The organism is Streptomyces sp. NPDC048825, assembly GCF_043198355.1.
Lineage (GTDB): Bacteria > Actinomycetota > Actinomycetes > Streptomycetales > Streptomycetaceae > Streptomyces > Streptomyces xiangluensis.
In genome coordinates this window covers 1-56,033 of sequence record NZ_JBICUR010000003.1, presented here as the reverse complement: position 1 = coordinate 56,033, position 56,033 = coordinate 1, and the positions used below count along the sequence as shown (strand labels likewise).

At 68.3% G+C, this 56,033-nt stretch carries 50 protein-coding genes and 4 pseudogenes (1 of these 54 running past the window's edge); 32 read left to right on the top strand and 22 right to left on the bottom strand.

All coding sequences use genetic code 11. The annotated features are described in order from the left end of the window. On the top strand, positions 1–548 hold the 3' portion of the coding sequence (locus ACGFNK_RS08905; protein ID WP_393413371.1) for a TetR/AcrR family transcriptional regulator. Its footprint begins 85 nt before the window's first position; 548 of the gene's 633 nt are visible here — the last part of the coding sequence; its start codon lies off the left edge, out of view; the stop codon is at positions 546–548. Positions 549–618: 70 nt separating this feature from the next. Further along, positions 619–1,344, top strand: coding sequence for a Mut7-C RNAse domain-containing protein (locus tag ACGFNK_RS08900; RefSeq protein WP_393413369.1), 726 nt, complete (start codon positions 619–621; stop codon positions 1,342–1,344). A 153-nt stretch (positions 1,345–1,497) separates the two neighbouring features. On the opposite strand, the gene ACGFNK_RS08895 is transcribed toward ACGFNK_RS08900, so the two are convergent. Further along, positions 1,498–3,528 (bottom strand): thioredoxin domain-containing protein, encoded by a 2,031-nt coding sequence (locus ACGFNK_RS08895; RefSeq protein WP_393413367.1) that lies wholly within the window; start codon positions 3,526–3,528, stop codon positions 1,498–1,500. Between the two features lie 190 nt (positions 3,529–3,718). Between ACGFNK_RS08895 and ACGFNK_RS08890 the strand changes: the two genes are divergently transcribed. After that, positions 3,719–6,922, top strand: a complete 3,204-nt coding sequence (locus tag ACGFNK_RS08890) for an AAA family ATPase (protein WP_393413365.1) — start codon at positions 3,719–3,721, stop codon at positions 6,920–6,922. 97 nt (positions 6,923–7,019) lie between these two features. Here the strand turns inward: ACGFNK_RS08890 and ACGFNK_RS08885 are convergent, their stop codons facing one another. Both ACGFNK_RS08885 and mca read right to left on the bottom strand, forming a co-directional pair. After that, a complete protein-coding gene (locus ACGFNK_RS08885) occupies positions 7,020–7,280 on the bottom strand; it encodes a hypothetical protein (RefSeq protein WP_393413363.1) in 261 nt (86 codons plus the stop codon). A gap of 6 nt (positions 7,281–7,286) precedes the next feature. Beyond that, positions 7,287–8,165 (bottom strand): mycothiol conjugate amidase Mca, encoded by an 879-nt coding sequence (gene mca / locus ACGFNK_RS08880; protein ID WP_386353683.1) that lies wholly within the window; start codon positions 8,163–8,165, stop codon positions 7,287–7,289. Between the two features lie 124 nt (positions 8,166–8,289). On the opposite strand from mca, the gene ACGFNK_RS08875 reads away from it, so the two are divergent. Together ACGFNK_RS08875 and greA are read left to right on the top strand one after the other, a co-directional pair. After that, a complete protein-coding gene (locus ACGFNK_RS08875; RefSeq protein ID WP_386353685.1) occupies positions 8,290–8,688 on the top strand; it encodes a DUF4307 domain-containing protein in 399 nt (132 codons plus the stop codon). Between the two features lie 214 nt (positions 8,689–8,902). Beyond that, on the top strand, positions 8,903–9,400 hold the full coding sequence (gene greA, locus ACGFNK_RS08870; RefSeq protein ID WP_393413360.1) for a transcription elongation factor GreA: 498 nt from the start codon (positions 8,903–8,905) through the stop codon (positions 9,398–9,400). A 73-nt stretch (positions 9,401–9,473) separates the two neighbouring features. Here the strand turns inward: greA and ACGFNK_RS08865 are convergent, their stop codons facing one another. The 3 genes from ACGFNK_RS08865 to ilvA all read right to left on the bottom strand — a co-directional run bounded on the left by ACGFNK_RS08865 (position 9,474) and on the right by ilvA (position 12,803). Continuing rightward, positions 9,474–10,319 carry an ABC transporter permease gene (locus tag ACGFNK_RS08865; RefSeq protein ID WP_393413358.1) on the bottom strand — a complete coding sequence of 282 codons (846 nt, stop codon included), beginning with the start codon at positions 10,317–10,319 and terminating at the stop codon, positions 9,474–9,476. Next, a complete protein-coding gene (locus tag ACGFNK_RS08860; protein WP_393413356.1) occupies positions 10,316–11,365 on the bottom strand; it encodes an ATP-binding cassette domain-containing protein in 1,050 nt (349 codons plus the stop codon). Before ACGFNK_RS08860 ends, ACGFNK_RS08865 begins: the two co-directional genes overlap by 4 nt. Before the next feature lie 208 nt (positions 11,366–11,573). Then, positions 11,574–12,803 (bottom strand): threonine ammonia-lyase, encoded by a 1,230-nt coding sequence (gene ilvA, locus ACGFNK_RS08855; RefSeq protein ID WP_386353693.1) that lies wholly within the window; start codon positions 12,801–12,803, stop codon positions 11,574–11,576. 162 nt (positions 12,804–12,965) lie between these two features. Between ilvA and ACGFNK_RS08850 the strand changes: the two genes are divergently transcribed. From ACGFNK_RS08850 to ACGFNK_RS08840, 3 genes are all read left to right on the top strand, one after another. Continuing rightward, a complete protein-coding gene (locus ACGFNK_RS08850; protein WP_393414382.1) occupies positions 12,966–13,478 on the top strand; it encodes a MarR family winged helix-turn-helix transcriptional regulator in 513 nt (170 codons plus the stop codon). A 130-nt stretch (positions 13,479–13,608) separates the two neighbouring features. Further along, positions 13,609–14,118: a sigma factor-like helix-turn-helix DNA-binding protein gene (locus tag ACGFNK_RS08845; RefSeq protein WP_393413354.1), complete on the top strand. Its 510-nt coding sequence runs from the start codon at positions 13,609–13,611 to the stop codon at positions 14,116–14,118. Between the two features lie 5 nt (positions 14,119–14,123). Then, the gene (locus ACGFNK_RS08840; protein ID WP_393414379.1) at positions 14,124–14,366 is read left to right on the top strand and encodes a hypothetical protein; all 243 of its coding nucleotides are present in this window, start codon (positions 14,124–14,126) and stop codon (positions 14,364–14,366) included. 21 nt (positions 14,367–14,387) lie between these two features. Here the strand turns inward: ACGFNK_RS08840 and ACGFNK_RS08835 are convergent, their stop codons facing one another. After that, positions 14,388–15,542 carry a cystathionine gamma-synthase gene (locus ACGFNK_RS08835; protein WP_393413352.1) on the bottom strand — a complete coding sequence of 385 codons (1,155 nt, stop codon included), beginning with the start codon at positions 15,540–15,542 and terminating at the stop codon, positions 14,388–14,390. 142 nt (positions 15,543–15,684) lie between these two features. On the opposite strand from ACGFNK_RS08835, the gene ACGFNK_RS08830 reads away from it, so the two are divergent. After that, positions 15,685–16,806: a hypothetical protein gene (locus tag ACGFNK_RS08830; RefSeq protein WP_393413350.1), complete on the top strand. Its 1,122-nt coding sequence runs from the start codon at positions 15,685–15,687 to the stop codon at positions 16,804–16,806. Between the two features lie 240 nt (positions 16,807–17,046). On the opposite strand, the gene msrA is transcribed toward ACGFNK_RS08830, so the two are convergent. Then, positions 17,047–17,559 carry a peptide-methionine (S)-S-oxide reductase MsrA gene (gene msrA, locus ACGFNK_RS08825; protein WP_386353703.1) on the bottom strand — a complete coding sequence of 171 codons (513 nt, stop codon included), beginning with the start codon at positions 17,557–17,559 and terminating at the stop codon, positions 17,047–17,049. Positions 17,560–18,039: 480 nt separating this feature from the next. Between msrA and ACGFNK_RS08820 the strand changes: the two genes are divergently transcribed. The 10 genes and pseudogenes from ACGFNK_RS08820 to ACGFNK_RS08775 all read left to right on the top strand — a co-directional run bounded on the left by ACGFNK_RS08820 (position 18,040) and on the right by ACGFNK_RS08775 (position 28,604). Further along, on the top strand, positions 18,040–19,155 hold the full coding sequence (locus ACGFNK_RS08820) for an AI-2E family transporter (protein WP_393413348.1): 1,116 nt from the start codon (positions 18,040–18,042) through the stop codon (positions 19,153–19,155). A gap of 98 nt (positions 19,156–19,253) precedes the next feature. Beyond that, positions 19,254–19,417, top strand: a pseudogene (locus tag ACGFNK_RS08815) (DUF4291 family protein); the annotation flags it as partial. 159 nt (positions 19,418–19,576) lie between these two features. Then, entirely contained in the window at positions 19,577–20,347 is a 771-nt protein-coding gene (locus ACGFNK_RS08810) for a DeoR/GlpR family DNA-binding transcription regulator (protein ID WP_393413346.1), read from the top strand. Positions 20,348–20,396: 49 nt separating this feature from the next. Continuing rightward, positions 20,397–20,702, top strand: a complete 306-nt coding sequence (locus ACGFNK_RS08805; protein ID WP_393413344.1) for a transposase — start codon at positions 20,397–20,399, stop codon at positions 20,700–20,702. 9 nt (positions 20,703–20,711) lie between these two features. Continuing rightward, positions 20,712–21,224: pseudogene (locus ACGFNK_RS08800) on the top strand (ROK family protein); the annotation flags it as partial. A 734-nt stretch (positions 21,225–21,958) separates the two neighbouring features. Then, positions 21,959–22,285: a hypothetical protein gene (locus ACGFNK_RS08795; RefSeq protein WP_393413342.1), complete on the top strand. Its 327-nt coding sequence runs from the start codon at positions 21,959–21,961 to the stop codon at positions 22,283–22,285. A 151-nt stretch (positions 22,286–22,436) separates the two neighbouring features. After that, positions 22,437–24,755, top strand: coding sequence for a beta-glucosidase (locus ACGFNK_RS08790; RefSeq protein ID WP_393413340.1), 2,319 nt, complete (start codon positions 22,437–22,439; stop codon positions 24,753–24,755). 55 nt (positions 24,756–24,810) lie between these two features. Continuing rightward, positions 24,811–26,094: an MFS transporter gene (locus ACGFNK_RS08785; RefSeq protein WP_393413338.1), complete on the top strand. Its 1,284-nt coding sequence runs from the start codon at positions 24,811–24,813 to the stop codon at positions 26,092–26,094. Positions 26,095–26,794: 700 nt separating this feature from the next. Next, on the top strand, positions 26,795–27,985 hold the full coding sequence (locus ACGFNK_RS08780; RefSeq protein ID WP_393413336.1) for an alginate lyase family protein: 1,191 nt from the start codon (positions 26,795–26,797) through the stop codon (positions 27,983–27,985). Positions 27,986–28,216: 231 nt separating this feature from the next. After that, positions 28,217–28,604: pseudogene (locus ACGFNK_RS08775) on the top strand (DUF4291 family protein). Between the two features lie 175 nt (positions 28,605–28,779). On the opposite strand, the gene ACGFNK_RS08770 reads toward ACGFNK_RS08775, so the two are convergent. Next, entirely contained in the window at positions 28,780–29,403 is a 624-nt protein-coding gene (locus ACGFNK_RS08770) for a dihydrofolate reductase family protein (RefSeq protein WP_393413334.1), read from the bottom strand. 338 nt (positions 29,404–29,741) lie between these two features. On the opposite strand from ACGFNK_RS08770, the gene ACGFNK_RS08765 reads away from it, so the two are divergent. The 4 genes and pseudogenes from ACGFNK_RS08765 to ACGFNK_RS08750 form a co-directional block, all read left to right on the top strand. Then, positions 29,742–30,437: an alpha/beta fold hydrolase gene (locus tag ACGFNK_RS08765; RefSeq protein WP_393413332.1), complete on the top strand. Its 696-nt coding sequence runs from the start codon at positions 29,742–29,744 to the stop codon at positions 30,435–30,437. A 234-nt stretch (positions 30,438–30,671) separates the two neighbouring features. Continuing rightward, entirely contained in the window at positions 30,672–31,136 is a 465-nt protein-coding gene (locus ACGFNK_RS08760; RefSeq protein ID WP_393414376.1) for an SRPBCC family protein, read from the top strand. Positions 31,137–31,618: 482 nt separating this feature from the next. Next, positions 31,619–34,555, top strand: a complete 2,937-nt coding sequence (locus tag ACGFNK_RS08755; RefSeq protein WP_393413330.1) for an NACHT domain-containing protein — start codon at positions 31,619–31,621, stop codon at positions 34,553–34,555. A 233-nt stretch (positions 34,556–34,788) separates the two neighbouring features. Beyond that, a pseudogene (locus tag ACGFNK_RS08750) lies at positions 34,789–35,091 on the top strand (aminoglycoside phosphotransferase family protein); the annotation flags it as partial. A 76-nt stretch (positions 35,092–35,167) separates the two neighbouring features. Here ACGFNK_RS08750 and ACGFNK_RS08745 read toward each other — a convergent pair. Then, on the bottom strand, positions 35,168–37,156 hold the full coding sequence (locus ACGFNK_RS08745; RefSeq protein WP_393413328.1) for a serine/threonine-protein kinase: 1,989 nt from the start codon (positions 37,154–37,156) through the stop codon (positions 35,168–35,170). A gap of 146 nt (positions 37,157–37,302) precedes the next feature. Beyond that, complete coding sequence (locus tag ACGFNK_RS08740) at positions 37,303–38,343, bottom strand: NAD(P)-dependent alcohol dehydrogenase (protein WP_393413326.1); 1,041 nt, start codon at positions 38,341–38,343, stop codon at positions 37,303–37,305. Positions 38,344–38,529: 186 nt separating this feature from the next. Here ACGFNK_RS08740 and ACGFNK_RS08735 point away from each other — a divergent pair, with 186 nt between their 5' ends. Next, the gene (locus ACGFNK_RS08735; protein WP_393413324.1) at positions 38,530–39,441 is read left to right on the top strand and encodes a helix-turn-helix transcriptional regulator; all 912 of its coding nucleotides are present in this window, start codon (positions 38,530–38,532) and stop codon (positions 39,439–39,441) included. A gap of 27 nt (positions 39,442–39,468) precedes the next feature. Here the strand turns inward: ACGFNK_RS08735 and ACGFNK_RS08730 are convergent, their stop codons facing one another. Together ACGFNK_RS08730 and ACGFNK_RS08725 are read right to left on the bottom strand one after the other, a co-directional pair. Beyond that, on the bottom strand, positions 39,469–40,239 hold the full coding sequence (locus ACGFNK_RS08730) for a group II truncated hemoglobin (RefSeq protein ID WP_393413322.1): 771 nt from the start codon (positions 40,237–40,239) through the stop codon (positions 39,469–39,471). A 120-nt stretch (positions 40,240–40,359) separates the two neighbouring features. Beyond that, a complete protein-coding gene (locus tag ACGFNK_RS08725; protein ID WP_393413320.1) occupies positions 40,360–41,613 on the bottom strand; it encodes an Ig-like domain-containing protein in 1,254 nt (417 codons plus the stop codon). 466 nt (positions 41,614–42,079) lie between these two features. On the opposite strand from ACGFNK_RS08725, the gene ACGFNK_RS08720 reads away from it, so the two are divergent. Continuing rightward, entirely contained in the window at positions 42,080–42,406 is a 327-nt protein-coding gene (locus ACGFNK_RS08720; RefSeq protein ID WP_388685954.1) for an LPXTG cell wall anchor domain-containing protein, read from the top strand. A 4-nt stretch (positions 42,407–42,410) separates the two neighbouring features. On the opposite strand, the gene ACGFNK_RS08715 is transcribed toward ACGFNK_RS08720, so the two are convergent. From ACGFNK_RS08715 to hutH, 3 genes are all read right to left on the bottom strand, one after another. After that, positions 42,411–43,889: a DEAD/DEAH box helicase gene (locus tag ACGFNK_RS08715; RefSeq protein ID WP_393413318.1), complete on the bottom strand. Its 1,479-nt coding sequence runs from the start codon at positions 43,887–43,889 to the stop codon at positions 42,411–42,413. A 121-nt stretch (positions 43,890–44,010) separates the two neighbouring features. Beyond that, positions 44,011–44,214: a cold-shock protein gene (locus ACGFNK_RS08710; RefSeq protein ID WP_003991681.1), complete on the bottom strand. Its 204-nt coding sequence runs from the start codon at positions 44,212–44,214 to the stop codon at positions 44,011–44,013. A 198-nt stretch (positions 44,215–44,412) separates the two neighbouring features. Further along, complete coding sequence (hutH, locus tag ACGFNK_RS08705) at positions 44,413–45,951, bottom strand: histidine ammonia-lyase (RefSeq protein ID WP_393414373.1); 1,539 nt, start codon at positions 45,949–45,951, stop codon at positions 44,413–44,415. Between the two features lie 139 nt (positions 45,952–46,090). On the opposite strand from hutH, the gene ACGFNK_RS08700 reads away from it, so the two are divergent. Next, positions 46,091–46,675 carry an antibiotic biosynthesis monooxygenase gene (locus ACGFNK_RS08700; RefSeq protein ID WP_393413315.1) on the top strand — a complete coding sequence of 195 codons (585 nt, stop codon included), beginning with the start codon at positions 46,091–46,093 and terminating at the stop codon, positions 46,673–46,675. A 26-nt stretch (positions 46,676–46,701) separates the two neighbouring features. Here ACGFNK_RS08700 and ACGFNK_RS08695 read toward each other — a convergent pair whose 3' ends face one another. From ACGFNK_RS08695 to ACGFNK_RS08685, 3 genes are all read right to left on the bottom strand, one after another. After that, complete coding sequence (locus ACGFNK_RS08695) at positions 46,702–47,853, bottom strand: diguanylate cyclase domain-containing protein (protein WP_393413313.1); 1,152 nt, start codon at positions 47,851–47,853, stop codon at positions 46,702–46,704. Positions 47,854–47,934: 81 nt separating this feature from the next. Then, positions 47,935–48,741, bottom strand: a complete 807-nt coding sequence (locus ACGFNK_RS08690) for an enoyl-CoA hydratase/isomerase family protein (RefSeq protein ID WP_393413311.1) — start codon at positions 48,739–48,741, stop codon at positions 47,935–47,937. 140 nt (positions 48,742–48,881) lie between these two features. Beyond that, the gene (locus ACGFNK_RS08685; protein WP_393413309.1) at positions 48,882–49,103 is read right to left on the bottom strand and encodes a hypothetical protein; all 222 of its coding nucleotides are present in this window, start codon (positions 49,101–49,103) and stop codon (positions 48,882–48,884) included. Positions 49,104–49,213: 110 nt separating this feature from the next. Here ACGFNK_RS08685 and ACGFNK_RS08680 point away from each other — a divergent pair, with 110 nt between their 5' ends. Continuing rightward, a complete protein-coding gene (locus ACGFNK_RS08680) occupies positions 49,214–49,816 on the top strand; it encodes a hypothetical protein (RefSeq protein ID WP_393413307.1) in 603 nt (200 codons plus the stop codon). On the opposite strand, the gene ACGFNK_RS08675 is transcribed toward ACGFNK_RS08680, so the two are convergent. Together ACGFNK_RS08675 and ACGFNK_RS08670 are read right to left on the bottom strand one after the other, a co-directional pair. Beyond that, positions 49,813–51,018, bottom strand: a complete 1,206-nt coding sequence (locus ACGFNK_RS08675; protein WP_393413305.1) for an adenylate/guanylate cyclase domain-containing protein — start codon at positions 51,016–51,018, stop codon at positions 49,813–49,815. The two genes, ACGFNK_RS08680 and ACGFNK_RS08675, sit on opposite strands and share 4 nt — an antisense overlap. 270 nt (positions 51,019–51,288) lie before the next feature. Then, the gene (locus tag ACGFNK_RS08670) at positions 51,289–52,188 is read right to left on the bottom strand and encodes a biotin--[acetyl-CoA-carboxylase] ligase (RefSeq protein ID WP_393413303.1); all 900 of its coding nucleotides are present in this window, start codon (positions 52,186–52,188) and stop codon (positions 51,289–51,291) included. A gap of 137 nt (positions 52,189–52,325) precedes the next feature. Between ACGFNK_RS08670 and ACGFNK_RS08665 the strand changes: the two genes are divergently transcribed. The 4 genes from ACGFNK_RS08665 to ACGFNK_RS08650 all read left to right on the top strand — a co-directional run bounded on the left by ACGFNK_RS08665 (position 52,326) and on the right by ACGFNK_RS08650 (position 55,080). Continuing rightward, on the top strand, positions 52,326–53,924 hold the full coding sequence (locus tag ACGFNK_RS08665; protein WP_386353749.1) for an acyl-CoA carboxylase subunit beta: 1,599 nt from the start codon (positions 52,326–52,328) through the stop codon (positions 53,922–53,924). Between the two features lie 20 nt (positions 53,925–53,944). Further along, positions 53,945–54,151: an acyl-CoA carboxylase subunit epsilon gene (locus ACGFNK_RS08660; RefSeq protein ID WP_344391746.1), complete on the top strand. Its 207-nt coding sequence runs from the start codon at positions 53,945–53,947 to the stop codon at positions 54,149–54,151. An 86-nt stretch (positions 54,152–54,237) separates the two neighbouring features. Further along, positions 54,238–54,366 carry a morphogenic membrane protein MmpB gene (gene mmpB / locus ACGFNK_RS08655; RefSeq protein WP_344391747.1) on the top strand — a complete coding sequence of 43 codons (129 nt, stop codon included), beginning with the start codon at positions 54,238–54,240 and terminating at the stop codon, positions 54,364–54,366. Between the two features lie 93 nt (positions 54,367–54,459). After that, entirely contained in the window at positions 54,460–55,080 is a 621-nt protein-coding gene (locus tag ACGFNK_RS08650) for a Maf family protein (protein WP_388685976.1), read from the top strand. Between the two features lie 6 nt (positions 55,081–55,086). Here ACGFNK_RS08650 and ACGFNK_RS08645 read toward each other — a convergent pair whose 3' ends face one another. After that, the gene (locus ACGFNK_RS08645) at positions 55,087–55,563 is read right to left on the bottom strand and encodes a hypothetical protein (protein ID WP_393413300.1); all 477 of its coding nucleotides are present in this window, start codon (positions 55,561–55,563) and stop codon (positions 55,087–55,089) included. A gap of 374 nt (positions 55,564–55,937) precedes the next feature. On the opposite strand from ACGFNK_RS08645, the gene ACGFNK_RS08640 reads away from it, so the two are divergent. Next, positions 55,938–56,033: biotin carboxylase N-terminal domain-containing protein (locus ACGFNK_RS08640; protein WP_279617129.1), on the top strand; the 96-nt coding region annotated here is incomplete at its 3' end.

Genomic DNA, 56,033 nt, shown 5'->3' with positions numbered 1-56,033 from the left:
TCAGGAACGCCACCTACGCGCTGATCGAGGAGCAGGGGTACGACGCGACGACCGTGGAACAGATCGCGGAGCGCGCGGATGTCTCGCCGAGCACCGTTTTCCGCTACTTCCCGGCCAAGGAGGACATCGTCCTCACGGACGAGTACGACCCCCTGGCGGAGGACCTGCTGCGTGCGCGTCCGGAGGACGAGAGCGTGCTGGACTCGCTGCGGTTCATCATCCGGCAGTCGCTGTCCATGGCGATCGCCGACGACCCGACCTTCGCGGAGCGGGAGATGAAGCTGCGTCTCCGCCTCATGGCTGAGATCCCGGCCGTGCGCTCCCGGGCCATGGAGAGCATGTCCGTCACGGGCCGCCTGATGTGCCGGGCGATCGCGCAGCGTACCGGGCGGGACGAGAACGACCTGGAGGTACGGGTCTACACGACGGGGCTGATGGGCGCGCTCCTCGAGGCGGCCATCTACTGGACCGAACACGACTACCAGGGCGACCTGCTGGACCTGCTCGACCGCACGCTCGACACCTTCAAGGACCTCCCCAGGCGATGACCCGGGCGACGGTCTCAGGGCGCCGGAAAAGGACCCGGCTGTCGCACCGCGGTCATGGCATCCTGACCCCGTGAACGGACCGGAGATCCACGTCGAGTTCGCCCCCGAGCTCAGCATGTTCGTGCCGCAGGCACGGCGGGCGGGGGCCACCGAGGTCGTCACGGACGGAGTCTCCACGCTCGGGCATGTCGTGGAGTCGCTGGGTGTGCCGTTGACGGAGGTCGGCGGGCTCGTCGTGGACGGGCGTGAGGTGTCCGTGTCGTACGTACCCGGCGCGGGCGAGTTTGTCGAGGTGCGGGCCGTCGCACGCCCCCAGCGGGTGCCGGGGGCGCCGCTGCGGTTCCTGCTCGACGTGCATCTCGGGACGCTTGCCCGGCGGCTGCGGCTGCTGGGCGTGGACGCCGCGTACGAGTCCACCGACATCGGCGACCCGGCCCTCGCCTCGCGCTCGGCGGCCGAGCGGCGCGTGATGCTCAGCCGGGACCGCGGTCTGCTGCGGCGGCGCGAGCTGTGGGCCGGCGCGTTCGTCTACAGCACGCGGCCCGATGACCAACTCCGGGACGTACTGGGGCGGTTCACGCCCGAGCTGAAGCCGTGGACGCGCTGCACGGCCTGCAACGGCCTGCTCAAGGAGGCCGTCAAGGAAGAGGTCGCCGACCGGCTCGAAGGCGGGACGCAGCGGTCGTACGACGTCTTCGCACAGTGCGAGGAATGTGGGCGCGTGTACTGGCGGGGCGCGCATCACGACCGCCTTGAGGCGATCGTGACGCGCGCCGTGTCCGAGTTCGGTTCCTGACCCGATCGTCTTTACGGCCCGTTTTCTGATGGTCGACCGGTGGCCGTACTGGCGGGCACGGGGGGGGTGGGGGCGCCGAAGCCATTGGCGGCGACGGAACCGGTGGCGGATCCGTTGCCCGACCCTCTCCGCCGAGGGAGCCTCCGGGAGGCGCTAAGAAACCAGCTTCTCCCGGAGGGACCCCGCATCCGTCACCGGTGCGTCGCAGGTGAACCGGCGGCAGACATACGCCGCCGGTTCGCCCTCGACCAGCGGGCGGTCGGCGAGGAGCGGGAGTTCGTCGCTGCCGGGGGTGCCCACCGCGACGACCGCGCCGGGGGCGGTGGCGAGGAGGGCCGTGCGGTGCAGTTCCCGCGTCGCCGGGGCGTCCGCCGGTCCGACCACGGCCACCTCCCGCGGCCCGTCGAGCAGGGCCTCCGCGGTCGCCAGCCCCCAGGCGATGAAGCGCGGAGCCCGCGGGCCGAGCGCCTTGACGACGCCCAACGCCCGTTCCGCGGCGACGCGATGGGGCTCGGCGCCGGTCTGGGCCGCGTAGCTCAACAGGGCACCGGCCGCCGCGCTCCACCCGGAGGGCGTGGCGCTGTCGGTCGGGTCCTGCGGGCGGCGGATCAGCTTCTCCGCGTCGGCGGCCGTGTCGTACAGGGCTCCCGACTCCTCGTCGACGAACCGCACCAGCACATGGTCGAGCAGGAACCCGGCGAACTCCAGCCAGACCCCCTCACCGGTCACCGAGGCGAGCGCCAGGAACCCCTCGGCAACATCCGCGTAGTCCTCCAGCACCCCCGCGTTCACACCGACCTGACCGTCCTTCGACGTACGGGCGAGCCGAGTCCGCTCGTCCAGATGCAGACGTACGAGAAGATCGGCTGCGCCCAGCGCGGCCTCCACAAGGTCGGGACGGTCGAAGTACGCACCGGTCTCCGCGAGGGCGGCGATCGCGAGCCCGTTCCAGGCGGCGACCACCTTGTCGTCACGGCCGGGAGCGGGCCGCTCTGCACGGGCCCGGCGGAGACGCTCCTTCACGGACTCGATCCGCTCGGCGTCGAACACGCCCTCCTGCTGCGGAAGTTGGAGAACGGAAGCACCCTCTTCGAAGGTGCCCTCCTCCGTCACGCCGAAGTACTGGGCAGCGAGCTCGGCGTCCTCGTCGCCGAGGACGTCGGCGAGCTGCCGAGGCGTCCACACGTAGTACGCGCCCTCGACATGCTTCCCGGTCCCGTCATCGCTGTCGGCGTCGAGCGCGGAGGCGAACCCGCCCTCGTTCGTACGGAGTTCGCGAACCATGAAGTCGGCGGTCTCCAGAGCGACACGACGCGCGAGATCGGAGCCGGTAGTCCGCCACAGGTGGGCGTACACACGGCACAGCAGCGCATTGTCATAGAGCATCTTCTCGAAGTGCGGCACGACCCACTCACGGTCCACGGAGTACCGCGCGAATCCGCCCCCGAGCTGGTCATAGATCCCACCGCGCGCCATCCGCTCACACGTGTCGCCGGCCATCTGCAACGCGCCCTCGGAACCGGTCCGGGCGTGATGCCGCAGCAGGAACTCGATGACCATGGACGGCGGGAACTTGGGCGCACCGCCAAAGCCGCCGCGCGCGGCATCGTACTCCCGGGTGAGCCCGAGCAGCGCCTGCGCGAGCTCCTCCTCACCGGGCACGGTCGTGTCCCCGTACGAGATCTCCCGCCCGGCGAGATCCCGCGCGATCTTCCCGGCGACCTCGGCAACCTCGTCCCGCCGGTCGGCCCAGGCACTGTGCACGCCCTCCAGCACCTGCCGGAAGGACGGCATGCCGTGCCGGGGCGCGGGCGGGAAGTACGTCCCGAAGTAGAACGGCTCGGCATCCGGAGTGAGGAACACGGTCATGGGCCAGCCGCCCTGCCCGGTCGCCGCCTGCACAGCCTCCATGTAGACGGCGTCCACGTCGGGGCGTTCCTCGCGGTCGACCTTGATGTTCACGAAGTGCGCGTTGAGGTAGTCGGCGGTCTCCTGGTCCTCGAACGACTCGTGAGCCATGACGTGACACCAGTGGCAGCTGCTATAGCCGACGCTCAGCAGCACCGGCACGCCACGCTTCCGCGCCTCCTCGAAGGCCTCGGCCGACCAGGGCCACCAGTCGACGGGGTTGTCGGCATGCTGGAGGAGGTACGGGGACGTCTCGTGAGCCAGTCGGTTCGGCATGAGGTCCATCCTGCCGCAGTACCCGGAATTCTCCCGACAAGCCGCACTCCGGCCGCCCCATACGGAACCCGCCCCGTTCACCCCCCCCGTACGGCACCGGCCCGCTTCTGTGATCGCCGCCCTCTCGCGCCGAAGTGCCGTCCGCAGGACACTTGACCGGAAAGCCATTGCTGGCGGAGGGGGACCTGACATGCGGGACAGCCATCGGGCTGAAGCCGAGCGGCTGTTGGCCCGGGCCGTGGAGGAGGAGGTTCGGCGGTCGGGCGGGCGGACCGACGGGAGTGTGCTGCTGTCGCGGGCGCGTGGGGCGCTGGACGCCATCGCGGGGACGGCGGCGGAGGAGTACGAGACGTACACGAAGGCGCTGGACGAGGCTGAGGCGGGCCGGCTGACGTTCGGGCAGCGGTATGCGCGTGAGGGTGCCGGGACCCCCCTGCTGGTCGCGGTCGTTGCCGCCGTCGCGGCTTGTGTGGCGGATCTGGCGCTCGGCACGAATGCGGGGACGGCGCTCGGTGCCGGAGCCGTGGTCGGTGTGGCGGGCGCCGCGGCGACTGTGGCGAAGGTGACCGCTTCGCATCTGCCGGCCGCGAGTCGCCGGGCCGGGGCTCTGGGGCAGCCGGGTGGGCCGGAACAGTTGCGGCTGCAGTGGCTGACGGCGCTGGAGGTGCGTGGTATCCGCCCGTTCCTGGACCAGCAGCGGGTGCTCAGCGCGTCGACCGGTCCGAAGCGGCAGGCGCCGCAGCTGCGGCGCACGGACAAGAGCGCGGCGGCGCGCAGACGCAGTGTCCTGGAGCGGTCCTTCGATCAACTCCCGGAGCCGGAGGGCCCGTTCGCGGGTCGCAGGCAGGAGCTGGGGCGGGTGGCGCAGTGGGTGCACGCGGCCCGCGCGAGTACGGAGACCAAGCCGACGGTGGTCGTACTGCACGGCGCGCCGGGCTCGGGCCGCAGCACGCTCGCCATCCGTGCGGCGCACGCGCTGAAGGACCAGTTCCGGGGCGCGTGCGTGGTCGACCTGCGCGGCGACAGTACGGACGAGCCGCCGCTGTCCACCCGTGACGCCCTGCTGCACCTGCTCAACCGGCTCGGCGCGTCCCGGGAGCAGTTGCTGTTCCGGGAGCGTTCCTCGCCGGACCAGCAGGTGCGGCGGCTGAGCGAGCTGTACCACCAGCATCTGACGGGCCTGCCGGTGACGATCGTGCTGGACGACGCGAGCGACGCGGAGCAGGTACGGACCCTTGTGCCCGAGCGCTCCGACAGCCTCGTCGTGGTCACGGCGCGCAAGCCGCTCGATCTGCCCGCCGATCTCCCCGCCTGGGTGCACCAGCTTCCCGTGGAAGCCCTGGACTCGGCGGGCGCCGAGGAGTTGCTGAAGGCCGCGGCGCAGGACGCCTCGGGTCCGTACGACGCCGAATCCTGCGACCGGGTGCGGGAGTTGTGCGGCGGCCTGCCTCTGGCGCTGCGGATCGCGGGCTCCTCACTCGGCCCGCGTACGCATCGTCAGCTGGCCACGGATCTCGATGCGTACGGTCCGGTCGAGCCGGTCGAACGTGTGCTGTGGCTTCGCTACAGCGACCAGTCGGACACGGCCCGGCGGCTGCTGCGGCGTCTGGCGCTGGCGGGCCGCGCCTCCCTGGGTGCCGCGGCGGCGGCCGCCCTGCTGGCGACGGACGAGGCGGAGGCGACCCGGCATCTGGAGGCGCTGTCGCGGGCCGGTCTCGTTGATCATGTACGGGGCAGCCGTTACCGTCTGCACGATCTCGTCCGTGCCTTCGCGCAGGCCCGCCTGCTGGACGAGGAGGAGCCGGCGGAGCGTACGGCCGCGCAGGAACGACTCATCGTGAACTACGGCGAGTTGGCGGACTCGGTGATCCGTCTGGTCGACGGCAAGACGTCGACGCGCGCGGACACGGTCGGCCCGCACGGCTTCACCTCGCTGGACGCTGCGCTGCGCTGGCTGGACGACGAGTCGAGCTTCATCACGGCGGCGCTGCGGCACGCGGAGGGCGTGGACCAGGCGGCCGTACTGAATCTGCTCGGCGCGCTGTGCGACTACTGCCTGCTGCGCGGTGACCTCTACCGGCTGGGCGAGATCAGCGAGCTGACGCAGGCGGTGGACCAGGGGCTGCTGGTGCGTTCGGTCCAGTGGCGTACGGGTATCGCGGCCCGCCAGCTCGGCGAGCTCGACAAGGCGCGTACGCAGCTCGCTTCGGTGGTCGACCTCTACTTCGAGGCGCATCATGACGCGGGCGCGGCAAGGGCGTTGTGTTCGCTCGGCATCACGCTCCACCACCAGGGCAATCTCTCCGAGGCGGCGGCGAAGCTCCAGGAGGCCATGGACCTGCAGGCCTCTCCCGCCCTCGCGGCGGACCGCGCCTGGACGATGCACGCGCTGGCGGCGGTGGAGCGGGACCGGGCCCGTCTCGCCACGGCCCTGGATCTCCTCACCCAGGCGCTGGTCCTGCACCGCCAGGGCGAGTCCTTGCACGGTGAGGCCTGGGCGCACTTCCAGCTCGGCCAGCTGGGTCTGCGCATGGGCGACGTACCGCGTGCGGAGGCGGAACTCCGTGAGGCCCTCGATCTGTACGGCCGCACCCGTGACCCCCGCGGCGAGGCCTGGGCCCTGACCCAGCTGGCCCGCGCTCGCCTGGTGGACGGCGACCCGTCCTCCGCCATGGACGGCCTCCGTCAGGCGATCTCCCGCCACCGTGACAACGAGGACGCGCGGGGCGAGGCGTGGACGGTGTACTACCTGGGCCAGGCCCTGGAGGAGTCGGGCAACCTGGACCAGGCGGTGCGGGAACTGGAGCGTTCACGGACGATGTTCTCCCGTATCCGGGACGTGTACGGCCTGGCGTGCGCCCGTCACCACTCGGCCCGGGCGACCCGCGACCAACGGGCGGCCCAGACGGGCTCGTTGCGCAACTCCGGCTTCGCCCGCCAGCTCCTGGTGGACGCCCGGGCGGACTTCCAGCGCATCGGCGTCGCCCACGGCGAGGCGTGGACGTGCCTGGAGCTGGCCGTGGTGGACGCGGGCAACGCCCGTACGCAGTCCGCCCTTGCGCTGTGCGACGAGGCGGCGAGCCTGTTCGCGTCGTACGGCGACCGGCGGGGCGAGGACTGGGCCCGCTTCCTGCGCTGCACCCTGCTCCCCTACGCCTCCCCGGGCGGCATCGAGGTCGGAACAGCCGTGGCCCAGGAGGAGCTGACGCAGCTCTCCCGCACCAACCACCCGTCCCGCGACGGAAAGCTCGACGACTACATCGAGGCCTATCAGCTGCTGCTGGAACGGGGTGTCGACCTGGACGCGGGCTGGCAGGCGTGGCGCCTGGGGATGGTGCCGAGCCGGCATGCGCGGGAAGTCATGGGGGTGGCGGTGGCGGCTCGGTCTTCGTAGGGGCGGGTCGATCTTGGGTGGGGACGGCTCAGGGACTTCATGACACCCGTGGGTGCCATGAAGCGGTGCCGTTGCCCCAGCCCATGCCGCTGAGCTCTCAGCCCTTGGCGGGCGAGGCCTTCCCCCCGGAACCGGCCTTCTTGTCGGAGGCGTCCCCCTTCGGGTCCCTCTCCTCCTCGAAGTCGACCTTCCCCATGTGCCGGCTCATCGACTTCATAAGCCCCCATACCGCCACCGCCATCACCGCGAAGACGATGAAGCCGAGGACGCCAGGGGTCACCTTGTCCTTGTCGACCTCTGCCGCGAGGGGGACAAGGTGCGTCATTGCCAGGCTTGCGCTTGCGCTCATGTCAGGCATTGTCCCTCAGGGCTGCCGGACGCCCGCGAAGAGGTCGTCCTCGGGGAGGGAAGTATCGACGAGGGACTTCGCGAGCTCGTACTCCTCGGTCGGCCAGACCTCCTTCTGGATCTCCATCGGGACGCGGAACCAGCCCCCGTCGGGGTCGATCTGCGTGGCGTGTGCGATCAGGGCCTTGTCGCGGATCTCGTAGAAGTCGGCGCACGGGACGTGCGTCGTCAGCGTGCGCTCGGCGCGCATGAACTCGTCCCAGCGCTTCAGCCAGTCCCCGTACGGGGACTCCATGCCGCGCTCCAGCAGCGCGTTGTGCAGCGCCTCGGTGCGCGGGCGGTTGAAGCCCTGGTTGTAGTAGAGCTTCTGCGGCTGGTAGGCGGGGCCGAACTCCGACTCCGGGTACTTCTCGGTGTCCGCCGCCCCCTCGAACGCCACCATCGAGATCTTGTGGGTCATGATGTGGTCGGGGTGCGGATAACCGCCGTTCTCGTCGTAGGTGGTGATCACCTGCGGGCGGAAGGAGCGGATCTTGCGGACCAGCTCACCCGCCGCCTTGTCGACGTCCTCCAGCGCGAAACAGCCCTCCGGCAGCGGCGGCAGCGGGTCGCCCTCGGGCAGTCCCGAGTCGACGAAGCCGAGCCACTCCTGCTTGACGCCGAGGATCTCGCGGGCCTCGTCCATCTCCTTCTTGCGTACCTCGTGGATGTTCTCCTCGACGTACTTGTCGCCCTGAAGCTTCGGATTGAGGATGGAGCCGCGCTCCCCGCCCGTGCAGGTCACGACCAGCACGTCCACCCCCTCGGACACGTACTTCGCCATGGTGGCCGCGCCCTTCGACGACTCGTCGTCGGGGTGGGCGTGTACGGCCATCAGTCGCAGCTGGTCAGTCAAATCACAATCCTCGTCAGTCGGCGCCCCAGTGTGTATGGGGGCGATCGGCGGCTTCTATAGTGACCGAAATCGGGGGCGAAAAATTCCGGGGTCCCGCTTTTTGCGCCCGGCAGAGAGGACGATCATGAGTACGGCGAGTACGCAGCTGCCCGAGGGCCGCTACGGCCGCTCCGCGGACGAGCGCGCCGACCGCAAACTCAAGATCATCGGCAGTGTCCTGGGGGTCGCTCTCCTCGTCCTCATCGGCTGGTTCGCCTACTACTACGTGGGCGGCAACAAGATCAGCGCCGAAATGATCTCCTTCGACACCTCCGCCGACTCGGTCAAGGTGCACCTGGAGGTGCGCAAGGACGCGGACGTCGAGGGCTACTGCACCATCCGCTCGCAGGCCGAGGACGGCGCCGAGGTGGGCCGTCACGACTTCACCTTCGACCAGAACGCCACGCGCATCGACAAGGTCGTCACGCTGCGTACGACGTCCCCGGGCACCACGGCGGAGCTGCTCGGCTGCTACGCCGACTGACCGTGGGCTCGGTGCGCACCGGTGGCGCCGGGGCTCGATCCGTTCGCGCCGACCGGAATACGTAGGCACTGACCTGCGTTGATGCGATTCTGATGGCTTATGTCCTCCCCCTTCGCCCGCTGAATTGTTAGGCTCGTGGTTTCGCCCTCCCCTGGAGGAACATTCTTCTGGGTAGGGCGATGCTTTGTATTCCCAGTACCGACGAGGAGCACCTGTGACCCAGACCAGCGAGAACGTCACCTGGCTGACCCAGGAGGCGTACAACCAGCTGAAGGCCGAGCTGGAGTACCTGTCTGGTCCTGCGCGCACGGAGATCGCCGCCAAGATCGCGGCCGCGCGCGAGGAGGGCGACCTGCGCGAGAACGGCGGGTACCACGCGGCCAAGGAGGAGCAGGGCAAGCAGGAGCTCCGGGTGCGCCAGCTGACCCAGCTCCTTGAGAACGCGAAGGTCGGCGAGGCGCCGGCGGCCGATGGTGTGGTCGCGCCCGGCATGGTCGTCACCATCGCCTTCGACGGTGACGAGGACGACACGGTGACGTTCCTGCTCGCCTCGCGCGAATACGCGAGCGCGGACATCGAGACCTACTCGCCGCAGTCCCCGCTGGGCTCCGGCGTGAACGGCAAGAAGGTCGGCGAGGACGCCCAGTACGAACTGCCGAACGGCAAGCTCGCCTCAGTGAAGATCCTCGAGGCCAAGCCGTACACAGCCTGAGTCTGACCTGAGCCCCCGGCCGAGGCCTCCCTCGCGCCGGGGGTTTCCTCGTGGCCGGGGGTTTCCTCCTGCGTCACGCCGTCGCCGAGCGGTACTTCCGCACAGCCAGCGTCCGGAATATGACGATGATCGCGATCGAGTAGATCATCGAGGCCCAGACCGGGTGCTGCATGGGCCAGGCTTCCGACTGCGAGACTCCCGGGTTGCCGAACAGCTCGCGGCAGGCCTGCACCGTGGCGCTGAACGGGTTCCAGTCGGCGACATGACGCAGCCAGGGCGTCATCTGGCCGGTGTCCACGAACGCATTCGAGACGAACGTGACCGGGAAGAGCCAGATCAGCCCGCCGGAGGTGGCCGCCTCCGGCGTCCGCACAGAGAGGCCTATCAGTGCGCCGATCCAGGTGAACGCGTACCCGGCCAGGAGCAGCAGCCCGAAGGCACCGAGCACCTCACCGGCATTGGTGTGGGTGCGCCAGCCGACCAGCAGGGCGACGACGGCCAGCACGAGGAGCGTGAGCGCCGTCTGTACCAGGTCGGCGAGCGTGCGGCCGGTCAGGACGGCTCCGCGCGCCATGGGCAGGGAGCGGAAGCGGTCGATGAGCCCCTTGTGCATGTCGTCGGCGATGCCCGCTCCGGCGCCCGCGGTGGCGAAGGTGACGGTCTGCGCGAAGATGCCGGCCATCAGGAACTCGCGGTACGTGCCCGGGTCGTTGGAGCCCGCGATGGTCATGGAGCCGCCGAACACGTAGCTGAACAGCACCACGAACATGATCGGCTGGATGAGCCCGAAGATCACCATCTCGGGGATGCGGCTCATCCGGATGAGGTTGCGCTGGGCGACGACCAGGGAGTCCCGCACGGACTGGCCGATGGCACTCCCCGGCTGTGCGACGCGCACAGTGTCGCTGACGACACTCATGAAGCGGCCTCCTTCTTGGCCTTGTCCTTGTCCTGCACCGGCTCCTGCTTCGCCTTGGCCTTGCGGCCCTTGGCGTCCTGCACCCCGCCGTTCTCCTCGTCCTCCGTCTCGGCGTGGTGTCCCGTCAGGGAGATGAAGACGTCGTCGAGGGTGGGGCGGCGCAGGCCGATGTCGTCGATCTCGATGCCGCGGGTGTCGAGCTCGCGGATGACCTCCGCCAGGAGCTTCGCACCGCCGGTGACGGGCACGGTCAGCTTGCGCGTGTGCTCCTCGACGGTCGTCTCCCCCTTGCCGAAGCCCCGCAGCACCTCGGACGCGGTGGCTATGTGCTCGCGCTCGTGGACGACGACCTCTACGCGCTCGCCGCCGGTCCGCGCCTTGAGCTGGTCGGAGGTGCCGCGGGCGATGACGCGGCCGTGATCCACGACGCAGATGTCGTGGGCGAGGTGGTCGGCCTCTTCGAGGTACTGGGTGGTCAGCAGCAGGGTCGTACCGCCGGAGACCAGTCGCTTGATGACCTCCCAGAGCTGCTGGCGGTTGCGCGGGTCGAGGCCGGTGGTCGGCTCGTCCATGAACATGACCGGCGGCGAGACGACGAGCGCCGCCGCGAGGTCGAGCCGGCGTCGCATGCCGCCGGAGTACGTCTTGGCGGGGCGGTCGGCGGCGTCGGCGAGATTGAACTGCTCGAGCAGCTCGCCCGCCCGCACCTTCGCGTCCTTCGCCTTCATCTGGTAGAGCCGGCCGACCATCTGGAGGTTCTCGCGGCCGGTCAGATACTCGTCGACCGCGGCGAACTGGCCGGACAGGCCGATCGAGCGCCGCACTTCGTTGGGGTTCTTGAGCACGTCGATGCCTGCGACGACCGCCTTGCCCCGGTCGGGGCGCAGCAGCGTGGTCAGGCAGCGGACCGCGGTGGTCTTGCCCGCGCCGTTCGGCCCGAGCAGGCCGAGCACGGTGCCCTCCGGGACATCGAAATCGACGCCGTCCAGAGCCCTTACGTCACCGAAGGTCTTCACTAGGCCTTCGGCATAGATGGCGCCTGGCATGTGAGTTCTCCACGTCGTTGGGGTTACTTCGGAAATACTGGGTTTGCGCGCTTGGTCCTGCCATGAGTGACAACAGACACACCATAACGCGATGTATCGTGTCTCTCAACGGAATTTCCCAGCCTGTGGACAACTGGGGGTCCTGACCTCGCGGCCGGTCTCACGGACTACCCGCCTGACGGACTGCGGTCCGCCGGACCGCCGGGCGTCAGTCGATGACCGTGTAACCGGCCTTGCGCAACGCCTGACCCACCTCGGCGCAGTGCTCCGGACCCTTCGTCTCCAGGTGCAACTCCACCTCCGCCTCTGTGAGCCCGAGCCGCGGATCGGTCCGTACGTGACTCACATCGAGGACGTTAGCGTCCACCACTGACAACACCCCGAGGAGTGTGGCCAGGGCGCCGGGACGGTCCGTCAGCCGCAGCCGGACCTGGAGGTAGCGGCCGCCCGCGGCCATGCCGTGCCGCAGGATGCGCTGCATCAGCAACGGGTCCACGTTGCCGCCGGAAAGTACCGCCACGACCGGCCCCTCGAACTCCTCGGGCGTGCTCAGCAGCGCCGCGACGGGGCTCGCGCCGGCCGGCTCGGCGACCAGCTTGGCCCGCTCCAGACACAGCAACAGTGCGCTGGACAAGGCGTCCTCGGAGACCGTACGGACCTCGTCCACCAGGTCGCCGACGATCCGGAACGGCACGTCGCCGGGACGCCCCACCTTGATGCCGTCGGCCATCGTCGCCGGGTTGTCGATCGACACCGGGCGCCCAGCCGCCAGCGAGGGCGGGTACGCCGCCGCGCCCGCCGCCTGCACGCCCACGATCCGCACGTCGGGCCGCAGCGACTTCACGGCGATCGCGATGCCCGCGGCGAGACCGCCGCCACCGATCCCGACGACGATCGTGCGCACCTCGGGGCACTGCTCCAGGATCTCCAGGCCGACCGTGCCCTGGCCCGCGATGATGTCGGGGTGGTCGAAGGGGTGGATGAACACGGCGCCCGTCTCGGCCGCGTACTCCTGCGCGGCGGCCAGCGTCTCGTCGACCACCGTGCCGTGCAGTCGCACCTCGGCGCCGTAGTGGCGGGTCGCGGCGACCTTCGGCAGCGGGGCGCCGGTCGGCATGAACACCGTGGAGCGCACTCCGAGCAGCGAGGAGGCCAGGGCCACACCCTGGGCGTGGTTGCCTGCGCTCGCCGCGACGACACCCGCGGCGCGCTCCTCGGGAAGCAGTCCGGCGATCCGCACGTACGCGCCCCGCAGCTTGAACGAACCCGTCCGCTGGAGGTTCTCGCACTTGAAGTGCACGGGCGCGCCCACCAGCCCGGACAGATGCCTGCTGCCCTCCATGGCGGTCACCCGCGCCACGCCCGCGAGCATCTTCTGGGCGCCGCGCACATCGTCGAGGGTCACCGTCGGCAAGGAGTCAGCCGTGCTGTAGCTCATGACCACCAGTCTCGCAGCTCACGCCACGCCCCACGGGCCGTGACCAAGGTCCCGTACAGGTTTGCGCAGCGCCGGTACGCCCCGCCCCCCGTCCGCGTACTCTGTCCCCCAACCCAGCCCCACGCATGAATAGAGCCCCCGGCCATGCCCACAACACCAGAAATGTCGATGGACATGACGACCGTCGGTGACACCGGTCTTCTCGAATCGCTCCAGCACGAGGTGGCGGTGTTCGCCCGCCGTGCAGAACAGACCCGGCTCGGCGGGGTCGGGCAGGTCCGCAACTCCATGGACCGCGCCGCGTATCTGCTGCTCAACCGCCTCGACAAGGAGGGCCCGATGGGCGTCAAGGCGCTCGCCGCGAGCATGGGCATCGACTCGTCGACGGTCACCCGTCAGGTCGCGCCGCTCGTGGACACCGGGCTCGTCAAGCGCACCTCGCACCCGGAGGACGGGCGGGCCGTGGTGCTCCAGCTGTCGCCGCGCGGGCTCTCCCGCCTGGAGGAAGTCCGCTCCTCCAGGCGGCAGTTGATGGCCGAACTCACCGAGGACTGGGCACCGGAGGAGCGGGAGGCGTTCTGCAGGCTCCTCACGCGTTTCAACGGCGCGCTGTCCACCCGGATGGCCGCGGCATCGGTGGAAGGGGCCTCCGTAGAGGCGCCCTCGCCCTCCTGACCGCCCCCGCATCGCGTCGGCCTCTTGACCAAGGGGCCGTGCCTGGCCTCAGATGAGATCGGGTCCCTGTAGTACGCGACTCTCCTCGCCGTACACCCTGGGGCCCGGTTTCCCAGAGTCGGGAGGCGCGGTGCGAGAACGGCAGGCGTTCCAAGGTGCCCGCCGGGCCCGGGAGTTCGAGGCATTTGTCGCGGGCGCGGCAGGGCGGCTGCTGCATGCGGCCACACTTCTCACGGCGGAGTCGTCGGACGACAACCCGCGCGCGCGGCGCCTGCTCACGGCGTCCCTGGCCCATACGTACGCCTCCTGGGACCGGCTGCGCGGCGAGGACCCGTACGACCGCACCCGGCAGCAACTGGCGGTGCGCTTCGCTCGCGGGGCCTGGCATCAGTACGGCGCCCTGGGCTGGTCCCACCTTCGTGGCCGGCCGAACGCCGGCGGCGTACTGCACCGTCTCGCTCCCCAGGAGCGGCTGATTCTGGTCCTGCGCTTTTTCGAGGGCGTGGCCGAGGAGCAGACGGCGGCGCTGCTGGGGCTGCCCCTGGAGCGCGTACAGGCGATCGGTGCCCGCGCGATGGCGAACCTGCTGCATCCGCCGCGTGAGGCGGCTCCGGCGGTGGCGAAGGTGGTGCCGTCGTGAGCCCGATGGGCCGCAGGGAGGACGCCGTCCGCCGCATCCTGGAGGACGCGCCGCCCTCCGTACCGCCCAACCTGCACGCGGACGTCGTGCGGCGCGGCAGCCGCATGCTGCGCCGACAGAAGGCAGCACGGCGGCTGCTGTGGCTGCTGCTGTTCGCGGCCGCCGTGGCCTTCGTGGTGTGGGCGTCGATGGCCCGGCCGTGGGTGGAGCCGCCGTCGGAGGTGACTCCACCACTCACCGGCTGGTAGGCCTCACCGGTCGGCAAGCGCTCAGCCCAGGGCCTGTGTGAGGTCCTGGAGGAGGTCATCGACGTTTTCGATGCCTACGGAGAGGCGTACGAGATCGGCGGGCACCTCGAGTGCCGAGCCGGCCGCGGAGGCGTGTGTCATGCGCCCCGGGTGCTCGATCAGGGACTCGACGCCGCCCAGGGACTCGCCCAGGGTGAACACCTTGGCGCGGTTGCAGACCTCCACGGCCGCCTCCTCACCGCCCGCGACCTGGAAGGAGACCATGCCACCGAACGCCTTCATCTGCTTGGCGGCAACCTCGTGCCCAGGGTGCTCCGCAAGGCCCGGGTACAGAACACGCGTCACGCGCGCGTGCCTGCTGAGCATTTCGGCGACCTTGGCGGCGTTCTCGCTGTGCCGGTCCATCCGTACGGCGAGCGTCTTGATGCCGCGCAGCACCAGCCAGGAGTCGAAGGGGCCTGCGACCGCGCCCATCGCGTTCTGGTGGTACGCCAGTTCCTCGCCCAGCCCCTCGTCGTTCACGACGAGCGCGCCGCCCACAACGTCCGAGTGGCCGCCCATGTACTTGGTCAGCGAGTGCACCACGATGTCCGCGCCGAGCGCGAGCGGCTGCTGGAGGTAAGGGCTGGCGAAGGTGTTGTCGACGACCAGCCTGGCGCCCGCCTCGCGGGCGATCTGGGCGACCGCGGCGATGTCGGTGATGCCGAGGAGCGGATTGGACGGCGTCTCCACCCAGACGATCTTGGTCTTGGGGGTGACGGCGGCCCGTACGGCGCCGGGATCGCTGGTGTCGGCGACCGACCATTCCACCCCCCACCGGGAGACGACCTTCGCGAAGAGGCGGAACGTACCGCCGTACGCGTCGTTGGGGATGACCACGTGGTCGCCGGGGCTGAGCAGCGTACGCAACAGGCAGTCCTCGGCCGCCAGTCCGGACGCGAACGCGAGTCCGCGGCGACCGCCCTCCAGGGCGGCGAGGTTCTCCTCCAGGGCCGTCCTGGTCGGATTGGCGCTGCGGCTGTACTCGTAGCCGCCGCGCAGCCCGCCGACGCCGTCCTGCTTGTAGGTCGAGACCTGGTAGATCGGCGGGACGACCGCGCCGGTGAGGGGATCGGCGGTGTTCCCCGCATGGATCGCCACGGTTTCGAAGTGCTGGCTGATGTGCCTGTCGCTCATGGGCACCGAGGGTAGTGCGCCCGCGCGGAATGTGACGGCGGGAGGCCGTGGCAGGGCCGGGACGGCGGTGCGACCGACGGTTTTCCACAGGAACTGCCGACCAGGTTGGCCAATTGTCGGACGCGTCTGGTTCGCTTGAGACATGGAGATTCTCTGGGTCCTGATGGCGCTGGTCATGATGGGCTTCGTCCTCGGGCCGATCTTGATGCGCAGGCGTGCCGGTGGTATCCAGCAGGTCGCTCCCGGCGACCCGGACGCCGCCGACCCGGCGAACTACGGCTTCCTGCGCCAGGAGGAGCTGGACATCCGCATGCCCGGCCCCGACCAGGACCTGCTGGAGGTCCTGGACCTGGTGCAGCGCAGCCAGGACTACCGGGGAGCGTCGCAGCTCCTCGCCGGTACGGAGACGGACGGCGAGCTGCGCTGGCAGCGCGTGCAGGCCTTCGCGGGCGCCGCGTCACTGGAGCTGCACCAGCGCCCCGGCGGGGTCAGCGAGAGCCCCGGCGGGCAGTGGCTGCGGGTCTGGCGGGCCGAGAAGCCCAAGGACGCGGGCGGCGCGGCCGTGCACGCGGAGTTCCTGGTGCAGCAGGCGTGGCGTACGTCGACACCGGGCACGGACGAGTTCCGGATCATCATGGAGGAGGCGAAGTCGGCCTGCGACGACGCGGCGCTGCTCTCCCCCGGTGACCCGATCCCGTACATCATCGAGCTCTCCGTGGCACGCGGACTGGCGTATCCACAGGCGGAGTTCGAAAAAGTCTGGCTGAAGATCCTCGACCGCGCTCCCGCGCACATGGGAGCGCATCTGGCGGCGCTGCACTACTGGTGCGAGAAGTGGCACGGCTCACGCGAGCTGGCGTACGCCTTCGCGGAAGCCGCGGCAGCGCGCGCCCCGCAGGGGTCCCTGCTCGCGGCGATGCCCCTCTTCGCGGTCTTCGAGCACCTGCCGGAGGTCAACCTCGTCCAGGGCTTCTACCAGAGCGAGGTCGTCACCAAGGCGATCCACGGCGCGCTCTACGCGGTGCACGCGGCCCGCCCGGACGATCCGATGCTCGCCCACGTACGCCATCTCCTGGTGTTCTTCCTCGTGCGCGGCGAGCGCTGGGCCGAGGCGATGAACCAGCTGGTGCATGTCGACGGCCACGTAGGGGCGCTGCCGTGGACGCTGACGCCGGACCCGGCGGCGGACTACGCGGTGTACCGGGCGCTGGCGGTCGCGGGATACGAGGCGAACGGAGGGAACCCGGCGACGCTGCCGCGCTGATAGCCCAGTTGGAATTCCGGACGGGCCCGTACGTTCACTCACTGGACCCATCGCCGAGGGACCTCGCGAATCGGCTCGGTGAACCGTTCGAGATGAACTGGATGAACTGGGGAGCTTCCTGCCCGACCGGCGTCGCCACGACGGGCGGCTGAGACGCACGGCTTCAGCACTGCGGGCCCTGACTGGCCCGGCGCAGAGCTTCGGCCAGTCACCTCCGCCTTCCGCCGGGCCGCCTCGTGTTCAGCCCTCCGCGCGGGCGGGCAGCCTCCATCCCGGGCGCGGGAAGTGGCAGGTGTAGCCGTCCGGGTAACGCTGCAGGTAGTCCTGATGCTCAGGCTCGGCCTCCCAGAAGGGGCCGACCGGCTCCACCTCGGTGACGACTTTGCCCGGCCACAGTCCGGAGGCGTCCACATCCGCGATCGTGTCCTCGGCGATCCGCTTCTGCTCGTCATCCACGTAGTAGATCGCTGAGCGGTAGCTGAGGCCGATGTCGTTGCCCTGGCGGTTCTTGGTGCTCGGGTCGTGGATCTGGAAGAAGAACTCCAGGATCGTACGGAAATCGGTCCTCTCAGGGTCGAAAAGGATTTCAATGGCCTCCGCGTGCGTGCCATGGTTACGGTACGTCGCGTTCGGCACGTCACCCCCGGTGTATCCGACCCGGGTCGCCGTCACGCCCGGGAGTCGGCGGATCAGGTCCTCCATCCCCCAGAAGCATCCGCCCGCCAGCACGGCCCTCTGCGTCTGCGCAGCCATTGCGGCCCTCCAATATCTGTCAGCTCGGTCACTCGGGCTACTCGGCTCGCATACCATCTGCACCCCATGCCCACTCTGCTCAACGCGCGAGGGTTCCAGGCGATTCCGTGCCTGTCCAAACGGCACTGCGGTCGCCGGTCACCGCGAGGAGCGCACCGACCTGTTGGCGTGGTGGTGCTGCGGCACCGGGAGCTTTGCCCGACGGATGTCGCGCCGGCGCTGGAGGTGGCGGACAAGTGGCCGCGGCACTCCATCCCACGCTTCAAGAGGACGGCAGTAGCACCGGCAAGGGACGTCGCGCTACGGCCACCTCGCGCACAAGGTTCGCCGGCGCCGGTGTCTCCTGCACCTGCGAGCCCTGACAAGACGGGCGTCACTCCGGCCCCTCAAGTGCGCGACGTAGCACCAGTGCTCTCGAGTCGGCGCACAGCAGCGCGGACCTGCATACCAGTGTGACTTGAGTGCCAATAGGGTGAGCGCGTGACTGCCACGCTGAGTTCCACGAAAACCCGCGCCGCGCTCCGCACATCGGCGCGTGTATCCGCAGAGTTGCTGTTGGTATTGCTGATGCTCACGGTGACCCTGTGGGTTGTGGGCCGGATGTGGTCAGTCGTCTGGCCGCTGGTACTCGGCCTGCTTCTCACCACACTGACCTGGCCCCTGACTCGTTTCCTGCGTAGTCGCGGGTGGAAACCCGCCCTCGCCGCGTCGGTCGTGACCGTGTTGTTCCTCCTGGTCGCCGCAGGCGCCGTGGCGTTGATCGCAGTACCGGTGGCATCCCAGTCCGGCGAGCTGACCGACGGCGTGGTCGAAGGCATCCAGAAGCTGCGCGAGTGGGCCGCCGGCCCGCCGTTGAACATCGGGGACGCCCAGATAAACAAGGCTTTCGACACCGCGGTCGCCCGGGCTCAGGACGGCCTCGGCAGCATGGTCACCACTGTCGTCACGGGAGTGAGCACCGTGGTCAACGGCGTGGTCACCGCCGTCCTGGCACTCTTCCTGATGTTCTTCTTCCTCAAGGACGGCCCACGGTTCCTGCCGTGGCTTGCCCGTCAGCTGCCCGGTCGGCTCGCCACCGACGTCCCGACCGTGGCCGCGCGCGGCTGGGACACCCTGGGCTCGTTCGTGCGTTCCCAGGCGGCCGTCGGCCTGCTCGACGCCGTCCTGATCGGCCTGGGCCTGTGGGTTCTGGGGGTACCGCTGGTGCTCCCGCTGGCGGTGCTGACCTTTGTCTCCGCGTTCGTGCCGATCATTGGCGCCCTGTTCGCCGGTTTCGTCGCGGTTCTTATTGCGCTGGTCTCGAACGGCCTGACGGACGCGCTGATCGTGCTGGCCATCATCGTCGTGGTGCAGCAGCTCGAGGGCAACGTGTTCCAGCCCATGATCCAAAGTCGTGGGCTTGGTCTCCATGCAGCCGTGATCCTGCTGGCGGTGACGTTGGGCGGCAGTCTGGTCGGCATCGTGGGCAGTCTGCTCGCCGTACCGATCGCCGCACTGATCGCGGTGGTCTGGAACTACGTGCGCGAGCAACTCAGCGACCCGTCACAGGAACCGGGGACCGACGGGTCGGACACCGGCGCCGTCGTCCTGTCATAGCGGGGCTGCGTTCGGCCACCCGGCCGGCGCTGCAGGATCGCCGCTCGCGGACGGTACTCGAAAATCAGTGGCCACCACCCGAACCGGCCGACCCCAGGCTGTACGCCACGGAAGAACCGCAACGCGGGATCCGTGCGGCCTACGCGAAATCCACGATCACCGTCTACCAGGCGTACTCCCCAGAAATCGGCCTGCCCGCAACCGGGAGGGCCGCTTCACCGTTGAGTGGAAGCGGGACCGGATGACGTGGGTCTACCCGTCTGGCCCCAGCTGCGGTGACGTTCCAGGCCGTCAGCCCTGTCGCCGGTGCGGCGCTGTGCGGGCCGGGTGTGAAATGCGCGCCATGGCCCCGCGCAGACTCCTCAACTGCCAGTGAACACAGGCAGGTTGGCCCTGAGGGTGACGTGTAGTGTCTCGTTGCGTGCTGGCTGAACGACGACACCAACTCATCTTGCAGGCCCTGCGCTCCGGGGGCGCCGCCACGGTGGCCGACCTCTCTGGCCAGCTGGATGTCAGCGCTGCGACGATCCGCCGCGACCTCCTCAAACTTGAGGAGGTCGGGCTGCTCACCCGTGTTCATGGGGGTGCGGTCATCGAGGAGCCCTATCCGCCCTTCATCGAGGCCGCCGAGGTCCGGGTGACCGCCAAGGACGCGATAGCTGCCCAAGCGGCCACGATGATTGAGGATGGCCAGTCGATCATCCTCGACTCCGGCACAACGGTCTACCGGCTGGCACGCCAACTGCACGGACGCCGACTCACGGTGATCACCAACAATCTCGTCGTCTACGAGGAACTCGCCGAAGATGACAGCATTGACCTGATGCTGCTCGGCGGGATGGTCATACGCGAGTCGCGCTCGCTGGACGGTTTCATGGCCGAGGACAATCTCCGCCAAGTGCACGCTGACTGGCTGTTCATGGGCGCTTGCGGCGTCCGTCCCGGTGGGCAGGTCATGGACACCACGGTCGCCGAGGTGCCCGCCCGGCGCGCCATGATCGCTGCCAGTGAAAAGGTTGTGCTCCTCGTCGATCAAGGCAAGTTCCCGGGAACGGGCATGGTGAAGATCTGCGGCCCAGAAGACCTGCACACGGTGGTGACCAACGCGTCGTCGGATGATGCGACCCTCGCGGCGCTCAAGGAGGCTGGCGTGAAGGTGATGCTGGCGACTCCAGCCGTGGTCAACGACTAAGAGGATGTCTCACGTGGCGCTGTAGTGAGCTGCGGCAACATTGCTCCTCGTGGGTGCTGATCTGTCGCAGCGGCTGGTTCCTGACGGGTTGTGGGATCTGGCCGCGCCGTTGCTGCCGTCGTTCACGCCGCGTCGCCAGGGCGGCGGGACTGCTCCGCTGGACGAGCGGGCGGTGTTCACCGCCGTGGTGTACGTGCTGGCCTGCGGGTGTGCGTGGCGACACCTGCCGCCGACGCGGGCGCTGCTCGCGCAATATGCCGCCAGACTGCAGGCGGCTCGCCTGTTGGTCTACGCGGCAGCCCGCGCGGTCATGGCGGGCCACGTCGAGAGCGCTGCTGCGCCGTCGGGGAACTGAACCGGGCGGGTGTGGACTTGGCGGGCATCGGCGTCGCCGTGCCAGGACTCGTCGAGGTTCCCACCGGGTGGGTCCGGTACGCGCCGAACCTGCTCTTTGCAGGACGTCCCCCTCGCGGAACGGTTGCGCGAGCGTATCGGCCTCCACGGCGGCGTGCCGATCATCGTCGACAACGAGGCGAACCTGTCGGCACTCGCCGAATACCGCCGCGAACCCGACGCCGTGCCCGACATGATCTACCTCACCGGCGAGACCAGGATCGGCGCAGGCCTGATCATCGGCGGCCAACTGCTCTGCGGATCGAGCGGATTCAGCGGCGAAGTCGGCCGCATACCCGTCGATCCCGGCGGCGAGATCTGCGTATGCGGCCGATCCGGCTGCCTGGAAACCGAGATCGGCCTCATGGCCGCGATCCGGACAGCCGCACCCGACCTCGCCAACGCGACCGCTGACCCCGAGGAACAGGCGCGAGCCCTGCTGCACCGTGCGCAGACAGGAGATCCGCAGGTCATGGCCGGACTCGACGAAGTGGGCCGCTGGCTGGGCACCGGTGTCTCGATCCTGGTCAACCTTCTCGTCCCGGGTCCGTGCCAACACCCGGATGACCTCGCCCTCGTCCGTCACGCCCTCGACGACGAGGGCCGACAATCCCGAAATCACCACACCCACAAGCTCGTTGACATCGCGCACACCATGCCAACGACGGTTGTCACCCTTCGTTACCACCGGTTACGGGGGACAGGGTCGAAGACCGTACAGACCCTCCAGCTCTCCTGGCGAGGAGCGAGGCCACGGCCGAGGGAACTCCCCGGGGCGGCTCGTCGTCGCTTCCACGGCGCCCCGACTGGACCCGCGAGTTGAGCTTCAGATTCACTGTGCGGGGCGTTGACTGAACTGAGTTCTGTATCGCCCTACGCATCCAGCCGCTGGTCAGCGCTCGTAACGCGGCTGCGCAGCCGTCGATTTGGCGACACCCCGGCCATTGTCGCCGATGCCATACATCTGTAACTGAACTGAACTCACTTTGACGTCCGGGTGTAACCGGACTACCCTGTGGCCGTGACTGCGAATCGGAGATGGTTGACGAATACCGCTGTCGTAGGCCTGGGTATAACGGTCCAAAGATCTACGGACGCACTGCGGCGGACTTCGCCGCTGAGGCGATCGCCTTGGCCACCCCACTGAAGCCGGCGGTCGGTGCCGGGGCCGCCTATGCGGCACGGGGGGTCTGGGACGGAATGAACGTGCTCTAGGCGGTGTACGGCGAGTTCGGTGGCAACGTGCCGTACGCCTTGGCCGCACGTCGCCACATGGAGCTGTATGGCACGACGAGCGAGCAGCTCGGTGCGATCGCCGTTGCTCAGCGCGAGTGGGCGCTGTTGAACCCTCATGCGCAGATGAAGAAGCCCATGACGATCGAGGACCACCAGTCCTCGCGCATGGTGCCGACCCGTTCCACCTGTTCGACTGCTGCATCGTCTCCAACGGTGCCGTCGCCGCTCCTCTGTGCGGGAGCTCCGGTGGGCTGCCTCAACAGCCCTGGGCGCGGCGTGTTTCCGATTTCCCCTGCGCCGGGGGCTTGACTGAGTGCGGAGTTGGTTGCGAATCCCGCCAGGGCCATTTCGTTCGGTTACTTAACTAATGCACGGCAGCTGGTTCGACCCCCGTACCTCTGTACCCCTCCTCCTCATAGCCCGTACTCCGTCGTGCCGCTGCGCAAGGAGCTCCAAGAACATGAACGCCTGGAACGATCCGTCCCGCTCCGCCGACGAGCGTGTCGAAGCCCTGTTGTCCGCGATGACGCTGCGCGAGAAGCTCGCCCAGCTCGGCAGTATCTGGATCGGCTCGACCACGAACGACAAGGTCGTGGCGCCCATGCTGCAGGGCGTGTTCAGCGAACCGCAGGAAGAACACGTCGCCCTCGCTCACGGGATCGGGCATCTGACCAGGATGTTCGGCACCAAGCCCGTCTCGGCGGAGGAGGGCAGCCGCCTGCTGGCCGGCCGGCAGCGCTGGTTGCTGGAGAACACCCGGCTCGGTGTTCCGGCGATCGCGCACGAGGAGTGCCTGACCGGGTTCACCACGCTGGGCGCGACCGTGTACCCGACCTCGCTCGCCTGGGCGGCTACCTTTGACCCGGATCTGGTCGAGCGGATGGCCGCCGCGATCGGCCGGGACATGGCGATGGTCGGCGTGCACCAGGGCCTCTCGCCCGTGCTCGACGTCGTACGCGACTACCGGTGGGGCCGGGTCGAGGAGACCGTCGGCGAGGACCCCTATCTCGCCGGAATGATCGCGACCGCTTATGTCCGGGGACTGCAGTCGCAGGGCGTCATCGCCACACTGAAGCACTTCGCCGGGTACGCCGCCTCGCGCGGCGCCCGCAACCACGCCCCGGTCTCGATCGGGAAGCGCGAACTCGCCGACGTGATCCTGCCCCCGTTCGAGATGGCGGTACGGGAAGGCGGCGCCGGTTCGGTGATGAACTCGTACACCGATCTCGACGGCGTGCCGGCGGGCGCGGACGAGGCCCTGCTGACGGGTGTGCTGCGGGACGAGTGGGGCTTCGAGGGCACCGTGGTGTCCGACTACCGGTCCGTGAGCTTCCTTCAGACCCTGCACCGCGTCGCGGGCAGCGCCGGTGAGGCCGGGGCGCTGGCGCTCCGCGCGGGGCTCGACGTCGAGCTGCCGGAGACGCGCTGCTACGGAGCTCCGCTGGAGGAGCTCATCAACACCGGCCGGTTCCCTGAGGAGCTCGTCGACCGGTCGGTACGGCGAGTACTGCACCAGAAGGTGCAGCTGGGGCTGCTCGACCGCGGGTGGACGCCGGAGAACTCCGCCCATGATGACCGGCGGATCGACCTCGACCCGGAGACGAACCGTCTGCTGGCGCGGGACATCGGGGAACGCTCGGTCATCCTGCTCGCCAACGACGCGAACGCCCTTCCCCTCACCGCCGACGCGGCGAACATCGCGCTGATCGGGCCGTGCGCCGACGATCCTCGTACGTTCCTGGGCTGCTACTCGTATCCGAACCACGCCCTGCCCAACAACCACCATGAGGACAGCGGCCTGGGCGTCGACGTGCCCTCGCTGCTGAACGCGCTCGGCAAGGAACTGCCGCACTCGACGATCAGCCACCAGCAGGGCTGCCCGGTCAAGGAGGAGGACCGTTCCGGGATCCCCGCGGCGGTGGCTGAGGCCGCCGCGGCCGACCTGGCCGTGGTCGTCGTCGGTGACCAGGCAGGGCTGTTCGGCCGCGGCACCTCGGGCGAGGGCTGCGACGCCGCCGATCTCTCGCTTCCGGGAGTCCAGGCCGAACTCGTCGAAGCCGTACTGGAGACCGGCACGCCGGTGATCCTCGTCGTGGTCTCCGGGCGTCCATACGCACTCGGCGCGTTCGCCGGGCGGTGCGCGGCGATGGTCCAGGCGTTCATGCCGGGCGAGGAGGGGGGCGCCGCCCTGGCCGGCGTCCTGTCCGGACGCGTGGTCCCGTCCGGCAAACTCCCGGTGCAGATCCCCGTGACGCCGGGAGCGCAGCCGGGCACCTATCTGCATGCCCCGCTGGGCGGCTTCAGCGACATCCTCAGCAACCTCGACCCGCGTCCCCTTTTCCCGTTCGGGCACGGACTGTCGTACACGACGTTCGAGTACGGAGATCTCACGGTCAGCGCCGATGCCCTCGGTACCGACGGCGAGGTCGAGATCTCCTGCGTGGTCCGCAACAGCGGGAACCACCGGGCCCGGGAGGTCGTCCAGCTGTACTTCGACGACCCGGTCGCCCAGGTCGCCCGGCCGGTCATCCAGCTCGCGGGTTTCACCTCGGTGCACCTCGACGCCGGGCAGCAGGCGCGGGTGACATTCACCCTGCACGCCGACCGGACGGCCTACACCACGACCACGGGCCAACGCATCGTCGAGCCCGGTGACATCCATCTGATGATCGGCTCCTCCAGTGCCGACATCCGTCTGCGGCACGTCGTCTCGCTCACCGGCGCGACGCGCGTGGTCGGGTCCGAACGCCGGCTCACCACCAAAACCTGCACTCAGTAACCCAGTCCCACCCGCAATACCAGTCCCACAAGCCCGGTCCGCAAGGAGGCGAACCTTGGCATCGACGACCCCGAGGTCAGCGACGACCCACGACGATCAGCCCCTCATCCCCCCGCCCACGCAGAAAGCGAAGCCGCGCCTCGTCGTGGGAATGGCCCTGGCACAGATGGGGATCTTCGTCTCACTGTTGACCCCGATCGTGGCCGGTCTCACGATCAAGGTGCAGAGCCTCGTGGGCCCGGACGACGCGGTCACCTCGCTCGGCATCGTCAGCAGCGCCGGGGCCATCGCCGCACTGATAGCCAACCCGGTCTTCGGCCGGATCAGCGACCGCACAACGAGCCGGTACGGCCGCCGCCGTCCCTGGCTGGTCATCGGCTCGCTCGGGCTCACCGCGAGCCTGCTTCTCATCGCCACCGCTCAGAGCGTCGCGGTCGTCGCGATCGGCTTCTTCATCGCCTCGGTGTTCGCCAACGCGGCGCTGGCCACGTTCACCGCAACGGTGGCGGACCAGATCCCCATGTCGCAGCGCGGCAAGATCGGTGGACTGATGGGGGTCATGCAGAACGTCGCGATCCTGGGCTCCGCCTACTCCGCGAAGTTCTTCGCGACACAACTGCTGCTTCTCTTCATGGTGCCCGGCCTCGTCGGTCTTCTCCTCGTCGGCGTATTCGTGATGGTCCTGCCCGACAAGCGGCTTCCGAGGCGGCCTCCCAGCGAGGGCGGCCTGCGCACCGTCCTGCGGACGTTCTGGGTGAGCCCACGCCGGCACCCGGACTTCGCCCTGGTATGGGTCTCACGCTTCCTCATAGTCCTTGGGGCGGCCCTGTTCACCACCTTCCGGCTGCTGTACCTGCAGCGTGACCTGGCGTTGTCCAATTCCGAGGCCGCCGCGGCCATGGCCACCGGCGTACTGCTGTACACATGTGTTCTCGTGGTGAGCGCGCAGGCGGCCGGCTGGCTCTCCGACAAGGTGGGGCGCCGCAAACCGTTCATCGCCGGCGCCACGCTGATCTTCAGCGCCGGCCTGGCCATGCTCGTCCAGGCCGACTCCGTCAACGGCTTCTACATCGCCGAGCTGGTGCTCGGACTGGGATACGGCGTCTATGTGGGCGTCGACCTTGCACTTGTGATCGACGTGCTGCCCAGCCCGGACAACGCGTCGAAGGATCTCGGCGTGTTCAACATCGCCAACGCGGGCCCGCAGGTCATCGCGCCCGGACTCGGCGCACTGCTGGTCAACATCGGCGGCGGGCACAACTACGGCCTGTTGCAAGGCACGGCCGCAGCCATCTGCCTGGTGGGCCTGCTGGCGGTCATCCCGCTCAAGGCCCGCTGAACAAGCCCGGTTTGAGTCGACCCGCGGCTTGTCAGCCTTGCGACTCAGGCCCCCGATCCATCTCTTCGAGCAGGGCTCCGTGTTCTCCGGCATGGCTTCGGCGAGTGCGCGAAAGCATCAGGCTCAGGTGATCGTTTGGGGGCGCTGGGGCGGTACGCAGTGATCAAGTATGAGTTGTCGTGACCCACAAGCGAGGTCCCGCAGTCCGCCTGCACGTCAACGTCTGGCGAGGTCACGCAGGGGATAGTGGGGAGCGAACGTGCGCGGTGCAGGGCGGCTGCCGTTGCCGATAGCGGCGGACAGCGGGCGCTGGGTGAGTGTGGCGGCGGAGCGGACCGTTCTCGGCGTGGTCCACAACATCACATCCGCCGGGTGGCCCGCCGCGGCGATAGGTGTGGTGCCGCCCGAAGGGTGCTCACTCACCCGCGGACGCACCGTTGATCGGACGAGACCGAGTCTTTGACCATCCATCTGACCGTCCGGTCGAAGGCCGGACGTCTGGCGTGACATAGCTGCGCACCGCGCCACACGCCAAAGGAGCCCAACTCCGATGAGTTGAGCTTCGTTGCTGTCCGGGACCGGTTCTCCGTGGACCGGCCACGCATATCTATTGACATGTACACAAGCCTTCCTTATGGTCCAGGCCAATCTTTCTCCATTCGGAACTGCGTTCTCATTCGTGAACAGAAGAGGTCATCGGATGACACGAACCAGAACCGCCCTGCTGAGTGTTCTCGCCCTACTGGCCGGCCTGCTGAGCCTTCAGCTCACCGGCCCGGCCCCACGGGCAACGGCCGCACCGACAACCTTCACCCACCCCGGCGTGCTCGTGAGCCGGGCCCAACTCGACTACGCCCGGTCAAAGGTGCAAGCCGGCCAACAGCCATGGAAGGCCGCGTACGACAACATGATGGCCAGCTCCTACGCTTCACTGTCGCGTACCGCCAAGCCGCGGGCCGTCGTGGAGTGCGGGCCGTCGTCCAACCCCAACCGCGGCTGCACCGACGAGCGTCAGGACGCCATCGCGGCCTACACCCAAGCGCTCGCCTGGTACTTCACCAGGGACGCCAGGTACGCCAAGAAGTCGATCGAGATCATGGACGCCTGGTCCGCGACCATCACCGATCACACCAACAGCAACGCCCCGCTGCAGACCGGCTGGGCCGGATCGACCTGGCCGCGCGCCGCCGAGATCATCAAGTACACCTACGACGGCGGCTGGCCGGGCGCGGGCCGCTTCGCGACCATGCTTCGCACCGTCTACCTGCCCGAGGTGATCAACGGCGCAGCGACCAAGAACGGCAACTGGGAACTGGTCATGACCGAGGCGGCGATCGGTATCTCGGTCTTCATCGAGGACCGCACCAGCTACGACAAGGCGGTCAGCACCTACCTCGCCCGGGTTCCCGCGTACATCTACCTGACCAGTGACGGCGCCCTGCCGAAGCCGCCGGCGGGCAGCAGCATCGACACCAGCGCCGAGATCATCAAGTACTGGCAGGGCCAGAGCACCTTCACCAACGGCCTCTCCCAGGAGACCTGCCGGGACTTCGGGCACACCGGCTGGGGCATCGCTTCCATAGCCGACATCGCGGAGACCAGCCGCATCCAGGGCCAGGACCTCTATCCGAGGATCCAGGACCGGCTGCGCTACGCGCTGGGCTTCCACACCTCCTACGAGAACGGCACCGCCGTACCTTCCTGGTTGTGCGGCGGCTCGGTCAACAAGGGCCTCGACCAGGTCACGGAGGTCGGGTTCAACGCCCTCCAGAACCGCCTCGGGATCAGCATGTCCAACACCCAGAAGTACACCGAGGAACAGCGGCCCTCCGGCACGGACAACTACTTCAACGCCTGGACGACCCTCACGCACGCCAACAACCCCAGCTAAGGACCACCGCCGACCCGCCCGGCCCCGCAGGGGCAGTACCTCGGCAGGATCCCTGCCGACCCCTGCGGGCTGGGCGGTACCGGGCTGATGGGGGTGCGCGTCAGCGGTTCCACGGAACTTCGGACGCTGAGCGACCGAGCACGGCGACGAACTTCTCTAAAGCCCAGGAGAGCAGCGCCGCAAGAGGTCTGCGAGAGAGGCTTGACGTGGATCAAGCCGTCGTTCCTCTGGATGATGTACCGCTGCGGCTGGGGCGCGAAAGCGAGGCAGGAGACCGTCCTCGCTGTCGAGATCAGCCGTGACGGCTTCGAGTGGGCCCTGCGCCACGCGTGTCTGTCAAGCTACGTCCGCGTGCGTACACGCCGACCGGGCCACCTGGCAGCGTCAGTTGAAGCGTGCGCCCGCTCGCGTGCAGTGGGACCCCGAGCGGGACCTGCGCCTACAGCCCTTGCCGTATCGCTCCCTGCAACTCGGCCTCTCCGGTGAGGCCGCACGACGCTACGCGGACGAGTGGACGGTCTCCATCCGCGACGTGACCCCGCTCGCCCGCAAGATCCATGCCCTCGTCAGCGGCGGTGACCTGGACTCCGCGGCCCGACTGCTGCCCCAGGAACGCTAATACCCTCTTGGAGACGAACTCCTTGCCCACCTACGGGGATGACGGACCGCTTCGCTCAACAGCCGGCTGCGATCGATGGGGCACATGGCAGCACAGGCTCCCGAGACGGGGGTCAAGCCAAGTACCCCGTTCGAGACGAACTCGGGCGTCGTGCTCTACGGGCATCGCCCCGATGTCAGCCGTCAAGGTCTGGGGTCGGCACTCCGTTGGACGGTGTTTTCCGGGCATATGTGACGTGGAATCGCAGGTGTGTGACGTGCGGTGAGGCGAGGATTCTGGTCCGTTCCAGCTCTATGGGTTCGATCCCCAGGTGATCGAACAGTCGGCGACCGCCGCCCAACAACACTGGAGCGATCTGCAGGTTGATCTCATCGACGAGCCTGGCTCTGAGCGCCTGTTGAGCGATGTCCGCACCCATCAACGTGACGTCCTTCCCGCCCGCCCCTGCCTGCGCCTGTTGGAGCGCGCCTTTCACGCCGTCAGTGACGAAGGTGAAGGGCCCGCTCTTCATGACCATCTGGCTTCGAGCGTTGTGGGTGAGTACGAAGCAGGGGACCGGGTAGGGCGTGTCCTTCCACACCCCGACGCCCACATCGAATGTCCTCCTGCCCAGCACGACCGCGCCCGTCGAATCCAAGGTCTCTCGTGTGACTGCGGTGTCCACCTCGCTCGCCGATGTGTCGAAGATCCATTCATGCAGGCGAAGACCACCTCGGCCCATGGGGTGCTCGACACTGACGTCCGGTCCGGCCATGAAGCCGTCGAGCGACATGGTGACGTTCAGGACCACCTTGCTCATGGGACAACCGCCTCTCCGCGTGTGGTGTGATCGGGCATTCGGACAGTCAGACCCTCCAGCAGGACCGAACTCATCGGTCTTCCGGCGGGACGTCGAACGCGTGGTCAAACCGACCGTCGCCCTTGGGTATATGGCAGCAGCACAGATTCGTTGGGTGGGGGACAAGCCAGGTGACCCCTTTGAGACGAACTGGGGGCCTCGTGCTCGACGGGCATCGCGCCTGCTCCGGAGGTGGCGGACAAGTACCCTTACGCGGATCAGCAGCTCCCGGCTGCCAGACCTCTAGGCGACTGACCTGAATTCAGTTAAGGTCCGCGTCATCGACTAGGAGGTCGCACATGTCTTTCGTTCTCATTCACGGCGCCGGCTTCGGCGCGGACTGCTGGGACGAGCTGATTCCTCACCTGAGTGCGGATGCGCTGGCGGTCGACCTTCCTGGCCGCGGCATGAGGGCCGAAGTCGAACTGGGCACGGTCACTCTCGCGGACTGCGCCGACGCGGTCCGGGAGGACATCGAGGCGAAGGACCTGCGGGACGTGGTGCTGGTCGGCCACTCCTTCGCGGGAGTCACGGTGCCGCTCGTCCTGAACCTCATACCCGAACGGATCCGTCAGGTCGTCCTCGTGTCGGCCGTCGTACCTCCCGACGGATCCCGGGTGCTCGACCAGATCGATCCCGGCGTACGGGCACTGGTCGAGCAGTCCATCACTGGCGGGGTCTACCAACAGACCCGCGAGGGTGCTGCCGCGATGCTGTGCAACGACATGGACGAGGCGACTGCCGCGTCCGCCCTGGACCGGCTGGCCGACGATTCAGCCGCACTGCTGAGCGAGCCCGTGGACCTGAGCGGCTACCGGCGGGACATCCCGCTGACGTACGTGCACCTCACCCAGGACCAGTGCTACGTCGAGGAACTCCAGCAGCGATCCATCGCGCTGCTCCAGGCGGACGTCATCGACCTCGACACCGGTCACATGGCAATGATCAGCGCACCGGAAAAGCTCGCCGCCGTCCTCCGCACCATCCACGGCTAGTGCTGTGGCCGGTTGGGTCCCCCGGGTTGTTGTCCTCTTCCGCCATATGGGGCTTTGGGCTTGTCGAGGTGGCGGGTCCCGGCCCACGCCCACACGCGCGTCAGGCCGCCGGCCGGAAACTCCAGTGCGACCTGGACACTCGATCACGAGAGTGGGCGATTCGGCCTGGCGTCACGATGAAGCGCCGCCCATGCACCGATGCAGTTGTCGGAGCCTGGTGCTTTGATGGATGGCATGACCAGCAGAAGCGTGGTCGTGGAGCGGCGCATCGCCGCAGGCCAGAGACGTGTGTGGGAAGCTCTGACCGACCTCGAGGGCATGGATCGCGTACTCAGCAGTGTCTCGAAGGTCGAAATCATCACGGACGGGACCTTCGACGTCGGCACGCGGTGGCGGGAGACCCGGCGCATGTTCGGCAAGGACGCCACCGAGGAGATGTGGGTGACCGCCAGCGAACCACCCGAGCGCTATGTGGTGGAGGCCCAATCGCATGGCACCCGTTACGTCTCGGAGTGGCTGCTGCGTTCGGACGGCCCGTCGGTGACGACCGTCCGCATGACGTTCAGTGCCGTGGCACAAGGCGGCGTCATGGGCCTGCTTGCCAAGATTCTTGGCGGCGTGGGCGCACGGGCAGTGAGCAGAGCCATCGCGAAGGATCTCGACGACGTTGCCTCGTCAGTTGAGAGCCGCGGCGACTGACCCTCCCGGACCCCCGCGACAGCCCTGGGCACTGCGCCCGCCCGTGACCGGACGATCCGCCGGACTGCCGGCCGTCGGCCTCAGGGCGCTGCATGGCAGCACAGGCTCGCCGGGACGGGGGTCAAGCTAAGTACCCCGTTCGAGGCGAACTGGGGGCGTCTTGCCCGACGGGCCTCACAGCTCCCACGGAGGACTGACCACCCGCCGATTTCCCTGGGTGATCGCCACTGCGGCAAGTCCGGCTTCCGTTCAGCTAGCCGACTGGTTGGAGACGCCCCGTGCTCACGGTTTTGGTGCGGGGCGACTAGTCAAACCGTGGGCGAGTAGCAAGTAGAGCGAACGCCTCAACCAACTGCCTGCCCTTCGCCACCTACTTGCAGTGGAGGTGGCGGGCATTGACCTGGATGCAAAATCCTTCAAAGTAATGCCAGAAGCAGCTCCCGAGACTACCCTTGATTCGAAGTAGCTGCAGAGGAGCGACCGTGTCGGAGTCAAAATTTTCGCAGATCCCCAAGGCTGCGGCGCTAGGTGTCGCTGCCTTAGTCGCTCCAGTCGCCGCATTTGCGACAGGCTTCCTCAAGGACCACCCAATTCTCTCAGTTGCATTTCTCTTGTTGTATGAGGTGACTCTATTCGTAATCGCGTTTGTTGCCGGTGCACTCAAGAGGGTTCGACAGGATTGGGAGGTGCGATTCTCGCAATCCATAGACATCTGGCTTCAAGGGGTGGTCTCTAAATATCATCGTTCCTATCTGCGCTATGTTCAAGCCGCGAACCGGCACCTCGATATGAAAGGATTGACTACGCGTGGCGAATTTGCCATCGGCGTGGAAAGCGTATTCGTCAATCTTTCGCTAAACTCTCGATCTCCACAGAGCATCAACACTGATCCGCTTCAAATTGTCGAGTTGGAAACTCCAAAAGTGTCATCCGACGTCTGGACCTGGGTAAAGCGTTCAGACGCTGATGGCAGCGTGCTAGTCATCATTGGCCCGCCAGGCAGCGGCAAGACAACATTGCTTCGACACGTCGCATTGAAACTGTCAAGCCGAAGAGGGAAAAAGGGTTTCCCGTCCCGCAGGATCCCTGTCTTGATATCACTGCGGGATTATAAAGAAAGATTCGCTGCAGCCGATGAGACCCTCACAGTCACAGAAATAATGCGTGGCACTCCTCTCGACGAGCGGTTCTCTCTAATAGAAATGATCAGGGAGAGTCTGCGAGAGGTTCAAGGCGAGGAGCCGCCGCAATGGGTTGAAAAAAATCTGGAGTCGGGGAAATTCCTCCTAATGCTTGACGGCCTAGATGAGGTCGCATCAGGCGAGGCGCGCTCAGAAGTGAGCCGCTGGATTGAAAAGCAGTACCAATCTTTTCCCAACTGTTCGTTTATTCTCACCAGTCGCCCCTTTGGATACAGAGAAAATCCAATAGACTCAGCCACCGTGGTACAAGTTCTCCCATTCACGGAACAACAGGTAAGAAGCTTCATTGATCGCTGGTATGAGGAGGTTTGCATCCGAAGCTATGAAGAGAGAGACTCAGCTCTTCTGCATGCTCAGCGCGGAGCAAGAGAGCTAACTAGGCGCCTTGAAGAGGCGCCAGACTTGCTTGAACTAACCGTCAATCCACTTTTGCTCACCATGGTCGCTAATGTTCACTTCTACAGAGGTGACCTTCCGGGGAGCCGGATAGATCTATATAGCGAGGCATGCGAAGTCCTGCTTGGTAAACGGCACCAAGCTCGCGGTGTTGCCCTGAGGATATCGACGAGTAAGCGCCAGAGTGTTCTGCAAGCTCTCGCATACGGAATGATGCGAGAGCGAGTCCGGGATGTGACTCTCAACGAAGCGGCCGTCTACATTCGAAATTCCTTGGAGCGCGTAGCGCCAGAGATCTCTCCATCTGATTTTCTGCAGGAAGTCGAGAACTCCAGCGGCTTGGTGATTGAGAGGGAAGCCGGTATATTCTCGTTCTGCCATCTAACCTTTCAGGAGTACCTTGCAGCCGTCCATATCAAAGAGAATGGCCTCATTGATGAGCTGGTCAGCTTTATCGAGGATTCGTGGTGGCGTGAAACGGTAAAGCTGTATGCGGCACAGTCGGATGCTAGCCCTATCGTGGCCTACTGTCTCGGACGACTAGATGATCTTGCTATTCTTGGGCTTGCTGCGAGCTGTGTTGAGGAGGCCCGAGAGGTTGCCCCTGACATCCGGGCTGCTATGGCAGATCATCTGGGTGGTGATGTTCGAAATAATGCCGCGAGAAGACGGGCAGCTGCGGCCGCTAAGCTCCTCGGGCGAGCCCGTTCTTTTTCCAGGGTAAGTGAAGACCTGTACGTCAGTAGGACGCCTATCAGTTGTCTCGAATACCAGCTCTTCTTGGACAGTTATCCTGAAGTCTCCATGTATCACCCGGATGGTTGGCCTAATAGCCTATATCCTGCGGGCTCGGAAGAATCTCCTGTTCTAGGGACTTCACAACCGGCGGCTCAGGCCTTTGTTCAGTGGCTTCAAGACGCTCTCTTCGCCGATCAGTATTGGCGTTTCTCATTGATGCCGACAGGGATCGCGATCGACCAAAAATTGGCTCGCTTTCTACGGCTGGACGGTATCGGGTCGATCCATTGCGATTCCATGGACTTGATTGAAATGCACGAGCGCGGAGAGCGATTTGAAGGCGTCGACGAGGGTGTTCCATCTGTACCTCCCTGGAAGGTGCCAGGATGGGCACCAGATCTCGATATCCTAACTGGTTTCCTGGAAATAGATGGAATGCAGGCCAGGGAACTCGCGGAAGGCAGGGCGTTTGTAACCGAGTCAGCTGGTCTTGAAGTGGGTGATGCAATAAAACTCGCCTATCTGGACGCTGTACGTAACAACGGTAAGGATTGTGCCCACCTAGTAGAAGTATGGCGTGGTATCAGCAGTGTCGACATCGACAAGATCCTTAGGGATGCTGACGCTGCCACTCAGGCTGTATTCCCAGTAATATATCCGTTGCATGACGATACGATCGCCTCTCCTGTAAGGGATCTCGGTCAGATCTGCCAAGCACTCCGGCATGCATTGGCTATGAGCATGAATCGTCAAGTACGCGGGAACGTCAATAATCATATCGACTCATCATTGCGATTCTATGCGCGCCTGCTGAGCTTGGCGGCGGCCCATCTCTGCAGAGGAACCGCGGCGGTAGCGCCAGACGATGCAATTGGTGCTTCTTGGTTCAAGCGTCTTATTGGTCGCCTTACTGGAGATGCACAGGTCGGAGACGTGGTGACCGAGTACCGAAAGGAAGAGATGATCGGAGCCGCTGAAGTCTATGAGCTGCTCTATTGCTCGCTGGTGATACATGAGAGCAGGATTCGAGGCTCATCGTCGCCGTGGGAGGGAATTTTTGTGTTCCGTGGGACGGATGACTAGCTCATCGAAATTCGATTTCCCACCACTCGGGAGTGGTTGGCCAATTCCCACCGTAGATTCGTTGCGAAGTGGATTGGTGTCAGATAATGGTCAACACGCTCTGAGCACGCCCGGTCTCCTCTTCGTCCGCCATGCTGGGTACGGTCAAGGCCGTGGCTGGTGCATGTCGGGGTTGGTCACCCCTCAGGCGTGCGCTGGTTGATCGCGCGCGACTAGGGGAGCTGGTTACGGGCATGGCGGTTGACGCTGCTCGATCGGAAGAGGGGTTCACGTCGGCGGGGGCTACGCGGGTGATGGCTGCCGCGTGCCGGGCGGCGGGGCTCGACGGCAGAGGCGCGGAGTTGATCCGTCTCGGTGAGAACGCGTTGTTCCGGCTGGCCTCGGCCCCGGTGATCGTGCGTGTGGCCCGTGGGGAGGAGTGGCTGCCGAAAGCGCGTGTTGAGGTGGCCGTCTCGCGGTGGCTGGCAGAGGAGGGGTTTCCTGCGGCTCGCATCGTGGAGGATCTTGAGCAGCCGCTCGTGATCGATGGTCACCCGGACAGGCGTTTCGTGCCCGATCGGTCTGGCGCCCGCCGAAGGGTGACCTGAGGGGCGTCTACCCGTGGGCGGCCTCTCACCCCCGCGTATAAGTGAGCCGCTCGCCGTCAGCCAGCACGCGTACGAGTGTGTCGCCCTCGTGGCGCACCGTGGAGGAGGGGCCGAAGCGGCAGGGGCCGGAGGAGTTCGTCCGGTCGGCCTCGGGCGGGGCGAACCGGATCGGGCTGTTCGTCTCGCCTGTGGAGACCAGGTTCATGCCGGCCTCGCAGTGGTTGTCGGCGCCGTCCGAGACCAGCGTGGCGGCCGGGCTGCCCACCGGCTTCTGCTCGATGGTCATCCGCTGTGTGCCGCCGTCGGGCAGGGGCCGTTGCCAGGTGCCGAGCAGTGCTTCGGGGAGCTTCTCCGGGCCCTCGATCCTGTGCAGTTCGGCGGTACGCCCCGCCGCTTCCCAGCGGAGGGAGTCGCCGGCGGTCCGGGAGAGGACGTGCTCGCCGAGGGCTGAGCAGGTGTCCGCGGGGACACTGCTGACGACCTTGGTGTCCAGCCGCAGTGAGGTACCGCTGCCGCCGGAGGGCTTGGCGGTGAGTTTGCCGTCGCTCTTGCACTCGTAGTTCTTGCCGAGGCTGATGCTGGTGGCGACGATCTCGCCCAACTGCCCCGGCGAGACGGCGAACCGGCGGTACTGACCGGTGGCCTTCCCGTCCCGCTCGACCTCGCCCGCCCAGATGCCCACGAACTCCTTGGGCACATCGGATGCCGTTCCTCCCTTGTCACCGGAGCCGGAATCCGAGCCCGCGAAGGGCAGCAGACCGGCGGCCGACGCGGCGAACGCGGCTCCTGCCACCACGGCGGCGGCCGCCAGCGCGATCGCGACCCGCCGGCCCCTGCCCGCGCGACGAGGGCGCGGCGACGGAGTCTGATCCGGATCCGGATCCGGATCAGACTCCGCGGACCCCAGGTCGGGCTTCGGCACGATCTGCGTTCCCCACTCCGACCGTTCCGACACGGGAGTTTCCTCCCAGGTCAGGGGGAAAGCGGCGGGTGACGGCGTGGCCGCGGCCGGCGACGGTGCGGGTGACGGCGTAGACGCGCCCGGAGCCGGAACTGCCGCCGGACGCGCCTGCGCCGGCGTATCCGTGTCGAGCAACTCGACGGCGCTGCGCCCCAGTTCGGCGATGATCTGGGCAGGCAGCCACGGCGGTGCCGACGTGCCGGTCGCCACCGGCTGCACCCGTGCAGCCACCTCCTCGGGAGTCGGCCTGGCCGCCGGATCCTTGGCGAGGCAGTCGGCGATCAGGCCCCGCAGCGGCTCCTCGATCCCCGTCAGGTCCGGCTCCTCCTGCGCGATGCGGAACATCACGGCGTGCACGCCGCCGGAGCCGCCACCGCCGAACGGGGTGTGCCCGGTCGCCGCGTACGCCAGCACCGCGGCCATGCAGAAGACATCGGCGGCCGGGCCCACCGGCTCGTCCCTGATCTGCTCGGGCGACATGAAGCTGGGCGAGCCGACCAGCATGCCCGAGCTGGTCAGGGTCGAGCCGGGCACCGCGTCCAGCGCCCGCGCGATGCCGAAGTCGATGACCCGGGGGCCGTCGATGGTGATCAGGACGTTGGAGGGCTTGAGGTCCCGGTGGACCAGTCCGGCCCCGTGAATGTCCTGCAGGGCGCAGGCGAGTCCATAGGCGAGGGTGCGTACGGACGGGGCGGGCAGCGGGCCGTGCCCGCGCGGCGAGACGATGTGTTCGAGCGAGGGTCCCGCTATATAGCCGGTGGCCACCCACGGCGTTTCCGCTTCGGTGTCCGCGTCGAGGACCGGCGCCGTCCAGCGGTCGCTCACCCTGCGCGCCGCCGCCACTTCCAGCCGGAAGCGCTCGCGGAACTGGGCTTCGGCAGCCAGCTCCGGCTTGATGAGCTTGACCGCGACCGTGCGCCCGCCCTCCGAGCGGGCCAGACAGACCCGGCCCATGCCGCCGGCACCGAGGTTTCTGAGCAGCCGGTACGGGCCGACTCTGTCGCCAACTCCAACGGGGCTGGGACCGAAGTCGCCCGTCGCCGGCTTCGTCATCTGGCGTCTCCCCTCGGTCTGCGCTCCCACCCCACTCTCCGCCACGAAGGTCACGAGTCGGCTGCCTATGAGCTTCCGTTTGACGTGAACAGACGCTACCTGGCTTCGGGTTGCTGATGGGCGCGGGATGACCGGAGGCGACCGATTCAGATCGTCGCGGTGTCGATCACGAACCGGTACCGCACATCGCTGCCCTGCACCCGCTCGTACGCGGTGTTGACCTCGGACGCCTCGATCAGCTCGATCTCGGAGCCGATGCCGTGCGCGGCGCAGAAGTCCAGCATCTCCTGGGTCTCCGCGATGCCACCGATCATGGAACCGGCGAGGGTCTTGCCGCCGCCGATCACCGAGAACAGGTTGAGGGAGATGGGCTCCTCTGGGGCACCCACGTTCACCAGCGCGCCCTGCGTCTTCAGCAGCGTCAGGTAGGCGTTGAAGTCCAGGGGGGCCGAGACCGTGGAGACGATCAGGTCGAAGGTGCCCTGCAGTTCCTGGAAGGTCTTCGGGTCGCTCGTGGCGTAGTAATGGTCGGCGCCCAGCCGCAGGCCGTCGTCCTTCTTGCGCAGGGACTGCGACAGCACCGTCACCTCGGCGCCCAGCGCGTGCGCGATCTTCACGCCCATGTGGCCGAGGCCGCCCATGCCGAGGATCGCGACCTTTTTGCCGGGGCCGGCGTTCCAGCGCTTCAGCGGGGAGTAGAGCGTGATGCCGGCGCACAGCAGGGGCGCGGCGACGTCGAGGGACAGTCCGTCGGGGATACGGACGACGAAGTTCTCGTCGACGACGATCTTCTGCGAGTAGCCACCGTAGGTGGGCTCGCCGTCCTTGCCGATGCCGTTGTACGTCGGGACGTTGCCCTTGACGCAGTACTGCTCCTGGCCGGCCTTGCAGTTGTCGCACTCGCGGCAGGAGTCGACCATGCAGCCGACGCCCACGCGGTCGCCGACCTTGTACCTGGTGACGCCGGGGCCGACCTCGGAGACGATGCCCGCGATCTCGTGGCCCGGGACCATCGGGAAGATCGCCTCGCCCCAGCCCTCCTGCACCTGGTGAATGTCGGAGTGACAGATGCCCGCGAACTTGATGTCGATCAGCACATCGAACTCGCGGACCGCGCGACGCTCGATGGTGGTGCGCTCCAGCGGAGCCTTGGCGGCGGGTGCGGCGTACGCAGCAACAGTGGTCATGCCGGGGGTTCTCCTAGCGAGGGTTCCGTGCCCGGCTGCCTTCTTTCCGTCCGGGCACGGCACCCAGCCTGCCTGACAGTTCAACATTCACCCAGACCACGGTTCTGCGTACGCACACCGTGCGTACTACTGGCGGGGTCAGGCTCCTGTGCGTACGACCGCGTATCGGCCGTGAATACTGGACGCATGGACGTACAGCGCGACTCCGCACACGAGCCCGGCACCGGCCTGGACCGGCGCGCCGAGCTCAGCGAGTTCCTGCGCACCCGGCGTGCCCGGCTGAAGCCGGAGGACGTGGGGCTGCCCGACTTCGGGCGGCACCGCCGGGTGCCGGGACTGCGCCGCGAGGAGCTGGCGCAGCTCGCCGGGGTGTCCGTGGCGTACTACACGCGCCTGGAGCAGGGCAACGGGCAGAACGTCTCGGCGGAGGTGCTGGACTCCATCGCGCGCGCCCTGCGCCTGACCGATGCCGAGCACTCACACCTCACGCACCTGGCGAAGCCGAAGCAGCACAAGAAGAAGCCCACCGCGCGGGCCCAGCAGGTGCGGGTCGCGCTGCGGCAGCTGCTGGACTCGATCGACGGTGTCCCGGCGTACATCGTGGGGCGCCGCTCGGACATCCTGGCCTGGAACCGGATGGCCGCGGCGGTCTTCGGCGACTGGGCGGAGCTGCCGCCGCAGGAGCGGAACTGGGCGCGGATGGTGTTCCTGAACCCCGCATACCGCGAACTGTTCGTGGAGTGGGACCAGAAACAGTCCGACATGGTCAGCTTTCTGCGCATGGACGCCGGCTGCCATCCGGACGATCCGCGGCTGTCCGCCCTGGTCGGCGAACTCTCCCTCAAGAGCGAGGAGTTCCGGCGGCTGTGGGCCAGGCACGACGTCAAGGAGAAGAGCCACGGCGTCAAGCGCCTGAGGCATCCGCTGGTCGGTGACCTGACCCTGTCCTTCGAGACGTTCCGCATGGTCGACGACGCCGAGCAGTCGCTGATCACCTACCACGCCGAACCGGGCTCCCCGTCGGCCGAGGCCCTGCGCCTGCTGGCCAGCTGGGGCACGGACGCCACGCGCGCGGGCAGGACCGCTCCCCAGGCGTAGCACCCCGCCGCGGAAGCCACGGAAGTCCTACGGCCGGTACGGCGGAGCCGCCCCCCAGCTCCACTTCGGCACCGGCTGCTCAGCCGGAGGCACGGCGTCCGGACCGGAGAAGTACACCGCGAGCCGCGTCCCCCACTCCGCGTACGCGACGAAGGCCGAGCGGAACTCGGCGTCGGTCGGGAGGCCCGCCTCGTCCGCCGCGTCCTGGAGGAGGTTGACCCATCGGCGGCGCTGCACCTCGGTGATGCCCTTGCCGAGATGCTTGGCGACCATGTGACCGTGGCCGCCCTGCGTCTCGGAGTAGGCCGGCGGACCGCCGAAGACCTCTCCGAGCCAGAGCGCGACATGCGAGGCGTGTTCGGGGTCGAGACCGGCGAAGACGGGGGCGAGGACGTCGTCCCCCAGGACCTTGTCGTAGAACACCTCTGTGAGCCGGGAGAAGGCCTCGGCGCCGCCCGCCCAGGCGTACAGCGTCGGCATGGACGCGCCCGTGCCGCGTACGCTGGTCGGCTTGTAGTGACGCATCTCCTCGATGTTGCCGACGTACGGCCGGATCTCGGCGAGGAAGTCGGAGAACAGCTCCGACTTCCGGAAGCCCTCGAGGTGGTCCTCGGTCGAGGTCCAGGTGATCCGCAGGATGAAGTGCTCGAAGTCCTCCTCGCAGCGCGCCAGTTCGTAGTCGACGCACTGGGGGGCCGCTGCGAGGTGGGCGGCGGCACGGGTGTAGGCGGCCAGGAACTCAGCCGACTGCTGTTCGGGAATCCGGTACCGGATGTACTCGACGGTCTGAACAGTCATACCCCCACACAAACACGAACGGCCCGCCGGAACCATGAGGTCCCGGCGGGCCATCGTCTGTCTATGCCCACCGCGTAAGAACCGGACGCGTCGCATCCGCGCCGCCCGCGGAGCCGTCCGTCAGACCGCCGAACCCGCCTTCCACTGGGCCCAGTCCATGTTCCAGCCGTTGAGGCCGTTGTCCGGAGTGATGGTCTTGTCGCCGGTGTTCTGGACCACCACGACGTCACCGATCATCGAGTTGTTGTAGAACCAGGCGCCTTCGGTGTTCGGGTCGTTCGCACCTTCGGTGTCGTTCAGACCGACACAGCCGTGGCTGGTGTTGACGTTGCCGAAGACGGAGTCGGCACCCCAGTAGTTGCCGTGGATGAAGGTGCCGGAGGTCGACAGGCGCATGGCGTGCGGCACGTTCTCGATGTCGTACTCGCCCTTGCCGTCGTCGTCGGTGAAGCCGACCGTCGCGCCGTTCATCCGGGTCTCCTTGAACTTCTCGGAGATCACCATCTGGCCCTCGTACGTCTTGTTCTCGGGCGAACCGGCGGAGATCGGAATGGTCTTGACGGTCTTGCCGTCGCGCATGACCTTCATCTGCTTCGTCTTGGCGTCGACGACCGAGACCTGGTTGCGGCCGACCGTGAAGGAGACCGTCTTCTGCTGTACGCCGGAGACACCCTCCGCGCCCTCGACGCCGTCCAGCGCCAGCTTGAGGGTGACCTTGGAGCCGCTCTTCCAGTACTCCTCGGGGCGGCAGTCCATGCGCTGGGTGCTGAACCAGTGGCAGACGACCTCCTGGCCGCTGCTGGAGGTGACCGTGATCCCCTTCTGCACGGCCTCCTTGTTGGTGATCTCCTTGTCGAAGTTGATCGAGACCGGCATACCGACGCCGACCGTGGCACCGTCGTCGGGCGTGAAGGTGCCGATGAAGCTGTTGGACGGGGAGACGGTCGTGAACGAGGCGTTCTCGTGGGCGGTGCGGCCCTCGGAGTCCTTGGCGGCGACCGTGAGCTTGTACGTGGTGGACCGCTCCAGCTGAACGCTGGGCGACCAGCTCTTCTTGTCGGCCGATATCTCGCCTTCGACGGCGTCGCCGCCCGAGGTCTTCATGGTGACATCGGTGAGCGTGCCCTTGCTCACGGTGACCTTGGCGGCGTTGTTGATGGAGGCGTTGTCGGCGCCGTCCTTCGGTGTGATCTTGATTTCGGCCTCGGAGCTCTTCTCGGCCGCCGCCTCGTCGACCTTGGACTGCGAGGTGCCGTCCCCCTCGGCGCCGGACTTGCCGTCGTCGCCGCTCCCGCTGCACGCAGAGAGCACCAGCACCCCTCCGAGCAGTGCGGACGCGACCGTCAGGCCTTTGCGCCGCTTACTGTTCGTCATCACACGCTTCTCCATCGTTGCCGAATCCCCAAGACACCTGAGAGTCCCCGTAACTTCTAGAAACGCTAAAACCGATTCATTCCGTTCCACATATGTCGCCGGTGTGGGGCACACCACGTCGGTACGACGTCGTACGACTGGTGCGGGTGTCGGTCAGCGCTACCCCTGAGACGACAGAACCCCGGGTTCCGGTTGCCTCCCAGGGTCACGATTACCCCAAATCGCGTCGGGCAGCCTTGTCTTGATCGCCCAACACGACTTTGTCGTCCACCGCGACATCATCCTCGCCGCGGTACCGATCAGGCGAATCGGGGCCGCAGTGTCTTCCGTCACTGCACCGTGACCGTGCCCTCACGGAGGCCGTTCGCCGGGCTCACAGGTACCGTGACTTTCCTGAGACCCGCGTCTTTCATTAGCATCGGTCCTCACGGCCAATTCGCCTGCACCGCAAGGGGATCGATATTCCGTGTCCGCCGCTCGTCGATCGCTGCTGACCGCCACCGCCGCGGGCACCCTCCTGGGTGCCCTGTGGTTCGTCCCGTCCGCCAATGCGACGTGGGACGGCCCCGCGGCGGAGGCCAGAGCAGAGCGGACGTCGACCATCACGCAGGCCAAGTCCGCCTCCACCGACTCGGCTTCCACCGACCAGTCCGCCCAAACGCAACTCGCCGACACCGGCAGCTTCGACACAACCCCGTACGTGGTCGGCGGAACGCTGTTCCTCGGCCTGGGCGCGGGCTTCGTCGTCTATTCGGTGCGGCGGGAGCGGGACGGGGCGTCAGGGGCGTACTAGACGGCTAGCTACGGCTGCGCGGACGCGGGCCGCCCCGCCGTGCTCCACCACCCCTGCGCGGCCGGGACTTCGGCTGCGCGGCCGCGGGCGTCGGCACCTCGACGACCACAGGGACGCCGGACGGCTCCCTCGCGCCGGTGATCCGCGTCAACTCCTCGTCGCCGGACTTGATCCGTACCGTCCGCGGGCTGATCCCCGCGTCCGACATCAGCCGGGTCATCTCGCGCTTCTGCTCCGGCAGGACCAGAGTGACCACGCTGCCGGACTCGCCCGCGCGGGCGGTACGGCCGCCGCGGTGCAGGTAATCCTTGTGGTCGGTCGGCGGGTCTACGTTCACGACGAGGTCGAGATCGTCGACATGGATGCCGCGGGCCGCGACGTTCGTGGCGACCAACGCGGTGACCTGACCGTTCTTGAACTGGTCGAGGGTCCGGTTGCGTTGGGGCTGCGAGCGACCGCCGTGCAGCGCGGAGGCCCGTACGCCGTTGGCCAGCAGCCGCTTGGCGAAGCGGTCGGCGCCGCGCTTGGTGTCCACGAAGAGGATCACGCGGCCGTCGCGGGCCGCGATCTGCAGGGCGACGGCCTTCTTGTCGGTCTCGTCGAGGACGTGCAGCACGTGGTGCTCCATGGTCGTCACCGCGCCGGCCGAGGGGTCGACGGAGTGCACGACCGGGTCCGAGAGGAACATCCGTACGAGCTTGTCGATGTTCTTGTCCAGCGTCGCCGAGAACAGCATCCGCTGCCCGTCCGGCTCGACCTGCTTCAGCAGCGCGGTGACCTGCGGCATGAAGCCCATGTCGGCCATCTGGTCGGCCTCGTCGAGGACGGTGATCCCGACCCGGGCGAGGGTGCAGTCGCCGCGGTCTATGAGGTCCTTGAGCCGCCCGGGCGTGGCCACGAGCACTTCGGCGCCGCGTCGCAGCGAGCCCGCCTGTCGGCCGATGGACATTCCGCCGACGACGGTGGTGAGCCGCAGGTTGACGGCGGTGGCGTACGGCGTGAGTGCGTCGGTGACCTGCTGCGCGAGCTCGCGCGTGGGCACCAGGACCAGCGCGAGCGGCGCCTTGGGCTCGGCGCGGCGGCCGGCATTGCGGGCGAGCAGCGCGAGACCGAAGGCGAGGGTCTTGCCGGAACCGGTCCGGCCCCGGCCCAGAATGTCGCGACCGGCAAGGGAGTTGGGCAGGGTCGCGCCCTGGATCGGGAAAGGCTCGATGACGCCCTGAGCCGCCAGGGTCTTCGTCAGCGCGGGCGGCATGTCCAGCGCGTCGAAGGACTCGACGGCGGGCAGCGCGGGCGTGACGGACACCGGAAGCGTGAACTCCCGCGGCGGGGTGGCGGGCGACGACGGCTTCTTGCGTACGTTCCTGGCGCCGCCGTTCGCGGCAGCGGGAGCCCCGCCGCGAGCGCCACGGGAACCGCGAGCACCTCGAGAATTCGCCGGCCGTTTACCGGCGGGTCGTTCAGGGCGTTCGAATCGAGTCATGCTGATGGGAAATTCCTTCCTATCGCGGGCCTCAAGGACCTGCTGGACGCGCGGACGGCACGAGCCGGGGCCCGCACCCGAAGGTGCGGACCCCGGCTCGATTTGAGCGTGTCCCTGAAAATTAGGCGGGGACGATGTTCTCCGCCTGCGGGCCCTTCTGGCCCTGCGTGACGTCGAAGGTGACCTTCTGGCCCTCTTGCAGCTCACGGAAGCCCGAGGTGGCGATGTTGGAGTAGTGGGCGAACACGTCCGGGCCGCCACCCTCCTGCTCGATGAAGCCGAAGCCCTTTTCCGAGTTGAACCACTTCACGGTGCCAGTTGCCATGTGTCATTTCTCCTGATAGGTGGGCCCCATCCGGAAATGACCGGTAAAACAAAACGCGCCTGAGAGAGGATTCCTTTCAGGCGCACAAAGTTAATGGGTACCAAAAACGTTTCGTTACGAACCCTAGCACAGATCCCGGCGGGGGCACGGTCTGCCGGCGTGCCCCCGCTCACACCTTCCGAGGGACCCCCGGAACTCCTACGCCAGCGGGCCCGTCACGGGCTCGACCGCCGCGACCAGATGCCCCCCGCGCACGAAGGCGTCGGCGGCCTCCAGGTCCGGTGCGAGGAAACGGTCCGGGCCCGGCCCCTGGACGCCCGCCGCACGGACCGCGTCGATGACCGCGCGGGAAGCGGGAGCCGGGGTGAGGCCCTCGCGGAGCTCGATGGCGCGGGTGGCGGCATACAGCTCGATGGCGATGATCCGGGTCAGGTCGTCCACCGCGGTACGGAGCTTGCGGGCGGCCGACCAGCCCATCGACACATGGTCCTCCTGCATCGCGGAGGACGGGATCGAGTCGGCCGAGGCCGGGACGGCGAGCCGCTTCATCTCGCTGACCAGGGCGGCCTGCGTGTACTGGGCGATCATCAGCCCGCTGTCCACGCCCGCGTCGTCCGCGAGGAAGGGCGGCAGCCCGTGCGAGCGGTTCTTGTCGAGGAGCCGGTCGGTGCGGCGCTCGGCGATCGAGCCGAGGTCGGCGGCGGCGATCGCCAGGAAGTCCAGTACGTACCCGACGGGGGCGCCGTGGAAGTTGCCGTTCGACTCCACGCGGCCGTCGGGCAGCACGACGGGGTTGTCGACGGCGGCGGCGAGCTCGCGGTCTGCGACCAGGCGGGCATGGGCCATGGTGTCGCGGCCGGCGCCGGCGACCTGGGGGGCGCAGCGCACGGAGTACGCGTCCTGGACGCGCGGGGCGTCACCCTGGTGGTGACCGGTGAGGCCGGAACCCTTCAGCACGGCGAGCATGTTGGCGGCGCTGGCGCCCTGGCCGGGGTGCGGGCGGATGTCGTGCAGCTCGGGAGCGAGGACCTTGTCGGTGCCGAGAAGCGCCTCGAGGGAGAGGGCTGCGGTGATGTCGGCGGACTTGTAGAGGGTGTCGAGGTCGGTCAGGGCCATGATCAGCATGCCGAGCATGCCGTCGGTGCCGTTGAGGAGGGCGAGGCCTTCCTTCTCGCGCAGCTCGACGGGCTCGATGCCGTGGGCGGCGAGCAGTTCCCCGGCGGATCGTACGACGCCGTCCGGGCCCTCTGCGTCCCCCTCGCCCATCAGCGCCAGGGCGCAGTGGGAGAGCGGTGCGAGGTCGCCGGAGCAGCCGAGGGAGCCGTACTCGTGCACGACCGGGGTGATGCCGGCGTTGAGGATGTCGGCCATGGTCTGCGCGACGGCCGGGCGTACGCCGGTGCGTCCCGAGCAGACGGTCTTGAGCCGCAGGAACATCAGGGCGCGTACGACTTCCCGCTCGACCCGCGGGCCCATTCCGGCCGCGTGCGACCGCACGATGTTGCGCTGGAGCTGGGCGCGCATCTCCGGGCTGATGTGCCGGGTCGCCAGGGCGCCGAACCCGGTGGACACCCCGTACACGGGTTCCGGCTTGGCCGCCAGCGCGTCCACGATCTCGCGCGCGGCGCCGAGCGCCGCCACGGCGTCCTCGGAGAGCTCGACGCGCGCCCCGCCCCGCGCCACGGCGAGCACGTCGGCCGCGGTGACACCGGTCGTCCCCACCACCACAGTATGCATATCCATATTCAGGAGCCTAGAGAGTGAATCGCTAATTGTCACGACCGCTGCCGGGGCTGGGTCCTTACAAGGCCCTGCGGGAGCCTTACGGTGCCCTGCACGGGGCATGAGGGGCGCGGTCCGTGGCACGCGGATCCGTATGAACCACAGCGCCCTCCGTACGAACCACAGCACCCAGTGCACCGAACCGGTCACGGCCGTCTTCACCTGGAAGGTACGCCCCGGAAGGGAAGCCGAGTTCGAGCGGTGGACCCATGGCATCACCCGCAGTGCTTCGCGGTTCCCCGGGAACCAGGGGGTCGCCTGGCTGCGCCCCGAGGACGGGCACCGCTTCCACGCGGTGGTGCACTTCTCCGATCCGGAGCGGCTGTCGCAGTGGCTGACGTCCCGGGAGCGGGCGGACTGGCACGCACGGATCGAGGGCATCGCCACCGAGATCAGCGGCGAGCGGCAGTCGACGACCGGGATGGAGACCTGGTTCAGCCTGCCCGGTACGACGGTGCAGTCCCCGCCCCGCTGGAAGATGGTGCTGACCACGTTCCTCGCGGCCTATCCGCTGGTCCTGCTGGTCCAGTGGCTGCTGGTGCCCCACACGACCGGCTGGCCGCTGCCGCTGCGCGCGGTGGTCTTCCCGGCGGTACTGCTGCCCACGCTGACGTATGTACTGATGCCGCGTCTGAGCCGCCTGCTGCGGCTGTGGCTCTATCCGTCGCCGTCGCCGTAGACGAGAGGGGCGGGAGCCGGGCCGGACTAGGGGTTCCGGCCCCTGAACCGGCGCCGATCGCCGGGCAGCTCGGGCGGGGGACGGTCGGCGAGGCGGATGACGGGGTCCTCGGGGCCACCCTCGCGGCCTGCGACGACGGGCTTGGGGGCGCGGGCGGCCTTGGCCCGGTACTGGGCGGCGTCCGCGAGGCGGAAGAGGCGGCGGGCCGAGCGGACGTCGCCGATGGGGTCCCCGGTGGAGGCGACACCGCACGCGACGCCCTCGCCGAGCTCCAACTCGACGGCCCGGCGGCACAGTTCATCGGCCACGCGGACGACCTCGTCGGCAGCCGGGCCCACGGCCAGCAGGCAGAACTCGTCACCGCCGAGGCGGGCGGCGAGCGTACCGGGGAGCATCGCGCCACACAGCGAGAGGACCGAGCCGAACCGCTCCAGGAGCCGGTCGCCCGCGGCATGGCCCCGGGTGTCGTTGACGCGCTTCAGGCCGTTGATGTCGCAGACCACCAGGCTGACGACCGCGTCGTCGGCACGATGCCGCTCGAGGGCCTCGTCCAGGCGAACGTCCACGGCGCGGCGGTTCGCGAGGCCGGTCAGCGCGTCCGTGAAGGCGAGCCGGCGGACCTCCTCCAGGCGTTCGGTCTGGGCGATCCCGGCGGCGGCGACCGAGGCGAGGACGGTGGCGAAGTCGGCGTCGGCGCGCGCGAAGACGGGGGCTCCCGCCCGGCGGGCCACGTACAGCTCACCCCAGGCCCTGCCGTGCAGCACTATCGGTGCGACGACACAGCAGCCGCGCCGGCGCCTGCGCAGCGCGGCGACCCTCTGGTGGCAGTACTCGGCGCGACCCCCGGCCGGCCCCTCGGCCGTCTCCACCCAGGCGTTGGGCCCGCCGCCGGCCGCCCACCGCTCGTGCAGGAACTCCGTGATCTCCGGGAACTGATGCACGGGGTACGCCTCGTAGTCGGGGTACTCCTCCTCGTCCGCCGCCCGCTCCCCCACGTTCACGAGCACCCGCAGCCGGCCGAGCTCCCGTTCCCACACGGACAGCGCGGCGAAACTCCCGGCCAGTGCATGACAGGCCCCGACTGCGGCCGCACGCCACGACTCCTGCGGGGTGTGCGCGGCGGCCATGCCCTGCGCCAGCGCCACCACGGCCCTCAGCCGCACATCGTCACCGCCCATTACTCCAGGTTAATGACGTTTGCGGTGATTTGGGATGTCGAGGCGCCGAACAGGGGTTTCTTGACGCCCGGAGGGCGCCTCCTACTCCCCCGGCCACTCCGGCGAGCGCTTCTCGTTGAACGCCGCGACTCCCTCCGCGCGGTCACCCGAGAAGGCGACCGAACGCCATGCCGCGTCCTCGACCTCCAGGCCCGTACGCAGATCGAGGCCCTGTCCGAGGCGGAGGGCGCGTTTGGCTGCGCGCAGGCCGACGGGCGAGTTCGCGGCGATCCGTGCGGCCAGCGCGAGCGCCTCCTCGCGGTCGCGGCCCGCCTCGACGAGGTCGTCCACGAGGCCCAGCTCCCGCGCCTCGGCGGCTTCCACCCGTCGCGCCGAGAAGACCAGCTCGGCGGCGCGGGCCGCGCCGACGCGGCGCGGGAGCAGTTGCGTGCCGCCGCCGCCCGGGATCACGCCTACGGACACCTCGGGCAGCCCCACCACGGCCGTACGGTCCGCCACGATCAGGTCGCAGGCCAACGCGAGCTCGAAGCCGCCGCCCAGCGCGTAGCCGTGTACGGCCGCGATCGTGGGCATCGGCAGATCCAGTACGCCCGTGTACGCGGCCCGCGCCACCGGCCGCTGGCGCACCAGCTCGGCGTCCGTGAGCGAGTTCCGCTCCTTCAGGTCGGCGCCGACACAGAAGGCCCGCTCGTGGGTGGAGGTCACCACGACCACGCGCACGTCCCGGTCGGCGGCCAGCGCGTCACAGGCGCCGGCGAGCGACCGCGCCATCTCGGTGGACACGGCGTTCATGGCTTTGGGCCGGTCGAGCGCGAGCTCCGCGACGTGCGCATGGCGTCGCACGACGACGAACTCCCCATAGCGCTGCTCCGGGCTCTGCTCGGCCATGACGTCCTCCTGGTTAACGCGAGTTAACTTTCGTGGCCTGATCATCCCAGTGAGGGCCTCCCGGGGAAAGGGCAGGGCGACGCCGGAGAGGACAGTACGGGCCATTTGCGACTGGTCGCTCGGTCTGCGCGCTGACCGGGCTACGGGGTGGGGACGGAGTGGGCGGCACCGAAATAGCGGCCCGTGTGGCGGAAGCAGCCGCGGGAGAGGCGTTTGGTGAGCGGAGCTCCGGCGCGGCCCATCGCGTTCGGAGTGATGCCGATGCGCCAGGTGAATCGGCAGTGGGCCGGTCCGTCGGCTTCGACCAGGTAGTCCTCGGCGGCGCTGACGAACAGAGGAAGCCGGGCGCGACTGTCACGCATTCGACCCCTTTCGAGTGATGCGTGCCCGAACCCCGCCGCCCCGCCCCGCGGCGCGCATAGCCTGCGCTCCGCGACAGCGCCGGGGGGTGCGTTCAATTCAGGGAGAGCACATGCGGGACGGGGGGACCAAGCCGGTGGCGGACGAACAGGCACCGGTCCACGAGGCGGCCCGCGCGGAGCGGCCTCGGGGGCGTCATCGCAAGCCGCGGCCCCGCCGGATGCTGGTCACCGTCGGAGGGCTGGCGTTGGCGGCGGGGGCGCTGAGCCTGATGCGGCTCGCACCGGAGCCGCCGGGCGGGACGGACGGGGGCGTCACGGCCACGGACATCGAACCCGCCGAGATCGAGCCCGCTGACGTCGAGCCGACGGCGGCCGGGTCCACGGAATCTCATGTTCCGGTCTCGGACACCGGGTCGGCTACGGCCGAGGGCACCCCGAGGCCCCGTCGCTCCCCCTCTGCCATCGCGCCTCCGAGCGCCGGCTCCGGGCCCGAGCGGGCCTCACGTCCGACCATCACACCCGCAGCGACGCCACCCGCGTTTTCCCGTACCGCCGCCCCTGACGACCCGACCGCAGCACCCGAGCCGGTGAAGCCGCCCGCCCCCGAAAAGCCGTCGACCCCGACACCCCGGCCACCGACATCAGACCCAGACCCCGACCGCCCAGACCTGTGCGTACCGATCGTGGCCCTCTGCCTGGACAGCCCCGGCTAGACCCTGCGGTTCAGCAGCCACGGCTCGACCACGCCGAGACCGCGCACCGGGCGCTGCCACATCGGCTGGAGCGCGAAGCGGTACGTCGGTGGCTCCTCACCCTCCTTCTCCGCCGCGGCAGCCGCTTCGGCGGCCTCCGCCTCGGAAGCGGGCGCGTCACCTGTGCGCGTCAGCTCCTCGGCGAGCGCGCTGTCCACCAGGACGGCGTCCCGAGGGGCTATCGAGGTGAGCCGCGAGGCGAGGTTCACGGTCGCGCCGAAGACGTCGCCCATGCGCGTCGTCACCGTGCCGAAGGCGATGCCGACGCGCAGTTCGGGCATCGTCTCGTCATTGGCCATGGTCTCGATGAGGCGCAGGGCGATCTCGGCGGCGACACCCGGGTCGTCGGCGGCGTACAGCACCTCGTCGCCCAGGGTCTTGATCAGGCGGCCCCCGTGCGCGGCCACCAGGTCCGCGGAGGTGGTCTCGAAGGCCTCGACGAGTTCGCCGAGCTCCTCTTCCTCCATGCGGCGCGTCAGGCGCGTGAAGCCGACAAGGTCCGCGAAGCCGACGGCGAGGCGGCGGTCGACCATCTCCTCGTCGTCCGCGGCCTGCACGACCCGGCCGGTCGCGGCGGCGAGCTGGCGCCGCCAGACGTAGACGAGGAACTCCTCCAGCTCGGGCAGCAGCAGCTCGACCAGGGGGTACGTCACTTCCGTGCGCGTCATGCCCGGCTCGGGCGGCTCGGTCAGGCCCTCCAGGAAGGAGTCGATCTGCCACTCGGCCAGGCGGGCGGTGGTCTGGCCGGTGGAACGGGCCACCTGGATCGCCATGGCCTCGCTCAGCAGCCCCGCCTCCACCAGACCGGCAAGCCGCCGCAGCGCGAGTACGTCCGCCTCCGTGAGCGCCCTGGCCTGGCCGATGTCGGCGAAGCCCATGGCCCGCCAGAAACGTGACGCCAGGTCCATGGAGACACCCGCGCTGCGGGCCGCCTGGAACGGGGTGTAGCGCCGCTCGGCTCCGAGGATGAGCTGCTCCAGGCGGAGTGCGAGGGGGTCGTGGTCGTCGCCGGAGTCGTCCACGTGTGCGTCCAACCGGTCGTGTGCCTCGGCCCGGTCGACCCGCGCGGCCGACGCGCCGGCGACGGAACCGGCGCTGCGCGCCGGCTCACCGTCGGAGGCGGGGTGTGCACCCGTGCCGGAGCCCGTGTCGTCGACGGTCACGCCTGCTGCCCTTCCGATCTGCCACGGTCACTTTCGACCGGCCTCAACTCTACGGCAGGTGTGCTGTGGCTCACTCCTGCGCTGCGGGCCCGCCTGCCGTTCCGGCCGGGGGTCCGGGGGTTGCCCCCGGGAAGACACAGCACGGCAGTGTGCTGTGGCTCACTCCTGCGCGGGCCGGCCCCAGTACGCCTTGGCCCCCACCAGAGTCGTACGACGCGGTCCGGCCTCCGTCTCAACAGCCAGTCCCGAGTACCCCACAGGCACCGCCGTTCACTTCTCACCCTCCGCCCGCAGATGCACGATGTCCCCCGCCCCGATGGGCTGCTGCACCCCTTCGCCCGTGGCCAGCACCAGCCGTCCGTCCCCGTCGACCGCCACCGCCTCCCCCACCAGCGAGCGATCCCCGGGCAGCTCCGCCCGCACCGTCCGCCCGAGCGTCGCGCACCCCGCGGCGTACGTCTCCTGGAGCCGGGAGGCGGCGGGATCACCGCCGGCGGAGCGCCAGTCGACGTACCAGCGCTCCAGCGAGCGCAGCACGGCCCGCAGCAGCGGGTCTCGGTCGGTGACCGGGGATCCGGCCAGCGCGAGTGATGTCGCCGTGGGGACCGGCAGTTCGTCCTCGCGGAGCGTGACATTGATGCCCATGCCGATCACGACGCCGTCGTTCCCGGCGCGCTCGGCGAGGATGCCGCCGACCTTGCGCTCTTCACCGCCCACGGTGAGCAGCAGGTCGTTCGGCCACTTCAGGGCCGTGTCCACGTCGGCCGTGCGGGACAACGCGGTGGCCGTGGCGACCCCGGCGAGCAGCGGCAGCCAGCCCCAGCGCTCGACGGGCACCTCGGCGGGCTTCAGGAGGACGGAGAAGAAGAGGCCCGAGCGTGCCGGGGCCGTCCACTGGCGGTCCAGGCGCCCGCGCCCGGCGTTCTGCTCCTCGGCCACGAGGACCGCGCCCTCCTCGGCTTTGCCGTCGGCGGCCAGGGCGACGAGGTCGGAGTTGGTGGAGCCGGTGCTGGACACCAGCTCGACGGCGGTCCAGAACCCCCCGTCCCGTACGAGCGCGCGGCGCAGCGCGGTGGCGTTGAGCGGCGGACGGTCCAGGTCGGACCAGCGGCCGTCGTCCCGCCCGTCGTCGCGGCCATCGTTCGCATCTGAGTCATCTCGCGGCGTCATGCAACCCACACTAGGTGTGGTAAACGCCGCACTGCCGAACGGTAGGCACCGCACTACGCTACGGATGAGTAGCCATCCCCCCTTCTGAGCACCTCACTCGCCACGTCCCCACTGAGCAGGCAGGGAGCCCCATCCCGATGTCCGAGCCGGAACAGCTGCAAGAGATCGACATCCACACCACCGCGGGCAAGCTCGCGGATCTGCGGCGCCGTATCGAGGAGGCGACGCATGCCGGCTCGGCGCGTGCCGTCGAAAAGCAGCACGCCAAGGGCAAGCTGACAGCTCGTGAGCGGATCGAGCTGCTCATGGACGAGGGGTCCTTCGTCGAGCTGGACGAGTTCACGCAGCACCGCTCGACGGACTTCGGCATGGAGAAGAACCGGCCGTACGGCGACGGGGTCGTGACTGGTTACGGCACGGTCGACGGCCGCCCGGTGGCCGTGTTCTCGCAGGACTTCACCGTGTTCGGCGGCGCCCTGGGCGAGGTCTTCGGGCAGAAGATCATGAAGGTGATGGACTTCGCGCTGAAGACGGGCTGCCCGTTCATCGGCATCAACGACTCCGGCGGCGCCCGCATCCAGGAGGGCGTCTCGGCGCTCGGCATGTACGGCGAGATCTTCCGCCGCAACACCCACGCCTCCGGGGTGATCCCGCAGATCAGCCTGATCGTCGGCCCGTGCGCGGGCGGCGCGGTCTACTCCCCCGCGATCACCGACTTCACGGTGATGGTCGACCAGACCTCGCACATGTTCATCACGGGCCCGGACGTGATCAAAACGGTGACGGGCGAGGATGTCGGCTTCGAGGAGCTGGGCGGCGCCCGCACCCACAACGCCACCTCCGGCGTGGCCCATCACATGGCGGGCGACGAGAAGGACGCGATCGAGTACATCAAGTCGCTGCTGTCCTACCTCCCGTCGAACAACCTCAGCGAGCCGCCCGCCTTCCCCGAGGAGGCGGACCTGGCGCTCACCGACGAGGACCGCGAGCTGGACACGCTCGTACCGGACAGCGCGAACCAGCCGTACGACATGCACACGGTGATCGAGCACGTCCTGGACGACGCCGACTTCTTCGAGACACAGCCGCTGTACGCGCCGAACATCGTCACCGGCTACGGCCGCGTCGAGGGCCACCCGGTGGGCATCGTGGCCAACCAGCCGATGCAGTTCGCGGGCTGCCTGGACATCAAGGCGAGCGAGAAGGCGGCACGTTTTGTGCGCACCTGCGACGCCTTCAACGTCCCGGTGATCACCTTCGTCGACGTACCCGGCTTCCTGCCGGGCGTGGACCAGGAGCACGACGGCATCATCCGCCGCGGCGCCAAGCTGATCTACGCGTACGCCGAGGCGACCGTCCCGCTGATCACGGTGATCACCCGCAAGGCGTTCGGCGGCGCGTACGACGTCATGGGCTCCAAGCACCTGGGCGCCGATCTCAACCTCGCCTGGCCGACGGCCCAGATCGCCGTGATGGGCGCGCAGGGCGCGGTCAACATCCTGCACCGCCGCACCATCGCCGCCGCGCCCGAGGAGGAGCGCGAGGAGGTCCGCCAGCGGCTCATCCAGGAGTACGAGGACCGGCTCCTCAACCCCTACGCGGCGGCCGAGCGCGGCTACATCGACGGCGTGATCATGCCGTCCGAGACCCGCTCCCATGTCGTACGGGGCCTGCGTCAGCTGCGTACGAAGCGGGAATCACTGCCTCCGAAGAAGCACGGCAACATCCCCCTGTAGGGCACCAGTTGGGAGCGGTCATGATCAAGGTCGTACGGGGTAATCCGACCCCGGAGGAGCTGGCCGCCGCACTGGCGGTGGTCCAGGCGCGCGCCGCGGCGGTGGCCGCCGCCCCGTCCGGCGCGCCCCGCGAGCCGGACGCCTGGGCGAACCCGGCACGCGTGGCGATGAGCCGGCTGCCCGCGCCCGGTCCCAGGGCGTGGGGGCGTACGTACTGGCCGGGCTAGGGGCTCGGGCTGGAGGATTTCCGTCCTACGCAAGATGAGTACGCGTACTCAGGCGGCCGGACCCGGCGCGGAGTCACGATCGTGGAATGCTGTGGTCCGACCCCGAGAACGAGCCGCCCAAGGAACTGCGCGACATGCAGGACATGTTGCGGCGGCTGGGGATTCTCATGGCGTTGGCGATGGTGCTCGCGATGATCGTGCTCGGCGTCATGTGACCCGCCGCCGGTCACAGGGGCGGTCACCTGGCCAGTGACCGCCCCGACGCCCTTCCCCGACGCCCCCTGCCGCCGCGTCGCTACCCTGGCCGCATGACTGATCAGCCGCGCCGTCGACTCGTCCTCGCCTCCCAGTCCCCTGCCCGGCTCGCACTGCTGAGGCAGGCCGGCCTCGACCCCGAGGTCGTCGTCAGCGGGGTCGACGAGGAGTCCGTGACCGCCCCCACCCCCGCCGAGCTGGCGCGCGCCCTCGCCGAGGCGAAGGCTTCGGTGGTGGCGGCGAAGCCCGAGCTCAAGGGCGCCCTGGTGATCGGCTGCGATTCGGTGCTCGACCTGGACGGCGAGGCGCTCGGCAAGCCCGCGGACGCCGAGGAGGCCACCGCGCGCTGGAAGTCGATGCGTGGGCGCGCGGGCACGCTGCAGACGGGGCACTGCGTGTACGACACGGTGACGGGACGGTACGCCTCGGCGACCGCGTCCACCGTGGTCCGGTTCGGTGAGCCGACGGACGCGGAGATCGCCGCGTACGTCGCCTCGGGCGAACCCCTCTACGTGGCAGGGGCGTTCACGCTCGACGGCCGCTCGGCCCCGTTCATCGAGGGCATCGACGGCGACCATGGCAACGTCATCGGGATCTCACTGCCGATGCTGCGCCGCCTGCTGGCCCAACTGGGCGTCGGGATCACGGAGTTGTGGACCCCCCGGGAGAGCTGACGCCGATCAGGAGGCCATGGGTGCCGGGGGCGTGACCGTGGAGCCCGGCCCGTCGCCGTCACCCGGCACCGCATCGGAGACGTCGGTCCCGTCCTCACGGTCGTACGCCATGAAGATCAGCACGATCAGCCCGAACACCACCATCATGAAGGCGAACGCGCCCCAGCCCACCAGGCCGACCGCGAACGCGCCGACCAGGCCGTGCACCACCGCCGCGCTGATGAGCAGGATGCGGCCGAGGCCGGCGGGGGCGCGGTCGCGCAGGGCGACACGCAGCGCGACGAAGCCGCAGAGGGCGAAGTAGAGGCCGAAGACCAGGCCCGCGATCTTCGAGGACACGGACATCATGCCCGCGTCGAGCCCCGCGAGAGACATCTCCTGCCGGTCGACTACGACGCCCATGAACCAGTTGACAAGTGCGATGCCCACCGCCTCCGCGAAGAGCACGATCCCGGCCACCCACGCCACCGGCCTGCGTACCACCGGCCCCCACCCACTTTCGACTGCCGTTCGAGCGGGGCTTGCGTTACCCCAAGTAGCGTTCCGTACATCCCGAACGCTACTAACGGGTAAACCCTGGGACAAGGGATCCGGTGAAGGCAAAGATTCATTGGTCCATTCGTAGGGACTCCACAAAGAAACAGAGTGGGCCGCAGCACGCTCTCACAGAGACCTTGAACACATCAGGGGGCTAGGGTTCTTGAGAAGACCCCTGCGTACCGCGGTGCGACAAGGGATTTCGCGGGCGAGCGGACCTCGTATCACGCTCCGTGTGGGCAAGCTCACCACCGGGGATGGGTCGAAACGACGTGTCGGCAGTCCCTAAACTCGGCTTGTTTCAAGGAGAGGGAGCCAACGTGCGCAAGGTGTTGATCGCCAATCGTGGCGAAATCGCTGTCCGTGTCGCCCGGGCGTGCCGAGACGCCGGTATCGCGAGCGTGGCGGTGTACGCC

Excerpts from the sequence above, each read along its gene's own strand:
- ACGFNK_RS08895 (WP_393413367.1), bottom strand. The coding sequence starts at position 3,528 with ATGCCGAACCGACTGGCTCACGAGACGTCCCCGTACCTCCTCCAGCAT.
- ACGFNK_RS08890 (WP_393413365.1), top strand. The coding sequence starts at position 3,719 with ATGCGGGACAGCCATCGGGCTGAAGCCGAGCGGCTGTTGGCCCGGGCC.
- ACGFNK_RS08885 (WP_393413363.1), bottom strand. The coding sequence starts at position 7,280 with ATGCCTGACATGAGCGCAAGCGCAAGCCTGGCAATGACGCACCTTGTC.
- ACGFNK_RS08875 (WP_386353685.1), top strand. The coding sequence starts at position 8,290 with ATGAGTACGGCGAGTACGCAGCTGCCCGAGGGCCGCTACGGCCGCTCC.
- ACGFNK_RS08865 (WP_393413358.1), bottom strand. The coding sequence starts at position 10,319 with ATGAGTGTCGTCAGCGACACTGTGCGCGTCGCACAGCCGGGGAGTGCC.
- ACGFNK_RS08860 (WP_393413356.1), bottom strand. The coding sequence starts at position 11,365 with ATGCCAGGCGCCATCTATGCCGAAGGCCTAGTGAAGACCTTCGGTGAC.
- ilvA (WP_386353693.1), bottom strand. The coding sequence starts at position 12,803 with ATGAGCTACAGCACGGCTGACTCCTTGCCGACGGTGACCCTCGACGAT.
- ACGFNK_RS08850 (WP_393414382.1), top strand. The coding sequence starts at position 12,966 with ATGTCGATGGACATGACGACCGTCGGTGACACCGGTCTTCTCGAATCG.
- ACGFNK_RS08840 (WP_393414379.1), top strand. The coding sequence starts at position 14,124 with ATGGGCCGCAGGGAGGACGCCGTCCGCCGCATCCTGGAGGACGCGCCG.
- ACGFNK_RS08835 (WP_393413352.1), bottom strand. The coding sequence starts at position 15,542 with ATGAGCGACAGGCACATCAGCCAGCACTTCGAAACCGTGGCGATCCAT.
- ACGFNK_RS08830 (WP_393413350.1), top strand. The coding sequence starts at position 15,685 with ATGGAGATTCTCTGGGTCCTGATGGCGCTGGTCATGATGGGCTTCGTC.
- msrA (WP_386353703.1), bottom strand. The coding sequence starts at position 17,559 with ATGGCTGCGCAGACGCAGAGGGCCGTGCTGGCGGGCGGATGCTTCTGG.
- ACGFNK_RS08790 (WP_393413340.1), top strand. The coding sequence starts at position 22,437 with ATGAACGCCTGGAACGATCCGTCCCGCTCCGCCGACGAGCGTGTCGAA.
- ACGFNK_RS08780 (WP_393413336.1), top strand. The coding sequence starts at position 26,795 with ATGACACGAACCAGAACCGCCCTGCTGAGTGTTCTCGCCCTACTGGCC.
- ACGFNK_RS08770 (WP_393413334.1), bottom strand. The coding sequence starts at position 29,403 with ATGAGCAAGGTGGTCCTGAACGTCACCATGTCGCTCGACGGCTTCATG.
- ACGFNK_RS08765 (WP_393413332.1), top strand. The coding sequence starts at position 29,742 with ATGTCTTTCGTTCTCATTCACGGCGCCGGCTTCGGCGCGGACTGCTGG.
- ACGFNK_RS08760 (WP_393414376.1), top strand. The coding sequence starts at position 30,672 with ATGACCAGCAGAAGCGTGGTCGTGGAGCGGCGCATCGCCGCAGGCCAG.
- ACGFNK_RS08745 (WP_393413328.1), bottom strand. The coding sequence starts at position 37,156 with ATGACGAAGCCGGCGACGGGCGACTTCGGTCCCAGCCCCGTTGGAGTT.
- ACGFNK_RS08740 (WP_393413326.1), bottom strand. The coding sequence starts at position 38,343 with ATGACCACTGTTGCTGCGTACGCCGCACCCGCCGCCAAGGCTCCGCTG.
- ACGFNK_RS08735 (WP_393413324.1), top strand. The coding sequence starts at position 38,530 with ATGGACGTACAGCGCGACTCCGCACACGAGCCCGGCACCGGCCTGGAC.
- ACGFNK_RS08730 (WP_393413322.1), bottom strand. The coding sequence starts at position 40,239 with ATGACTGTTCAGACCGTCGAGTACATCCGGTACCGGATTCCCGAACAG.
- ACGFNK_RS08725 (WP_393413320.1), bottom strand. The coding sequence starts at position 41,613 with ATGACGAACAGTAAGCGGCGCAAAGGCCTGACGGTCGCGTCCGCACTG.
- ACGFNK_RS08715 (WP_393413318.1), bottom strand. The coding sequence starts at position 43,889 with ATGACTCGATTCGAACGCCCTGAACGACCCGCCGGTAAACGGCCGGCG.
- ACGFNK_RS08710 (WP_003991681.1), bottom strand. The coding sequence starts at position 44,214 with ATGGCAACTGGCACCGTGAAGTGGTTCAACTCGGAAAAGGGCTTCGGC.
- hutH (WP_393414373.1), bottom strand. The coding sequence starts at position 45,951 with ATGCATACTGTGGTGGTGGGGACGACCGGTGTCACCGCGGCCGACGTG.
- ACGFNK_RS08700 (WP_393413315.1), top strand. The coding sequence starts at position 46,091 with ATGAACCACAGCGCCCTCCGTACGAACCACAGCACCCAGTGCACCGAA.
- ACGFNK_RS08695 (WP_393413313.1), bottom strand. The coding sequence starts at position 47,853 with ATGGGCGGTGACGATGTGCGGCTGAGGGCCGTGGTGGCGCTGGCGCAG.
- ACGFNK_RS08690 (WP_393413311.1), bottom strand. The coding sequence starts at position 48,741 with ATGGCCGAGCAGAGCCCGGAGCAGCGCTATGGGGAGTTCGTCGTCGTG.
- ACGFNK_RS08685 (WP_393413309.1), bottom strand. The coding sequence starts at position 49,103 with ATGCGTGACAGTCGCGCCCGGCTTCCTCTGTTCGTCAGCGCCGCCGAG.
- ACGFNK_RS08680 (WP_393413307.1), top strand. The coding sequence starts at position 49,214 with ATGCGGGACGGGGGGACCAAGCCGGTGGCGGACGAACAGGCACCGGTC.
- ACGFNK_RS08670 (WP_393413303.1), bottom strand. The coding sequence starts at position 52,188 with ATGACGCCGCGAGATGACTCAGATGCGAACGATGGCCGCGACGACGGG.
- ACGFNK_RS08665 (WP_386353749.1), top strand. The coding sequence starts at position 52,326 with ATGTCCGAGCCGGAACAGCTGCAAGAGATCGACATCCACACCACCGCG.
- ACGFNK_RS08660 (WP_344391746.1), top strand. The coding sequence starts at position 53,945 with ATGATCAAGGTCGTACGGGGTAATCCGACCCCGGAGGAGCTGGCCGCC.
- mmpB (WP_344391747.1), top strand. The coding sequence starts at position 54,238 with ATGCTGTGGTCCGACCCCGAGAACGAGCCGCCCAAGGAACTGCGCGAC.
- ACGFNK_RS08650 (WP_388685976.1), top strand. The coding sequence starts at position 54,460 with ATGACTGATCAGCCGCGCCGTCGACTCGTCCTCGCCTCCCAGTCCCCT.